This window comes from Nocardia sp. NPDC127606 (assembly GCF_042671725.1).
Classification (GTDB): domain Bacteria; phylum Actinomycetota; class Actinomycetes; order Mycobacteriales; family Mycobacteriaceae; genus Nocardia.
Genome location: NZ_JBHXWQ010000001.1, coordinates 437,551 through 494,408, shown reverse-complemented (window position 1 = coordinate 494,408; position 56,858 = coordinate 437,551). Strand labels below are relative to the sequence as shown.

Sequence of the window (56,858 nt, the reverse complement as noted above, 5' to 3'; positions counted from 1 at the left end):
GCTGCTCGAGCATCGGCGTGAACAGAATGCCCTTCGCGCCGTCGAACATGCCGGTGTTGATGTAGGTCGGACAGACCGTGGTGACCTTCACGTGGTCGTGGCCCGCCTGCTCGAGCTCGAGGCGCACCGAATCCGACCAGCCCAGCGCCGCCCACTTCGACCCCGCGTAGACGGCCATGCGCGGGTTGGCGACCAGACCGGCCGACGACGCGATATTGAGCACGCGCGCCTGGCCCGCACCGGCGACCATGCCGGCCAGGAACTCCAGGGTGACGTACATCGGGGCCAACGAGTTGATCGCCATCGTCTTGTCGATGTCGGCGCGGTTCTCGGTTTCCCAGAAGTAGGTGTTGCCACGGACGATGCCCGCGTTGTTGACGAGGATGTCGATGCCGCCGACCTCCTTGCGCACCGCCTCGCCCGCCTCGCGGATCGAGTCCTGCGAGGACACATCCACCACGTAGTGGTGCACCTTGCCGCCCGCGGCGGTCAGCTGCGTCGCGGTCTCGCGCAGCGCCAGCTCGTTGATATCCCACAGCACCACCGCGTCGGCGCCTTCGGCAACGGCCTTCTCGGCGAACAACTTCCCGAGCCCCATCGCCGCGCCGGTGATGAGAACCCGCTTGCCTGCGACCGTTTCCAACTTCATTTCTCGCTACCTACCCCTGCTCGTGTTCCGCTACTTCTGGCGCAGTGTCTTCATGACACCGAAAACCACCGTCATCGTCTTGGCCCACATCTGCTCGGACATGCCGGGCAGCGGCGCGATCGGCAGCAGCCGTTGGACCGCGATGGTCTGGGTGTCGATGTACTTCAGCAGGCCTTCCGGACCGTGGCGACGCCCCTGACCGGAGATGCCGAGACCACCCGAGGGCGCGTCGACGCTGCCCCAGGCGGCGCTGAAGCCCTCGTTCACGTTCACCGAACCGGCGTTGATCCGGGCGGCGACTTCCTTGCCACGGTTCACGTCCCGGCTCCACACACTGGCGTTGAGGCCGTAGGCGGTGTCGTTGGCTGCCTCGACGGCGGCCTCGTCGGAGTCGACCTTGTACACCGAGACAACCGGGCCGAAGGTCTCCTCGCGGAAGACCGTCATGCCGGGCGCCACGTCCGCGAGCACGGTGGGCTCGTAGAAGTACGGACCGAGATCCGGGCGGGCACGGCCACCGGCGAGCACCTTGGCGCCCTTGGCGACCGCGTCGTCGACGTGCCCGCTGACGGTGTCGAGCTGACGCTGGAAGGTCAGCGAACCCATGTCCCGGCTGTAGTCGAGTTCGCCGCCGAGCGACATGTTCTTGACGTTGCCGACGAATTCCGCGACGAACTGGTCGTAGACCGAGGCGTCGACGTAGATGCGTTCCATCGATTCGCAGAGCTGACCGGCCGACGAGAAGCACGCGCGCACAGCCAGTTTCGCCGCCTTGGAGACATCGGCGTCGGCCAGCACGAGCAGCGGGTTCTTGCCGCCCAGTTCCAGGGAGTAGCCGATCAGGCGTTCGCCGGCCTGCTGGGCGATGGTCCGGCCGGTCGCGCTGGAACCGGTGTAGTCGACGTAGTCGGCGCGTGCGATCACGTCGCCGCCGATCTCGCGGCCACGACCGAGCACCGCCTGCCACAGACCGCGCGGCAGCCCGGCCCGCTCGGCGGCGTCGATGGCCCACAGTGCGGTGAGCGCCGTCTGGTTGTCGGGACGCGCGATGACCGCGTTGCCCGCGAGCAGGGCGGGCAGCGCGTCGGAGGCCGCCAGCGCGAGGGGGTAGTTCCACGGCGAGATGACCGCGACGACGCCCTTGGGCCGATTGTGTACCTCGACCGAGGTGAGGACCGGCAGCACGCCGCGCGGCTTGCGCTCAGCGAGCAGTTTGGGGGCGACCGTGGCGTAGTAGCGCGCGTTCAGCGCCACGTCGGCGATCTCGTCGAAGGCGTGCGGGCGGGACTTGCCGGTCTCGGTCTGCACGATGTCGAGGATGGTGTCCTGCTCGGCGAGCACGATGTCGTGGAAGCGGCGCACGATCTCGGCACGCTGCTTGACTCCCACTTTGGCCCAGTCGCGCTGCGCGTGCCTGGCGACGGCGAAGGCGCGCTCGATATCGGCGACCGAGGACTGCGGCAGGTCGCCGATCTTGTGGCCGGTAGCCGGGGCGAAGACCGGAACCGACGGGGCGCCACCGGCGACTCCGCGTTCGAACAGGGGCTTGACCAGCGCGGCGGGCAGCGCGGTGGGTTCGGCGGTCAGCTCTGGGGCTGTCGTCATTGTCGGCCCTTCTCCTCAACAGATGGATCGCGCGGAACAAGTCGCGCACGTTCAGGTTATTTACTGAACACTAGTGTTAGATTAATGCCAGCGCCAGGGTTCGTGTCAAGCTTTCAAGGTGTGTTCACCAGCGGTGAGGGAGGTGCGATGACCGAGGAATCGACGACGGTGCGTCGCGGGCGCCCGCCGCAGACCCAGGAACAGGCCGAGGAAGTCCGCGCCAGGATCGTCGAGGCGACCGCCGCGGTGTTCACCCGCAACGGTTCGCGCGGGTTGAGCGTCGCGCAGATCATCGAAGAGGCCGGGCTGGCCAGGCCCACGTTCTACCGCTATTTCGGCAATGCGTCCGAGCCGTTGCACGCGGTGCTCGACGCGTCCAACGACGGCCTCGTCGGCGGCATCCGCGAAGCGCTCGCGGGCACCGACGAGCCGGTCCAGCTGGGCATCCGGCTGATCGACGCGTATGTGGACTGGGCGCGCGGGCACGGCCCGATGCTGCGACCCTTGTTCGCCGAACTGCACGATCCCGGCTCGGTGGTGTCGGGCTATCGCGAACGCGCCCTCGACGACATTCGCGACCTGGTGCGCAAGACCTTCGGCGAACTCGGGCGCCCGGCGCCCGCACCACTGGACCTCGACGCGGCCCTGCACGTGTGCGAGTACATCGTCTACCGGCTCACCGCCGGCAGCGAGCCGGGCAGCGATCCCGATCCGGCGCTGGCGTCCGAGGCCAGGGTGACCATGATCCGCGTCCTGCTGGTCACCCTCGGCACCCGCGACGATCTCGCCTACGCGATGGAACTACCCGGCCTGTTCCCTGATCCGTAGCGCTTCGTCGGGGTCCTCGGCCGCGAGACCTGCCGTGACCAGGGCGAGCGAGAGCAGCGCCGCACCGAACCAGCCCACGAGACCGAGCCGCTCGTCCAAGAACAGCACCGCCAGCAACGTGCCGGTGAGCGGTTCGAGCAGGGCCAGCAGTGCGCCGGCGCCCGCGCCCGCCCCGGTGAGGCCACGGAAGTAGAGCGTGTACGCGATGGCCGTCGGGAACAGCCCGAGCGCGAGAGCTCCCAGCACGCCGGGCAGGTTCGGGTCGATCGTGGTGCTGGTCATGGCCGCCGGGAGAGCGAGCAGCACCGCGCCCGCGGTGAACCCGGCGCCGGTACCGGTGACGGGGTCGAGGCCGGGAACCGGAACCGCGGCGATCACCGTGAGCACGGCGAAGGCGGTGGCCGCGCCCAGAGCCATGGCCGCGCCCCACAGCGCCGCCGACCCGTCCGCACCGGGCGTGCCGACCAGGAGCGCGAGGCCGGTGAGGGCGAGTGCGAGGCCGCAGGCGCGGGTGCGATCGAGAGCTCGTCTGCCGGTGAGGTACTCGGCCAGGGCGACGACGACCGGGGACATCCCGATGGTGATCAGCGTCGCCAGGCTCACCGAGGACAGTGCCACCGCACCGAAATAGCAGCCCTGGAACACCGGTGCCAGGACGGCGATCGCACCGATGCGCCGCCATGCGGGCGCACCACGCGGGATCGCCCGGCGGGTGAGGACACAGAGCCCCACCAGCAGCAGTCCGCCGACGGCCAGGCGCACGGCGGCGACCGCGATCGGGGACAGGTGGGTCCAACGTTGGACGAGGGTGCCGAGTAGGCCGCCGGTCCCCCAGAGGATTCCGGCGACGACGAGATCAGCTGTGCCCACGCGGGCGGACAGCGAAACAGACATGGGTGTGCGCTCCTGCGACAGAAGGTGAGGGGGTCGCGAGAAGCGAGGTGCTGGAGTGAGCAGGCTCGATGGATCGGCCCGGCGAAATCACGAGCGGCCTGTTCGGCCGGTACGCGCGCTACTGGCGAGCGCGGCGGGGCACCTCGCTCAGGAGGCGGGCGGCGGGGTGGAACGGAAGCACTCGTGCACGTCGCGAGTGTACTCCACACAGAATCTCCACATTTGGCGACGCAACCCTCCACACCCGCTCGCTAGGGTCGCACCATGGAGAACAGTGGGGGCGGGACAGGACCGGCGGCACGCCGGATCCTGGTGGTCGACGACGAGGTGACGATCGCCGAGTCCGTGGCCGCGCGGTTGCGGGCCGAGGGGTTCACCGTCGATCTGGCACACGACGGGCCCGCCGCGGTGGCGGCGGCGCTGGCGGGGGAACCCGATCTGGTGGTTCTCGACGTCATGTTGCCCGGGTTCGACGGGCTGGAGGTGTGCCGTCGGATCCAAGCCGAGCGCCCGGTGCCCGTCCTCATGCTCACCGCGCGCACCGACGAGACCGACCAGCTCATCGGGCTCGGCGTCGGCGCCGACGACTATCTCACCAAGCCGTTCTCCATGCGGGTGCTCGCCGCCCGGGTGCACGCCCTGTTGCGGCGGGTGGATCGGGCCGCCGAGCGCGGCGACAACAGCATCGTCGTCGGCGATCTGCGGATAGATCTCGCCGAGCGTCGGGTGTGGCGCGGTGACACCGAAGCACGGCTCACCCCACTGGAATTCGACCTGCTGACCCGGCTCGCGCAACGCCCGAGGGCGGTGCTGGCCAGGGAACGACTACTCGAGGACATCTGGGACTGGTCCGACGCGGCGGGGACGCGCGCGGTGGATTCGCACGTGAAAGCGTTGCGGCGCAAGCTCGGTGCCGACCTCATCCGCACGGTGCACGGTGTCGGGTACGCCCTGGACGCACGATGACGGCCCCCGACCGCGCCACGGAGTTGATGGACCGGATCGCCGACGTGCTGCCGCGGCCGCTGGACCGGCTGCGGTCGATCAAACTCAAGCTGGCCGTGTTGATGTTGTGCTCGGGCGGTGTCGCGTTCGGGTACTTCCGCCTGAAGATCGGCTGGTTGCCGCCGCGCACCACCGTGGCCGCGATCGGGATCGCGCTGCTCACCTCGCAGTTCCTCGCCCACGGGATCACCCGGCCACTGCGCGAGATGACCGCGGCGGCGCGCCGAATGGCCCAGGGAGACTACAGCTTCCGCGTGCGAGCCTCCTCGCGCGACGAAGTGGGTCAGCTCGCGACCGCCTTCAACCAGATGGCCGCCGACCTGGCCGCCGCCGACCGGCAACGGCGCGACATCATCGCCAATGTGTCCCATGAGCTGCGCACGCCGGTGACCGCGCTGCACGCCGTCCTGGAAAATCTGGTCGACGGGGTGAGCGAACCCGACCCGGCGACGCTGCGCACCGCCCTGGCCCAGACCGAACGCCTCGGTCTGCTCGTCTCGGAACTGCTCGACCTGTCCAGCATCGAAGCGGGCGCGTTCACGCTGGATCGCGAAAACCTGCCGCTGGCACCACTGTTGGCGGAGGTGATCGCCGAAGCCGAGGTGATGACCGCCGCGCTCGGTCGCGGTGTCCGGTTCACCACCGCGATCGAACCCGGCTGCGCGGCCGTGTTCGCCGACCGGGCCCGCCTGCACCAGGTGCTGTTCAACCTGCTCGACAACGCCGCCAGGCACGGCCCATCGGGCGGCGAGGTCCGCGTCTCGGCGTCCGCCCGCCCCGAGGGCACCGTCCTCGAGATCCAGGACGACGGCCCCGGCATCCCGGAAGCCGAGCGCGCCACCGTCTTCGACCGTTTCACCCGTGGCGGTCGCACCGACGGCGGCGGCACCGGCCTCGGCCTCGCCATCGCCCGCTGGGTGATCGACCTGCACGGCGGCACCATCGCCGTCGCCGACCCCGGCTCCCGCATCCGCGTCGTCCTTCCCACGGACTGACCTCTACTTCGAAACCAGTGACCCGGCACTTCGGTCCCGGGACGCATCCGCACATCTCCAGGAGGGGAACCTATGTCCGACAAGCCGATACCCGAGGCGCCGACGCCCGATCAGGGCACTGCCGAGAACCAGCACACCGCGGCACAAGTCGCCGACAAGCCCAGCACCGACCCGACCGCGACCGACCCAACAAGCGAGGCGGCTGCGAGCATCGTGCCCGACACCGGCGGCACCACCGCGGCCGCCCGCGACCCCGAGGTGGGCGGCGATGCGACAGGCTCCGGTACTCAGTCGACAGCTGTACTCACCGAGACCGCGCCCGACCCGGCGACGCCGGCCGCGCCCCCCGTCTCGGTATCGTTCGCGAAATTGCTGGCCGCCCCTTCCGGGACCGCCGACCTACGGACCGCCGCGTGGCCGAGTCTGCCACCGCCCATCCCCCCGGTCCCCCCACGCTGGCACCGGGTAGCGCGCCCACCCGGCGTCCTCCCGGCAGCGGCACTCGCCGGAATCATCGGCGCCACGGTGATCCCGCTCGACCGTCCCGGCATCGGCTGGCTGATCGCCGGGACCGCCATCGCCGGAGCTCTCTGCGTCGTCGACTATCGCGCCCGGTCGGGCGGTCCGTCGTCCGAGCACACACCGGATTCCGCATCGACGGCCGAAACATCACCCGCTCCGGCTCCGTCCACGCCGGTGCCGCCTGCGGCCGACGGAGCCGACACGAACGCCGCTGAACCACTGCCACTTTCCGATACCGGTGCACGCGCACCGTCCAACGCCGACGACGTCGCCGCAGCTCCCCACTCTGTTTCGATCCATGATCGGGCCTGGTGGGCGGCAGCCGCGATTGTGCTGCTGGGAGTGGGAACGGTTCGGGCGGCGGGATGGCTGTTCGTGCTGTGTGTGATCGCGGCATGCGTCGCCGGGTCGTTGGCGGTGTTGGGGCGACGAAGTGTGCGTGGCATCGCGCACGACATGTTCGCGGTGCCGTTGGCGTCGTTCGGCGCTGTGCCGTGGGCGTTCTCGGGGTTGCGGGAGTCGCGATCAGTGGGGACCTCGAGTGTCCGCCGGTACGGGATCTCGGTGGCCGCGACGGCGGCGTTGCTGGTGGTGTTCGTGCCGCTGCTCGGTGGGGCGGACGCGACCTTCGCGAAGCTGCTGAACGGGCTCGTTCCGACCGTGGACGGCCCGGCGACATGGCAGTGGATCTTCTTGTTCGCTGTCGTCGCGGTAGGCGTGCTGGGGGCGCTGTATCTGCTCGCCGGGCCGCCTGCGCGCGCGGCGGATTCGGTTCGGCCGCAACGACTGTGGTCACGCAGTGAGTGGATGTTGCCGGTCGGGGCGCTGACCGTGTTGTTCGCCGTGTTCGTCGGCGCGCAGTTCGTCGCCCTGTTCGGTGGCGACGATTACGTGCAGCGCACCGCCGGTCTGACCTATGCCGAATACGCGCGCAGCGGATTCTGGCAGCTGTCGGCGGTGAGCATTCTGACGCTGGCCGTGATCCTCGCGGTACTGCACTGGTCGGTGCGCGACACCGCTGCCGACCGCCGGTCGCTGCGTATCCTGCTGAGCGCGGTGAGCGTGCTGGCGCTGGTGATCGTGTGCTCCGCGCTGGGCCGGATGTGGACCTACCAGCAGGCTTACGGGTTCACCGTGCTACGGCTGCTGGTGACCACCTGCGAGCTGTGGGTCGGCTTGGTCTACGTTCTCGTGCTGGCCGCCATCGCACGACTGCACTGGAGCTGGGTGCCGCGCGCCGCGATCGGGACGGCCTTGGCCACTCTCATCGCCCTCGCGGTGATCAACCCGGAACACCTTGTCGCCGAGCGCAATATCGACCGCTGGCACACCAGCGGCCGCCTGGACGCGGACTACCTGAACAATCTCTCCCCCGACATCCTCCCGGCCCTGGACCCGCTGCCCGCCTACCTCCGGACGCAGATCGAAACCCCCATCCTCGACGACCTCGACACCGACCACTGGTGGTCCTGGAACTGGTCACGCAGCGCAGCTCGCTGACCACTGTGACGCGCGGTGGCTCACCGTGAGCGACCGCGCGTCACAACGCACTATCCCTGCGGCGCAACAGTTCTGGACAGGCCGCTGGCTCGCAGGACACGGCGGCCGATCGCGGCGCGGATGGAGTCCTCGGTGCCGATGATGCGGACGTGGGAGCGTGCCCTGGTGATGGCTGTGTAGAGGAGTTCCCGGGTGAGCAGCGTGGATTCGGGTTCCGGGAGCACGACCGAGACGGTGTCGTACTGGCTGCCCTGGCTGCGGTGGATGGTCATGGCGAAAACCGTGACGACAGCGGGGAACTGGGTGGGGTGCACCAGGTAGGGCTCGCTGCCGCGCTGGAGCGCGGCGCGCAGTGAGCCGTCGGGGCGGCGGATGATGACGCCGGTGTCACCGTTGTAGATGCGGGCTTCGTGGTCGTTGGCGGTGACCAGCAGCGGCTGGCCGGGGTACCAGACCGATTGCGGCCCTTCGGGTCCCGCGCCGCCTGCCGCGGCCCACTCGGCTGCCATGCGGTCCCAGCGTTCCACGCCGAACGGGCCCTGCCGGTGGGCACAGAGCAAGCGATGTGACTCGAGGGCGGTCAGCGCGCCGATCGCGTCACCCGCCTCGGCGGCGGCCGTGACGGCGAGGGCTGCGGTCGTCACGTCCGCCCGCACCGCGCGGACATCGTCGGGGCCGCACAGCGACACGTCGTCGCCGCCCGCCCGCAGAATCGCCAGCGCCGCATCGGCGTCGCCCGCGCGAACGGCGACTGCCAGATCGGCGATGTGGCCGCCGAATCGCCGACCCCTGGTCAATCGGACGATCCCGCCCTGCAACCGCCGCTGCTCGAGAGCCGTCAGCGAGTGTGTCCGCACCGCCGGTGGATTCACCGGCGACGCTTCGGAAGTTCCGGGCGCATCGATATCGAGGCCGAGTACCTCGCGCAGCGCGGGATTGGGCGCGCCGCTCACCGGTCCGGCCACGAGGTCGGCCAGCACGGCGCCGGCGTCGACCGAGGCGAGCTGGTCGGGGTCGCCGACGAGCACGAGGCGAGTATCCGGGCGCAGCGCGGAGAACAGGTGGCTCATCATCGTCAGCGACACCATCGACGTCTCGTCGACCACGACGACGTCGTAGGGCAGACGGTTGTGCTCGTGGTGGCGGAATCGGGTGGTGCGGCCGCGTTGCCAACCCAGGAGGCGGTGCAGGGTCGAGGCGGTGAGTTCGGGCAGGCCGAGGACGGCGGCTTGTTCGCGGACCGCTTCCTGCAGCCGGGCCGCCGCTTTACCCGTCGGGGCGGCGAGCGCGATCCGCAGGGCGGGCAGTTTCGGCGAAGCGGCGCGATGGGCGGTGAGCAGGGCCAGGATCCGGGCGATGGTGTGGGTTTTGCCGGTGCCGGGACCGCCGGCGACGACGGTGGTCCAGTGGGTCGCGGCCAGGGCAGCGGCCAGGCGTTGCCGGTCGGGGCCGTCGCCGAGTGGGTCGGCAAAGAGCCGATCCAGTTGTGCGCGCACCAGGTCGGTCTCGATGACGGGGTGGTCGGCGCTGCGTGCGGTGAGCACTCGTCGCAGGGTCTGCTCCTGCTGGTAGTACCGGTCGAGGTAGAGCAGCGCACCACCCTCGGCGTCGGCTTCGACGATCCGCAACGGTCTCAGCGGACCGGACTGCCCACCGCAGATCAGCGGACTGCGTCGCAGCGCCGTGAGCACCCGATCGGTGTCCGGCCACGGCAGGGTCGCGGGGTCGATTCCCGTGGCGCTGTCGCGGGTTTCGTCGGCATCGATGCCGATCTCGCGCATCCGGGCCAACTCGAGACACACCGATCCCGAACGCACCGCGCGCACGGCCAGCGCGGCCGCGAACAACACGTCCTCGCTGTCCTCACGCCCCATGCGACCCAACCGCACCGCCACGTGCACATCCGCCGCGGACAGGACCCCCGCTTCGTTGAAGACCCGCAACAGCCCGGTCCCCCGCTGCGCCACCTGGATAGACGTCATGATCGCCCCGCCAGTAAGTCCGACAGCGCGACGACGAGTTCCGCCGAAGGATGCCAATCGAAGACACCGTGTCCCGGTGGGGTCGCCGCGCCGATCATGCCTCGTACGAACAGGTACCTGGCGCCGCCGAGATGGCGAGCGGGGTCGTAACCGGGCAGCCGCCAGCGCAGATACCGGTGCAGCGCCACGGCATACAGCAGCGCTTGCAGCGGATAGTGCGAGCGGATCATCTCCGAGACCATGTGGTCGCGGCGATAGTGCTCGACGGTGAGGTCGCCGGTGCCGAGCCGGTTGGTCTTGTAGTCGACGATCAGATAGCGCAGCTCACCCGTCGTCTCATCGGGCACCCGCAGCACCGCGTCGATACTGCCGGTGAGATAGCCGCGTAGCACCGTATCCGGTAGTGCGGCAACATGATCGGCGTATCCGGCGAGGTCGTCGTCGGCGGGCAGATAGGTACGCAGCAGCGCGGCGACGGCGTGCATCCCGGCCGAGCGCGGTCCGGGTGAGTCACCACCGCCGAGCGGGAGCTCGAATTCCAGTTCGTTGAGCCGGTCACGGGTCGCAACAGCGGCGAGGGACCCGAAATCGGCCGGGGTACGCAGAACTTCGAGCAGCGCGGTCGCGAGCAGGTCGACATCGAGCTCGGCCATCGTGTGCTCGACCGCCTCGACACAGCGCCGGTGGACCTCGGCGGCGAGATCGGGCACCGAGGTGTCGACCGTTTCGAGAACGCCGTGGACCAGCGTGCCGAACTCGGCGCCGTAGGGCAGGTCGTTCATCAACGACGGGTCGGCCGTGCTGCCGGTCAGGGCGTCGACCGGCGCCTCGGTCGGCTCGTCGTCCGGGCCGGGGCCGTCCTCGGGTTCCTCGTCGGCCACGCCAGGGGCGTCGTGCGCGCCCGCGGTGAGCGCCGAATACGAGGTGCGCCGCCACTGCTGGTCGAGCGCGCGGGTGAACCCCGCGGCCACCAGCTCGCCGGTCGGCAGCTCGGTGCGCACCCGCCGGGGCGCCACATCCTCGGGACGGTCGACCAGGGTCACCGAGATCACGCCCGAAGCGGACTCGGCCCACTCGGAGATCCGTTGCGCCGCAGCGGTATCGGCGGGAATCTCGGCCCGGCGCGGAACCTGTGCCGATCCCGGCCGCCGACCCAGCATCATCCGGTGCAGCGGCGCGGCGCCGGTGGTCACCGCGGGCGCCCACCACGCGACGACCTGGCACATCGCCCGGGTCAGCGCCACATACAGCAGCCGCAGTTCCTCGCCCGATTCCTCGGCCTCACAACGCAGCTGGCGCTCGCCGTAACCGGGCGCCTCCTTGCCGCCGATATCGAGAACCCTGGTGCCGTTGTCGTCGTGGAACAGCAGCGTCGCCGGATACGGATTCTTGGCGCTGTCCCAGGTGAAAGGCAAGTAGACGATCGGGAATTCGAGGCCTTTGCTGGCGTGCACGGTGGCGATCTGCACCGCCGCCGCGTCCCGATCGAGGCGGCGACTGCGGCCGCTGACGCTACCGGCCTCCGGCTCGCGCACACGGTCGGCGAGCCAGCGGGTGAGCGCGGTCAGGCCGAGCCCCTCGGCCAGCGCCACCTCGTCGAGCAGCTGCGCGATATGGCGCAGGTCGGTGAGTTCGCGTTCGCCGTTGTCCACCGCCAGCAGGCGGGGCGCGAGGTCGGTCTCGGTGGCGAGCTTGTCGAACACGGCGGCGAATCCGGCGCGCGCGAACAAGCGCGCGGCGTCACGCAACTGGGTGGAGACCCGGCCGACGAGATCCGCACCGCCCGAGTCGATCTCGGCGGCGGTCACGCCGAGGATCGGTGTGCACGCGGCCAGCCGCACCCGGTCGCCGCGATGCGGTTGTTCCAGGGCCCGCAACACCCACAGCCAATCGGTCGCGGCGACGGTCGCGAAGACGCTGGTGCCACCGGCGAGGACGGAGGCGACCCCGACCCGGTCCAGAGCCGCGCGCACCACATCGATCTGGGAGCGGGTGCGCACCAGGACGGCGACATCGCCGGGCCCGATCGGTCTGCGCACCCGGCCGTCGCCGACCTCGCTGAGCGAATGATCCCCGCCGCGTAGGGGTTTGGCGTCGATGGTGGTACCGGATTCGAGCAGGGTGACGATATCGGCGGCCAAGTCGTCGGCGACCTTGGCCCGCTGCCTGCCCACCGACGGGAACCCCGACCGATTGCGCGGACCGGCCCCGGTCCGTGGGAGCACCCGAAGTCGCAGCGGGCTGATGACGTCCGGCTCACCGTGCAGGCGGGTCGTCGGACGCGTCGGCGTGACCGGGTAGACGCTGATCTCGGGATGACCCAATTCCGCACCGCCACACAGGTGGTCGATGGCGCGCAGCAGTCCGGCGTCGCTGCGCCAGTTGCGGGTGAGCTCGCTGCGTCGATCGGCCAGTGCCACGGCATCGAGGTAGCTGAGCACTTCAGCGCCGCGGAAGGCGTAGATGGCCTGTTTCGGGTCGCCGACCAGGACAAGGGTGGCGTGCTGATGGAAGGCCAGGCGCAGGATGTCCCACTGCAACGGATCGGTGTCCTGGAACTCGTCGACCAGCGCGACCCGGTAGCGCTGCCTGATCCGGGCGCGGGCGCGTGGTCCGTGTTCGGAGTCGGCCAGCACGTCGTGCAGCAGGACCAGCAGATCGTCGAAATCACGCAGTCCCGCACGGCGTTTGCGGCGTTCGGTCTCGACCCGCACGGCGCTCGCGAAGGCCACCCGCTCCCCCGCCGCACCGTCGGTGCGTGGGGCGAGGTCGGCATGCCGGTCGTGGACCGCCGCCAGCGCCAGGGTGTGGGCATCGCGCAGAGTGAACGGGGCGCGGTCGCGGGCGTAGCGGGCCAGATACAGATCGTCGGCGACGGTGCCGACGAGTTCGTCCACCGATTCGACCAGCCGGGCGCCGGGATCGTGTTCACCGGCCAGGCCGAGTTCGTCGAGCATCCGCTGGCAGAACGAGTGGGTGGTGGCGATGGTGCCCGCGTCGAAATCGGCCAGGGCGGTGAGCAATCGGTGCCTGCGTACGCGCATCGTGGCGGGATCGGTGTCGGCCATCGCGCGGACGAGCTCGTCCTGATGGTGCCGTGCGGTATCGGGTTCTGCCAGGGCGGTCGCCACCGTGACGAAACGGTCCCTGGTGCGCTCGCGCAATTCCTGGGTGGCGGCGCGGCTGAACGTGACGAGGAGCAATTCGGTGATCGCGATGCCCGCTTCGGCGACATAGCGGACCGCGAGCCCGACGATCGCGTGCGTTTTGCCGGTGCCCGCGCTGGCCTCGAGCACAGTGGTGCCCTGGGGCAGCGGACCGGTGGCATCGAAGGCGGTCGGCGCCGACACGGTTCCCGTCACGGCTGTCCCTGACTTTCGGCGGCGAGCAGCGGCGCCCACCAGCGGCGCGCGAGAGCACCGAAGTGAGTGCTCTCCGGCTCGCCCGGACGGCTGGATTCGGTGGCGAGACCGGCGAATCGGGGGGCGCGGCCCCAGACATAGCGCAGGTAGCGGTCGGTGTGGTCGCCGAACTTGTCGGGGCCGTTGGGGCCGCCGTCGAAGGCGTGTTCGGCGGCGAGCAGGGCGTCGGCGACGCTGTCACCGCGGAAGCGGCGCTCGGCGTAGGCCGCGGTGGCGGCGGGCGCGCAGGGCAGCGGTTCACACAGGCCCTCGTCGCGCAACCGGACCAGGTCACGCAGGATCGTCAGCGCGGCAGGCGCTTCGGGTGCGGTGATCACCGATCTGGCCACCGGCCTGCTGCGGAATTGTCCCCGCCCCGTGCTGATCGCCTGCCACGAGCGGTCTTCGGTGGCGGCGAGGGCGAGCAGCGACACCCAGGACGCGAGCCGGTGTTTCGGCGCGAGCCGCGAGTAGGTGGTGCGCACCAGCGTTTCGCCGCGAACCTCGGGCACGGTGCCCGCGAGGGTGCGGCCGTTGCCGAGGTCGACGGCGATGTCCACGGCGCGCGGCGGCGCCTCGTAGTCGGGCAGCGCGGTCCGTACGAGGGTGTCGACGGTGCCCTCCACTTCGTCGAGCACCTTGGCCCCGAAACCGAAGGGGGGCAGGGTTCCCCGGCGCCATTCGGCGGCGCGCAGCCCAGCCGGGTCGGCGCCGGTGAGGCGGGCCGTCAGCATGCGTTCGCCGAGGTCCCATTTGGCCAGGCCGTCGAGTTCGATCGGGAGCTGATCGGCGATGTCCTCGGATTCCTCGGGCACCCGCAGGCCGAGCCGCTGCCACAGGAACGCGCGCACCGGATGTTCGGCGAACGAGATCAGTTCCGCCAGTGCGACATCCGCGACGGGAGCGGGCGGCAACGCCGCGGTGAGCAGCGGTGGACGCGGCCGGGACGGGCGCGCGGCGGCGCGGGCGCCGGCCAAGGCGACGGTGTCGAAGCTGCGTGGCTTCTCGGGGGCGAAATTGCGGCGATCGAAGGCCTGCAGGGGATGGCGAATGTGGACGACATCCATGGCCGCCGGACCCACATGGGTGGCGAGCACGTCGAGCAACTCGGCGACGGGGACGGCGGGCGGACGGGCGGCGCCGGTGACCGGGTCCGCACCGGTGTGCAGGATCAGCAGCCTGTCCCCGGCGGCCATGACGGCATCGAGGAGGAGTTGACGGTCTTCGCTGCGCGCATCGCGTTCGCCGACCAGCGGGTCGCGGGCCAGCAGATCGTCGCCGTCGACGCTGCCGGGACGCGGGAAGACATCGTCGTCGAGGCCGAGCAGTACCACCACACGGTGGGGCACCGAACGCATCGGCACGAGCGTGCACACGGTGAGTTCGCCGGTGCGGAAGTTCGCGCGGCCGGGGCCGCCCGCCAGGCGGCTGGTCAGCAGGACCGCCACGTCGGCGAGGCGCAGCGGGGTGGCGCCCGCGTGTTCGGTGGCGGCCACGATCTCGCGACGCGCTTCGGTGCGGATCCAGGCGTGCGCGTCGGGCACATCGGTGAGCAGCTCGACCGCGCGCAGCAGCACCGCGGTCCATTCGGCGGCGGGGCGCGGGCCACGCAGGTCGCGCAGGCAGACCGCGAGACGGTCGATGAACTCGGCGAAGCGGCCCGCGAGGTCGACGTCGTTGGAGTCGACATCGTCGAGCGGCAACGCCAGATCGAGCCAGTCGTCGCCGGACTCGTCGGCGGTGACACCGAGCAGGATGCGGTCCACCGCGGCGTTGAGGGTGTTCTGGGCGAAATCGGCGAGCCCGAACGCCTCGCGTTGACGCTGCCCGATCCCCCATCGCGCGCCGGACTCGGCCGCCCACTCACGCAGCCGTTCGATGTCGTCGTCGTCGAAACCGCAACGGCGGCGGACGGTTTCGCTCGCCGCCAGGTCGAGCACCTGCGTCACCGTGACGCGTCCGTCGGCCAGTTCGAGCAGTTCGATCACCACCGCCAGCATCGGGTTGGTCACCGCCCGCCCGCGATCGGCGAGCCGCACCCGCAACTGATGCGCCGGGTGTTCGCCTTCGGCCGGCAGATCCACCCCGGACCCGCGCTGGCCGAACGCCGCCCGCACCAGCGGCGCGAACGCCTCCACGTCCGGGCACATGATCAGCACGTCGCGCGGCTCGAGCGTCGGATCCGCCGCGAACGTGCTCAGCAGCAGATCCCGCAGCACTTCCACCTGCCGCGCCGGGCCGTGGCACGCGTGGATCTCGACGCTGCCGTCCGGCACCGCGCCGATCTCGGGGACGCGGTCCGCGCGAACAGCGGTCTGCAGGGCACCGAGCAGGGTGGGCGCGGCCGCTTCGCCGGCGAGGTGAACATCGCTGTCCAGCACCGGGTTCAGGCGCTGCTCCAATTCCCGCACATCCCGGGCCAGCCCCGAGAGCAGCGGGTGGGACACCAGATCCGCGGTGTGGTCGTCCGCGCGCGGACGCACGGCCGCATCGTTCGGACGGCGATCCGTGCCAACGGCGTTGTCGCGCGGGTCGGTCGCGCTGTCGCCCCGCGTGACCCGTTCGTCGACGCGACCCTCGGCGAGTGGGGGCGCGCCGTCGTTCACCTCGACGCCGGCGGCCGCCTGACCGAGCGCGGCCCACATCGCCGGGCTCGGGTGCGCCGACCAGACGTGGACTTCGCGATGCGCGGCGAGAGCGGTGACTACGGCCAGCTGGTCGGCGGGCAGACGGGTGAGCCCGAACAGCGAGAGCCGCTCGGGCAGGTCGATCGAGGCGGGTGCGGCGCGGAGGTGGGCGCAGGCCTCGGCGAGCCGTTCGGCCGGGCTCGGGGCGCCCACGGCGGTACGCAGGGCGCGCCACAACCGCGGTTGCCAGGCGAGGTCGTCGGGCACCGGCCCGCCCGCGCCGTCGGTGTCCGCGCCCGCTGCCCAGTCGAGCAGGACCCGCGGACGTTGCGCGGCATAGGAGTCGAACAGGGCCGCGAGGTGGGCGGCCGTGGAGTAGCGCCTGCCGAGACGATGATCGGTACCGGGCAGGCCGAGATGTCGAGCCAGCACGGCCGCCCACGGCTGGTCGGCGACCTCGTCGATCACCCGCAGCAGCGTCCACACCAGTCGCTGACCGGCCCACGGATCGTCGGCGGGCGCGACCCCACTCGCACCCGCCAGCACCTCGGCCACCAGCGCGGCAGGCGCGGGAAACGCGATATTCGCGGCCACTCCGTCGCAGGCCTCGGCGCCGACGACCCCGAGCACACCCGACAACCGCTGCGCCAGCCAGCGCTCCACCCCTTTGGCCGGAACCGCCACCACTTCCGTGGCGAAAGGATCGGCGGGAATCTCACCCAGCAAACGCCCCAGTCCGTCGGCCAGCGCGTCGGCGCGTTCGGCGCGATGGAGGTGCAACGGCATCCGTTGTTTATACGCCCAGCGACCGACCCGCAATCGCGCGGCCCCGCCACCACCACTGCACCGGGCTAGTGAAATACGCCACACCGCAAGATGTCCCGGCCCCGCCTGCGGCACCCTCGACGCGGGGCGTGGGATCGTGGCGGTTCGGGTGGGACAGTACGGCCGCGGGCGAAAGGCTGGTTTCGTTTCATGATCGCGCAGGTGTTTCCCCTGGTTCCCGGTGGCGGCTTCATCGTCCGTCGAGTGGGCGCGCGCTGGGAGCTGATCAATTCCCGGCGCTACGGGCCTGATCAGGTGCTGCATTCGTGGCCGCTGGACCGGCACGGCGAAGCGTTCGAGCACTGCCATCGCCTCAACGGCTGCACCATCGCCACCCCGCACGCCGCGCATCACTGACAGCAATCGCGCTGTGCCGCAACAACCCTGAGCGAGGACGGGCGTGCGTCGTCACAGCGTTGCCGGGCCCGGCGCCGGATTTGCGGTGAAGTAGTGCATTGCGGCGTCCGGTGTGCGAGTGTGGTCCATCGTGCGTGACCGTTCCCCCTCCACCCGTGTCGTTTCCCGAGTCGCAGCAACTGCCTGCCTCCTCGCCGCCGCGGCCGTCCTCACTCCGGGCGTCCCTGTTCTCACCGGTCCGGCCCATGCCGCGCCGCCCGCGCTGACCCAGGTGTCGGTGCCTGGATTCGACGCCGATCTGAGCTCCCGGATCGCGCGGGCCGACGCCTATCTCGCCGGTCGCCCCGGTGTGGTCGGCTACGTGCTGCGTGACCGCAAGACCGGTGGCGTCTACGCCAACGAACACGCCGAGAACCAGGTCTGGACCGCGTCCACGATCAAGCTGGCCATCGCCGCCGACCTGCTCAACCGGGCCCGCGTCGGCGCCATCGGCCTGTCCCCCGACGACCGCTTCAACCTCGAAGCGATGCTGGCCACCTCAAACGACCACGCCGCCGATGTGCTGTGGCAGAAGTACATCGGCTTCGACCGGATGGCCTACAACAACGCGTTCCGCGCCTACGGCATGGTCAGCCTGATCCCGCAGCCGACCACGACCGCGCTGTTCCCGGACTGGTCGTTCCAGAAGTGCACGGCCGCCGACCTGGATCGGCTGATGAACACCATCCTCGACACGATGCACCCCGACGATCTCGCCTACCTGCTCGACCGGATGCGTTCGGTCGACTCCAATCAGCACTGGGGTGTGTGGGGCGCGGGTGCGTCGATGCGGCCCGGCCTGAAGAACGGCTGGTCGGCCGAGGCCGACGGCTGGGTGGTGAACTCGGTCGGCGTCGCGGGCGCCGGTGAGCGGTACACGCTGTCGATCATGAACGCGCTCGGCGGAGCAGGCGGGTACACCGACGGCGCCGAGACCGACACCCGGGTCGCCGAGCTCCTTCTCGCAGGTCGCTGACTCGGCGCATCCCGTATTGTCGATCTTGTCGTTCGATGGGACACCGCGTCACACGCCGCGATCGGGTTCTTGTTGCGACGTCACAACCGGAGCCGACTACGGTTAACCCTGTCACCACCACCGCGGGGCCCACCCCAGTCTGTCGAGGAGCGCGACGATGAGCACTGAGTCTGTCGGGAAGCGGCACCACGTAGTGGTGATCGGTTCCGGGTTCGGCGGTTTGTTCGGCACCCGGCATCTGCGCCGAGCCGATGTCGACGTCACGCTCATCTCCAAGACGTCGACCCACCTGTTCCAGCCGCTGCTCTACCAGGTGGCCACCGGCATCCTCTCGACCGGCGAGATCGCCCCGGCCACGCGCCTGGTGCTGCGCAAGCAGAAGAACGCGCAGGTGCTGCTCGGTGACGTCGTCGACGTGGACCTGGCGAACAAGAAGGTCACCTCGCGACTACTCAACCGCGACACCGAAACCACTTACGACAGCCTGATCGTCGCCACCGGCGCCCAGCAGTCGTACTTCGGCAACGACCACTTCGCCACGTACGCGCCTGGCATGAAGACCATCGACGACGCGCTCGAGTTGCGCGCGCGCATCCTCGGCTCCTTCGAACAGGCCGAGCTGGCGACCACCCAGGAAGAGCGCGACCGGCTGATGACGTTCATCGTCGTCGGCGCGGGCCCGACCGGGGTGGAGCTGGCCGGGCAGATCGCCGAGCTCGCCGACCGCACCCTCGACGGCACCTTCCGCACCATCGATCCCCGCGACGCGCGCGTCATCCTGCTCGAGGGCGCCGGCGCGGTGCTCGGCCCGATGGGACCCAAGCTGGGCGCCAAGGCGGCCAAGCGGCTCGAGAAGATGGGCGTGGAGATCCAGCTCAACGCCATGGTGACCGATGTCGACGCGCACGGCGTGGTCGTCAAGGACGCCGACGGCAGCACCCGGCGCATCGAGGCCGTGTGCAAGGTCTGGTCGGCGGGCGTGCAGGCCAGCCCGCTGGGCAAGATGATCGCCGAACGCTCCGAGGGCACCGAGGTCGACCGGGCCGGGCGCGTCATCGTGGAGCCCGACCTCACCGTCAAGGGTCATCCGAACGTGTTCGTGGTCGGCGACCTGATGTCGGTGCCCGGCGTACCGGGGCAGGCACAGGGCGCCATCCAGGGTTCGACCTACGCGGCCAAGGCGATCAAGGCCGGGCTGCACGGTCAGACGCCGGCGGAGCGCAAGCCGTTCAAGTACTTCAACAAGGGCTCGATGGCGACGATCTCGCGGTTCGACGCCGTCTGCCAGATCGGCAAGCTCGAGTTCAGCGGGTTCCTCGCCTGGCTCGCCTGGCTCGCCCTGCACCTGTACTACCTGGTCGGCTACCGCAGCCGAATCGTCACGGTGATCGGCTGGTTCGTGTCGTTCCTCGGTCGCAACCGCGGTCAGATGGCGGCGACCGAGCAGTGGATCTTCGCGCGGCTCGCGATCGAGGAGGTCAACGCCGATCAGGCGGAGGCCAGGGAACTCGCGGCCGATGTGGGCGCGCCGCCTGCCGACGCCGAACCGCTCACCGCGGAGCAGCGCAAGATCGGCTGACACAGCTCTCCGAAGGCCGGGTGGTTCCGTCGAACCACCCGGCCTTTCTCGTGCCGGTCACCTTTCCGCGGACCGCTGTTGCGGGTTGCCGACGTTTCGGACCCATCCGAGTCGAGCACCGGTCCGAATGTCGGAGGTCATATGTGTGACCAATCCCCAGGATGAAAGGTGATCTATGGCGACGGGGAAACACAGGGCGCCCAACCTGCAGCGACAGAAAGTTGGTTCGGTCGTCGCAGCCGGAGCGGTACCCCTGGTCATGGCCCTGATCGGCACGGGCACCGCGAATGCCGATCCCGCGCAGGCGGCGGTGACCCAGCCCGAACATCAGGCCGGACCGGAGTTCGACGCGGTGGCGCCCAACGCCACCCCTTACGTGGGTCAGCCGATGCCCGCGAACACCCGCAGCTCGCTGCAGTGGTCGCGGACCGGGCCGGAAATGGATTACCTGTCTCCGGTGGGACCGCTGCACGCACCGACCGCGGTCGCGCCGGTGCCGCCGATCCTGCCCCCGCCGGGCCAGTTCCGCTTCGGTGACCAGCAGGTTCCGGTGCCGGACTTCGTGCCGGTGGACACCTCGATCCAGATCAACGACGCCGCGGCCACTACCGAGGCCAACCTCGCGACGTTCCTCGACTCGGTCGGGCTCGAGCGCAGCCGTTCCGACCGGATCGCTTCCGAGACCCTCGGTTCGGCGGCCAGGGGCGCGGCAGTCGGTTCCACCGTGGCGATCCCGTTCGCGATGATGGCCAGCACGGGCGGCGCGTTGGCGGGGCTCGTCGCCGGAATCCCGTTCGTGCCGATCGGTTTGGTCGCGGGTCCGATCCTGGGCGGCATGGCCGCGTACATGGCCGTGTCGATCCCCGTCACGGTCGTCGGCGCCGGTATCGGTGCGGCGGTGGGTGCGGCGAGCGGTTTCCTCGCGCCGCCGCGGGGGATGGCCCCCGAGGCCGCCGACACCGAAGCCGAGCTCGTCAACGCTTGATCGAATTCCCAGCGGTGGGAGTCGGGCTCTCATGCCCGGCTCCCACCGCCTTCGGTCCGCTATCCGGGCGTGGGCGCGAGCGCGCGAAGTCGGCTGCTCGTGCGGGTGGCGAGCGAACCGCCCGCGGCCAGCGGCAGCCGAACCTCGTCCACGCTGCCCGACCAGGCAGGACGGTGGTCCGGGTAGACCAGTTCACTGTCGAGCGCACGTGCCGCGCTCAGCCGATCGTCTGTTGACGAACCCGCCCCGAGCTCGAGCCGGTGCCGAAGCAACGGCACCTCGCCCAGGTCGGCCAGCAGATCACCGCGCCACCCACCGCCGTCCTCGCCGCTGCGGCCCACCTGCACTCGCTCGCGCAGCCGCAGCCGCGCATCGGGCGCCACCCGGACCGTGGTCACCACAAGATGGTGTGCGCCACCGGCCACGATCGTGGGTTCCGGATCGAAATCCAGTTCGGCGCCGTCGCCGATGTCGAAACGCCAGTGCGCGTTCGACACCATGGTGTCCGCGCCCGGTAGGGCGATCGTCGCCGCCACCGAACGAACCACCAGCCGCGCACCGGGGCGCACGACGATGGTGATGTCGAGTTCGTCCCCGCCGAGCGGGGTCGCCGCGGTACCGATCAGGTGCACGGTGTCGATACCGGTATGCCGCCCGGCCAGGCCGCCGACCGCGTCGATGCGGGGCAGCCGGCCCGGTGCGGCGACGATGCTCAGTTCAGTGCGCAACGCCGGTGGCCGCGTCCTGTTCGGCGGCGACCCGCAGCTGCTCGCGCACCCAGGCCAGGACCGGGGTGGCGGCCGGGTCGTCGGTCAGCGAGACCAGTGCGGTGGGACGGCCGTCGCGCACCTTGGCGGCGTCGCGCTCCATCACACCGAGGTCGGCGCCGACCAGCGGGGCGAGGTCGGTCTTGTTCACCACCAACAGGTCGGAGAAGGTGACACCGGGGCCGCCCTTGCGCGGCACCTTGTCGCCGCCGGCCACGTCGACGACGAAGATCTGCACATCGATCAGGCCGGAGGAGAAGGTGGCGGTGAGGTTGTCGCCGCCGGACTCCACCAGGATCAGGTCCAGCGGCGGATTGGCCGCGACGAGATCGTCGATGGCGTCGAGGTTGGCGGTGATGTCGTCGCGGATGGCGGTGTGCGGGCAGCCGCCGGTCTGCACGGCGGTGATCCGCTCGTCGGGCAGCACGGCGTGGCGGCGCAGGAAGTCCGCGTCCTCGGTGGTGTAGATGTCGTTGGTCAGCACCGCGAGGGACAGTTCGTCGCGCAACTGCCTGCACAGGGCGGCGACCAGCGCGGTCTTGCCGGAGCCGACGGGGCCACCGATGCCGATGCGCAGGGCCTCACCGGCGGCGCGGTCGCGCTTGGGCCGGTCGTGGCTGTGATCGTGCGGTTCGCCATCGATCAGATGGGGAGGCATGGGGGCTCCATTCTTCTCGGAATCACGGGGTCAGGACGCGAACAACGGCATGTCGCGCTGGAGGTGACGTTCGGCGAGCGCGTCCTGCAGTGGATCGGACAGGGCAGCGAGGCCGGCGGCAGCCTCGGCGGCGATCCGGTCGCACAGCGGCGCCAGACGCAGGGTGCTCGCGGCGATGGCGGCGGGATCGAGGGCGAGCAGGCGTTGCGCGGCGGTGGCGGCGCCGGTGAGCGTCGTGTAGACGACGACGCCCGCCAGCTGTTCGGTGTTCGCTCCGCTCGCCGCGCCGACCATGCCGAACACCGTCGACAGATGCGGGCGCGGGCCTACCGCGGCCCAATCATGGCGCGGCCACAGCTGTTTGGCCAGGCGCAGCAGCCCGCGACCTTGCGCGCGCGACGCCGCCCGCGCGGCGGGCGAGGGCGTGCGCGCGTCGGCTTCGAGCTCGGCGCGTTCGGGCGTGAGCGCCCCGCCGCACACCGCGGCGGCCAGCGATGCCGTGACCAGTCCCGAGGTGGAGATCCGGCGCCGCAGATACAGCTCCACGCCGGCCTTGTCGCGCAGCAACCCCGACGACACCGCTTCCTCGACGCCGCCGGAGTGCACGTGTCCACCGATGGGCAGGCGCGAATCGGCCAGGGCGAGCAATGTCGCCAGTCCCGTCGCACCCTCGTTTCGCATCCGACGATCCTATGCAACGAACCTGGACGTGTGCCCGGTGAGGCCGACCAGCACGGCCCACCGTGGCGGTGATCACCCCGACCGGTGGTCGTGCTCGCCGTGATTCAGCGCGCCGCGGTGGTCGTCGTCGCGGTGCGGGCCGAGCGCCAGGCCAGGACAGCCATCGCGATCAGCAGCAGTGCGCCGCCCGCGGTCGCGACGTGCATTCCGCTGACAAAGGATTCGCGGGCCGCGTGGATCAGCCCGTCGTCACCGGCGGACTCCAGGAGGGTGTCGCCCAGGGTCTCACCGAAGTTTCCACCGGAACGGAACACCAACGCGGCCACCGAGCCGAGCAGGGCCAGACCGAGCGCGTTGCCGAGTTCGAAACTCGTTTCGGAGATCCCGACCGCCGAACCCGCCCGCTCGGCGGGCACCGCCGACACCGCGACATCCGACACCAGGGTGAACGAGAAGCCGTACCCGATACCGGCGATCACCGAGCCCGCGATGTACCAGCCGAGGCCGCCGTCGACACCGACGCCGAGCAGCATCAGGTTGCCGATCGCCGACAGCAGGAGCGCGAGCGTGAATGTCGCCCGCACGCCGAGCCGCAGTCCGAGCCGTGCACCGCTCATCGAGCACACGAACACCGCGATCGCCATCGGAATGCCGAGCAGCGCGGCGGCCAGCGGGTCGCGACCGGTGACCGACTGCAGGTAGATGCTGGTCAGATAGCTCATCGCGGCGAGCGACATCATGCCCGCCATGCTGGCCCCGATGGCCACCCGGAACAGCGGCCGCGTGAACAACGACAGATCGAGCAGCGGTTCCGCGAGATGACGCTGCCTGCGCACGAACAGCACGAGCAGCCCGACGCCGATCATGGCGATCACCAGCGACACCGCGTCCAAACCTTCGGCGGCGATGTGTTTGATGCCGTAGATCAACGGCAGGATGCCGCCGATCGACAGCGCGACGCTGGGCAGATCGATCGGTCCCAGGGCGGCGGAGCGATGTTCGGGCAGCAGGATCGGCCCGAAGATCAGCAGAATCGCCAGGACCGGGATGTTGATCAGGAATACCGAGCCCCACCAGAAGTGGTGTAGCAGGACGCCGCCGATGATCGGCCCGACCGCCGAACCACCGGCGAAGAACGCGGTCCAGATGCCGATCGCGGTGCCCCGTTGCCGGGTGTCGGGGAACAGGGTGGAGATCAGCGCCAGGCTCGACGGCAGCAGCGTCGCACCGCCGATGCCCATCAGTACGCGGGCCGCGATGAGGATCGGCGCGGTGGGTGCGAACGCGGCGAGCACCGACGCGACACCGAAGATGGCGGCGCCGGCGAGCAGGATGTTGCGTCGGCCGATCCGGTCGCCGAGGTTGCCCATGGTGATGAGCAGACCCGCGAGCATGAACCCGTAGATATCGAGGATCCAGAGTTGTTGCGACGCGGTGGGATCCAGGTCGGCCGTGAGGGTCGGCATCGCCAGAAAGAGCACCGAGATGTCCATCGACACCAGCAGCACCGGCAGCAGCAGCACGCCCAGTCCGAGCCATGCGCGGCGTCCACCGGCGATTGCGGTGGGCACCGCCGGTTCCAGCTTCGTCATTCCGACATCCTTCCGAGGTTTTGCGTACGCCGTACGCGGGAGCTGGGTACAGTGTACGCATGAAGGTTGTATTACGAAAGCGAGTCATGGGATGACCGAGGCGAAGCTCACCCGCACCGCGATCGTCGACGCCGCGATCTTCCTCGCCGACGCCGACGGACTCGACGCGGTGTCGATGCGCCGCATCGCCGACCGCCTCGATGTGGGCACCATGTCGCTGTACCGGCACGTGGCGAACAAGGACGAACTCATCGCGGCCATGACCGACGAGATCGCCGCCCGGCACCCCTACCCCGATCCGGCCGGTCGCGGGTGGACGTGGCGCGACCGGGTGCGTATCGCCGCGGAGATCGACTGGGAGCTCTATCAGCAGCATCCCTGGGTGCTGCTCACCTTCGCGGTCCCCCGCTACAGCTTCGGCCCGCAGGGCTTGACCAGCCTGGCGTGGCTGGTCGAGGGTCTGCGCGAGCTCGACGTGACCGCCCGCGAGGCCACCACGATGGGATTCTCCGTCTGGAACTACATCTCCGGCGCCAGCTTGCCGGTGGTCGGCGGCGCGCTGCTCGCCGAGAAGCGCACCGCCACCGACGACACCAACGGACTGCGCGATCTCCTCGAGGGCAAACCCTCTTTCCCCGTCCCGCCGGCACTGGCCGACCTCGAAGGCGCCGGGGTGAGCGACCTGACCTCCGAGGACCTGCTGTTCCTCGGTCTCGAAGCCCTCTGCGACGGTTTCGCCGCACGGGCCGCCCGGCGCGCTTGACCTCGAGCACCATTCCGGTTGAACACTGACGTCATGCAGGCGATTCCACGAATCTCGGGCACCTGGGCCAGGAGATCAACCGACCAGCCCACCGGTCGCCGGGCGCGTCCCCGACTGTCGGACGACGGGGCGACCGTTGGTGGTGAAGACTGGACCCATGACCGACGCGCAGCCGTCCGCCGATCGCCGCCTCGCCGCTCAGGCACTGGCCGCGAACGATCCGACCGGATGGTTCGAACCGCTTTACGCCGAGGCCGCGGCGGGCACCTCGGTGGTTCCGTGGGATCGAGACGTCCCCAATCCCCTGCTGGTCGATTGGCTCCGCACCGCCACCGTGCCCCAGGGAGCGCGGGCCATGGTGATCGGCTGCGGATACGGCACCGACGCCGAATTCGTTGCCTCCCGGGGCATCCGAACCACCGCCTTCGACGTCTCCCCCACCGCGATCCGCGGCGCCCGGGTTCGTTTCCCTCATTCCCCCGTCACCTACAAGGTCGCCGACCTCCTGAACCCACCGCCGTCCTGGCTCCACGCTTTCGACCTGGTCATCGAGTCGATCACCGTCCAATCCCTGCCTCAGGACGTCCGCACCCTCGCCATCACCGGCATCCGAGACCTCCTCGCGCCCGACGCGACCCTGCTCGTGATCGCCGACATCAGCAAGACCCCCGCCACCACCGGCCCGCCGTGGCCGCTCACCCGCGCCGACATCGACTCTTTCGCCGCCCCCGACCTGACCCCGGTCCGGGTAGAAACCGTCTCTCGTGCCGACGCCTCAGGTCTGCACCGCTGGCGGGCGGAGTTCCACCGCCCGCCGGCGGTCGCCGACTGACAGCGCGCCGAATCGTCGGCTCAGGCGCCGGGCGGAGCGTTCTGTACGGCAGGACGTCGCCACGGCGGAACGGTCAGGTAGGTCGCGGCGCGGAGCAACCATTCCACCGGGCCGTACGAATGACCGCGCAGCCACCGGGCACTGAACGCGAGCTGGGCGGCGAAGGTGAGCACGGCGATCGCGACGACGCCAAGGGGTGCGATGTCATCGGCGAGGGCGAGGCCGTACCCGGTGTAGACGAGCATCAGCACCACGGATTGCCCGATGTAGTTGGTGGCGGCCATGCGCCCGGCGGGGGCGAGCAGGGCGGTGAAGCGGCCCAGGCGTGCGGACCGCGCGGCCAGCAGGATCGCGGCGACATAGGCGAACGTCATGAACGGGTTCACCAGCATTTGCAGGCCGTGGATCACCGCGGGGGCGTGCCACCAGGTCATCGACTCGGCGAAGGTCATCGCCGAGATCGGCAGGCCGAGGCCGAAGCCGATCACCAGTGCGCGAAAGGACCAGCGGCGCAGCGTATCCGGATCCGCGAACAGGTTTCGTTTGCCCGCCGCCATGCCGATCAGGAACATCGCCAGGCTCGGTACGCCCTGACCGAACCAGATCAGCAGCAGGAACACCGGCGCGAGCGCCGTCTGCGCGGCGAACGTCGACGCGAAGTCGGCGGTGTAGTCGGCCGATATCGCGGGCAGGTCGACGAACTCGCCGAACGCGAGAAGACCGGCACTGCCCGGCAGGAAGCTCCACGCCGACCACACCGTGTACAGCACCACTCCGGTGATCACCGCGGTCCGCGGCCGCAATTTGCGCAGCGCGATGAGGGTCAGGCACAGGAACGCGTACAGGGTGAGGATGTCCCCGATCCACAGCAGGTAGACGTGGACGAGTCCGATCGCCATCAGCGCGGCACACCGCCGCAGCAACCGCCGCACCGGCGAAGCCCCCGCGCGCTGGGCCGCCGCGATCTGCAGGGTGAACGAGTACCCGAACAGAAAAGCGAACAGCAGGTAGAACCGCCCGGCGAACAGCGCGTCGACGGTGGCCCGCACCAGCAGATCGACGGTGCCGTCGAAGCGCAGTACCGGATCCTCGCGCGTACCCACCACCGACCACAGCGAGGTCGCCACGACCACATTGGTGATCAGGATCCCGAACAGGGCGAACCCCCGCAGGATGTCGACCTCGGCGATACGCGATCCGGATCGCACTGCGGGCGAGCGTGTTCCGAGCGCGTCTGCCATGCACCGAAGGTACGCACGCCACCCGGTCACATTCGTCCACCGTGCGAGCTATTTTCACGCGCTGTCGGAGTGATCCGCTCTCAGCCCTGCGAGGTATTGACAGCCGGGCCCGAGCAGGGGCATCCCTGAGCAACCCGATACCGGCACGGTGCCACAATGGAGCACGATCACGCTCGGCAGGGACTCGCAACCACCACGGAGGCGGACATGCAGGCAGTTGTCATCGACGAATTCGGCGAACCGAAGGATGTGCTCACCGCGCAGCAGGTGCCCACCCCGGAGCCCGGGGCGGGTGAGGTGCGGATCGCGACGTCGCTGTCGCCCATCCACAACCACGATCTGGCGATCATCCGCGGCGTCTACGGCTATCGGCCGCCGCTGCCCGCGATCCCCGGAACCGAGGCCGCCGGCGTCGTCGACGCGGTCGGCCCCGGCGTCGACGCACTCCAGGTCGGTCAGCGGGTGGCGATCGCCGGCGTCCGTGGCGCCTGGGCGGATTCCTTCGTCGCCCGCGCCGCGCAAGCGGTGCCGATGCCGGATTCCGTGCCCGACGAAACCGCCTGCCAGCTGCTCGCCATGCCGCTGAGCGCCCTGATGCTGCTCGACGACCTGCAGGTGCGGGCCGGTGAGTGGATCGTCGTGAACGCCGCCAACGGTGCGGTCGGTCGCCTGCTCAACCTGTTCGCGAAGGAACGCGGAGTGCGGGTGCTGAGCCTGGTCCGCGGCCAGTCGTCGGTGCAGGCGCTGGAAAGGCTCGGCTACGGTCCCGTGCTCGACACCGAATCGGTGGGCTGGCTCGCCACCGGCGCCGACATCACCGGCGGCGAACCGATCGTGCGCGCCGTCGATCAGGTCAGCGGTCCGGCCGCGGGCGATCTGATGGCGCTGCTCGCCCCGCGCGGTGAACTGATCTCCTTCGGCGCGCTGTCGGGCAAACCGCTGATCATCGACACCGGCGCCGTCATCTTCAAACAGGCGGTGGTGAAAGGGTTCTGGGGCCAGCAGCGCAGTTCCGACATCGACCGCGCCGATTACGTGCGGTTGATCACCGAACTCGTCACCCTCGCCGCCAACGGCACCCTGCGCCTGGATGTCCAGGCCGATTTCGCGCTCGAGCAGGCCGCCGAGGCCGCTGTGGTGTCCGAAACTCCCGGCCGCAACGGCAAAGTGGTTCTGCACGCCGGAACTCGCTGAGCGCTCGGCCGGGCGGGAACGCGCCACTCGCCCGGCCGAACTCTTTCCAGACTCCCAACAGCAGGCGAAATTTCCGCGATGGGCTGTTCCCGCGCGCCGTCAGCGGGCAGGATTCGCCGCAGGAGGAGCGGCGACGCCGCGCCGCTGCCGAGCAGAGGACTGAGCCGATGACCGCAGCACAGGCCCCCAATCCCGACTTCGCACAGCTGGTTCCCAGCGTCGTGCTGTCCATGCCCGCCGCCGCGCACCTGGGTTTCCATTTCAGCCGGGTCGAGCCCGGCGACGTCGAGATCGTGCAACCACACCGGCGCGAACTCACCCAGCACGACGGCTATTTCCAGGGTGGGGTCCTCGGCTCGCTCGCCGATTTCGCCGCCGGTTCGGCCGCGGGCACGCTGCTGCCCGTGGGCTGGGTGAACATGACCATCGACTACACCGTGAAGATTCTCGCGCCCGCCAAAGGCCCGAACGTGGTCGCCCGCGGCCGGGTGATCAAGCCCGGCGCGCTGCTCACGATCGCCGCCGCCGACGTGTTCTCGGTGGAGGAAACCGGCGAAATCCTGTGTGCCACCGCGCTGGTGACGATGCGCAACGTCCGCCTCGCGGCGGCCTGAGTACCGGCGGCGAGTGACCCCATGCCGATCATTTCGCTCGACGGTGTTCGGATCGCCTACACCGACACCGGCGCTCCCGCAGGCAAACCCGACGTCGCCACCGTGGTCTTCGGCCACGGGTTGCTGTTCGGTGGCTGGATGTTTCGCGCGCAGCTCGAGGCCCTGCAAGGCGACTATCGGTGTGTCACCCTCGACTGGCGCGGTCAGGGCGATACTCCACCCACCGACGACGGCTATGACATGGACACTCTCGCCGCCGACGCGGTGGGCGTGATCCGCGCTCTCGACGCGGGCCCCGTGCACTGGGTCGGGCTGTCCATGGGTGGCTTCGTCGGCCAACGATTGGCCGCCAGGCACGGCCACCTCCTGCGATCGCTCACCCTCCTGGACACCAGCGCGCGAGCCGAGGATCCCGCCAAGATCGGCGAATACCACCGGCTGGCCCTGGCGCTGCGCTGGTTCGGCATCCGACCCATCGCAGGCCGGGTGGCCACGCACCTGTTCGGCCCCTCTTTTCGGGCCTCCGACACCGGCAAGGAAGTCGTCCGCGAGTGGTCGCGTCGGCTGGCCGGGATCGACCGTGTCGGTACGCGAAACGCCGTCCACGGTGTCACCGAACGTGGCTCCGTCGACGCCGAACTCGCGGCGATCACCGTTCCCACCCAGATCATCGTCGGCGAGGACGACGCCGCCACCCCGCTCCCGCATGCCCGCCACATCGCCTCGCTCATCCCACATGCCCAGCTCCACACGATCCCCGCATGCGGTCACTCGAGTTCCCTGGAACAACCGGAAGCCGTCACCGAACTCCTGCGCGGTTTCCTGGTATCGGTCGAGTCGAGCACCTCGACGACGGAGCCACACCCCACCTGATCGCGAATTCGCGGTCGTCACAAGGTGTTCCGTGTACCGATGTCCACGGTCGATGCGCGTTCGGCCCGGCGCGGGTACCGTCGATTCGATGGCCGACCGCACCGCTTCCGCCCCAGTCGAGTCCATCGGCGCCGACTTCTTCGACGATCCGCACGCGCAGTACCGCCGGTGGCGCGCCGAGGGTCCCGTCCATCGGGTTCGCTTCCCCGACGATGTCGTCCGCTGGGTGGTCGTCGGCTATCCCGAAGCCAAGATCGCGCTCGCCGACCCGCGCTTGCGCAAGGATGTCGTCCAGATCGACGCGATCCTGCACACCAAGCGTGACACCAGGGCGACGGACCCGAATATCGTCGCGCTCCTGAGCCATATGCTCGGCACGGACCCGCCCGCGCACACCCGTCTGCGCAAGCTCGTGAACAAGGCTTTCACCAGCCGCCAGGTCGCCCTGCTGCGACCACGCATCGAGCAGATCACCGCGTCGCTGCTGGACGGGATGGGTGATCGCGACGAGGTCGATCTGATGAACGATTTCGCCAATCCCCTTCCGGTGACGGTGATCTGCGAGCTTCTCGGTGTCCCGTTCGAGGATCGCGCGGATTTCCAAGCCTGGACCAAGGCCCTGGTCACGGTGGTGGGCGAGGGCGAGGAGGACGAGCGTCCCACCGCGTCGGCCGCGATGGTCGGCTATCTCGCGAAGCTGGTGCGCACCAAACAGTCCGCGCCCGCCGAGGATCTGCTGTCCCAGCTGGTCCTCGCCGACGACGAGGGCGATCGGCTCACCGATCAAGAACTGGTGTCGATGGCGTTCCTGCTGCTGGTCGCGGGCCACGAGACCACGGTGAACCTCATCGGCAACGGCGTCCTGGCCCTGCTCCGCCACCCCGAACAGTGGCAGGCCCTGCGCGCCGACCCCACCGGTGTCCCCGCCGCGATCGAGGAATTCCTGCGTTTCGACGGCCCTGTCGACATGGCCACCGCCCGCTACACCGCGGAACCGGTCGCGCTGGGCGACACCGAGATCCCCGCGGGCGAGATCGTCTACGTCGCCCTCTCGGCCGCCAACCGCGACCCCGCCCGCTTCGCCGCCCCCGACACCCTCGCCACCGACACCCCCACCGCGGGCCACCTCGCCTTCGGCCACGGCATCCACTTCTGTGTCGGCGCCCCCTTGGCCCGCGTAGAAGCCGAAATCGCCTTCACCGCCCTCCTCCACCGCTACCCCGACCTGACCCTCGCCCCCACCGCCGACCTCCACTGGCAAACCAGCACCCTCATCCGAGGCCTACTGGAACTACCGGTCCGGCTGCGCTGAGGTCTCGGCCGGTATCTGATTCGCACCGCACCTACCTGTGAGAAGACGGTGCCGGACCTCGATGATCCAAGCACTGACCGGCACCACGATGGAGATCAGCGCCCCGGGCGGGGCTTTCCACCATCGGCCGATCACCCGATGACAGGCTCGCCGAACCCCACCACCGAGTAACGATCGCAGCGAGCACCGATGGTGCCGTTCGTGGGTCGGTGGGGTCGAGACGATTGGACCGATCGACGTTCACTATCGCCCCGGCGCGGGGACCGTGGCGGGCTCGACACTGGGCGCATGGCACGACTGCAGATCGAAGCGGTGTCGAAGAAGTTCGATGCCGAGTACGCGGTGCGCGAGGTGAGTCTCGACATCGCCGATGGTGAATTCATGGTGTTGCTGGGGCCCAGTGGCTGCGGCAAGTCCACGTTGTTGCGGATGATCGCGGGGCTGGAGGAGCCGAGCGCGGGGCGGATTCTGGTGGGCGACGTCGACGTGACCGACGCGGCGCCGCAGCGGCGGGATCTGGCGATGGTGTTCCAGAGTTACGCGCTGTATCCGCATCTGTCGGTGGCACGCAATATCGGGTTCCCGTTGCGGGCGCGGCGCAGGCCGCGGGCGGAGATCGCGCAGCGGGTCGCCGAGGTGTCGGCGACGCTGGAGATCTCGGCGCTGCTCGAGCGCCGCCCGGTCGCGTTGTCCGGCGGACAGCGGCAACGAGTCGCGCTGGCACGCGCCATGGTTCGCGATCCCGGCGCGTTCCTGATGGACGAACCGCTGTCGAACCTCGACGCGAAACTGCGCAGCGCGACCCGCGCCGAACTGATCGCGCTGCACCAGCGCCTGGGCGTGACGTTCCTCTACGTCACCCACGATCAGGTCGAGGCGATGACGATGGCGACGCGCATCGCGCTGCTCAACCAGGGCCGCATCGAACAGTGCGGCACCCCGGAGGAGCTCTACGACCGCCCGCGCTCGACCTTCGTCGCCGGCTTCCTCGGCTCACCGCCGATGAACCTGTTCCCCGCCGTCGTCACCGCGAGCGACGGCCATATGACGGTGATGGCCGACGGCATCGATGCCGCGCTGGACATCTCCGAGGATTCCGGCGACGCCACCGCCGTCGTCGCCGGAATCCGCCCGGAACGCCTGCGGATCGACGACACCTCGACCGATGTCCGCGGGCGGGTCCGGATGGTCGAGAACCTCGGCAGCGAAGAACTCGTGCACCTCGAGTCCGGCCTCTGTGTGCGCGCGGCGCGACCGGCCGGTGTCCGGGTGGGCGAGGACATCGCCTGCCGCGTCGACCCCGCCGACATCCACCTGTTCGACCCCGACACCGGCCTGCGGCTGACGTGGCAAGCGCCCAGCTCCCCCGCGGAACCGGCCGTCGACGCGGCCGCGATTCCCGTCCCCTGATTTCGGCACCACCCCGATGAGAAGGATAGAACCACGATGAAACGCACACTGCCCGCGCTGGGCGTGGTGTTCACCGCCGCCCTCGCCCTCACCGGTTGCGGCCTCGGCACCACCGGGTCCACCGACGCCACCGCCACCGCGCAGATTCCCGAACTCGCTGCCGACCAACAGGTTTCGATCGTCTTCGAGTCCTACAGCTACGGTGTGGCGGGCGCCTGGACCGAAACCTTCAACGCCCTGATCGCCGACTTCAGCGCCAAGCACCCCAATATCAAGGTCACCGCGCAGAAGCCGCAGGGCAACAGCCCCAACCCGGCCACCGACACCGTTTCCAGCATCCAGAACCAGATGGTGGCGGGCACCCCGCCCGACGTCGCCCAGCTCGGCTTCTCCGACCTGGACTTCACCATTCACCAGCTCAAGGCCAAGCCGCTGGACCAGCTGGTCGGCGCGCCGGAAGTGAAGCAGAACTTCGACGGCGCCCGCCATGCGTACGCGCCCCGCGCCCGTACGCTCGACGACTGGGACGGCCACACCTACGGCGTTCCGTTCGTTTTCTCCACGCCCGTCCTGTACCTGAACGCGTCGCTGTTCACCGAGGCCGGTCTCGATCCCGCCAAGCCGCCCACCACCTGGGACGAGGTCACCACCGCCGCGAAGGCGATCGCCGACCGCACCGGTAAGGGCGGCGTCTACATCGACTGCCTGACCAAGACCGCCAAGGACTGGTGCTTCCAGTCGCTGGTGCGCTCCAACGGCGGCCGCGTGATCTCCGAGGATCGCAACACCCTCACTTTCGCCGACGCGCCCGCCGTCGAGGTCACCAAGATGGCGCAGAACCTCGTGAACACCGGCAGCATGCCCAAGCTCAATCAGAAGCAGGGCTACGAGGCGTTCGGTCGCGGCGAGATCGGCATGATGCTCGAAACCAGCGCGCTGCAGAGCGTTTTCGTCACCGGGTCCAAGGGCAAGTGGGACCTGCGTTCGGCGCCGATGCCCGGCTTCGGCAGCAAGCCCGCCGTCCCCACGAATTCCGGTGCGGGCCTGCACATCCTGTCCAACGATCCGGCGAAGCAGCGGGCCGCGTGGGAACTGATCAAGCACCTGACCAGCGAGGATTCCTACAAGAAGATCGCGCAGAACATCGGCTACCTGCCGCTGCGCACCGGTCTGCTCGAAGAAGCAGGCGGGCTCAAGGACTGGGCCGACCAGAACCCGCTGCTGCGCCCGAACGTCGCGCAGCTGGCGAACATGGAGCCGTGGGTGTCGATGCCGGGCAACAACTATCTGCAGATGCGTGACGGCATGATGGACGCCGTCGAGGCCGTCGTGTTCCAGGGCGCCGACCCGCAGTCCACGCTCACCGCCGCCCGCACCGCGGGCACCGAACTCATGCCGAAGTCATGAGCGAACTGACGATCGTCCAGATCACCGACACCCACCTGCGACCCGAGGGCGAACTGCTCCACGGGGTCGACACCGCCGCCAACCTGACCGCGGTGCTCGACCGGCTGCGCGACTTCGGGCAGCGCGTCGACGTGCTGATCTTCTCGGGTGATCTCAGCGACAACGGGTCACCCGAGGCGTACCGGCGGTTGCGGGCCGCGGTGGAGCCGGTCGCGGCCGACCTCGGCGCCGAGATCGTCTACGCGATGGGCAATCACGACGAACGCACCGCCTTCGGCGCCGAACTGCTCGGCCGCGACACGGTGGACCCGGATCTCCCGCACGACCAGTGCGTCGAGATCGCGGGCGTGCGGATCATCGTGCTGGACAGCACCACACCGTTCCAGCACGACGGCAAGCTGGAGCCGGAGCAGCTGACCTGGCTGGCCGAGGAGCTGCGCACCCCCGCCCCGCACGGCACCGTGCTGGTGGTGCACCATCCGCCGCTGCGTTCGCCGCTGGCCACCCTCGACTTCCTCCGGCTCAAGGATGCCGAGCAGCTGGCCGAGGTCGTGGCGGGCACCGATGTCCGGATGATCCTGTGCGGACACAACCACCTCACCGGCGCGTCGGCACTGGCTGGGATTCCGGTGTGGATCGGTCCCGCGACGGCCTACCGGGTGGACCCGATGGCTCCGGCGGGCAGGCACCGCGGATTCGTCGGATTCGGGTTCAGCCGCATCGACGTGATGGAGTCGACGGTGCTGGCCACCGCGATCGACGCCGCACCGGCGCCGAAGGTCTATGACCGGCCGGAGTCGGAGATGCTCGAGCAGATCGCGGCGATCGTCGCCGCGCGGGCGGCGGTGCGGTAGATGTTCGTCATCGATGCGCCGGTGTCGCCGATACCGCCGGTCGCGGCGACACCGGTGCGCCGGCGCCTCACGCGCCGCCGCGTGGCCCGGTTCGTCGCGCCGTACCTCTACCTGAGTCCGGCATTGTTCCTGCTGGTCGTGTGGACCTATCAACCGCTGGTGCAGGCCTTGCAGCTGTCCACCTACTCGTGGAACCTGCTGCCGACCGCGCCGATGACACCGGTGGGCACCGCGAATTACGAACGGCTGCTGGATCTTCCGGCGTTCTGGGGCGCCCTCGGTCGCACCGGGACACTGATCCTCGGTCTGTTGCCGTTCACGGTGGTGCTGCCGGTCGTGATCGCGATGGCGAGCAGACGGGTCACCGGTCGGGCGCGCACGATCTATCAGGCACTGGTCTTCGCACCGTTCCTGGTCGCGCCGGTCGCGGCGGCGGCGGTGTGGCGCTGGTTGCTGCATCCGGGGACGGGCTTCCTCGCCCAGGTGAGCGGTTCGAACCGCAACTGGGTGTACGAGACCGCGACCGCGCAGGGGGTGATCATCGCGATCACCGCCTGGCACCTGATCGGCTTCGCGGTGCTCGTGGTGTGGGCGGGCCTGGCCGGAATCAGCGGCGACTACGACGAAGCGGCCAGGGTCGACGGCGCCTCACCCGGTCAGATCCGGCGCTGGATCACGCTGCCGCTGCTCTCGCCCACCGTGCTGTTCCTCATCCTCACGACCGTGTTGCTCAGTCCCACACTGACTTTCCCGCTCATCGACTCGATGACCCAGGGCGGTCCCGCGCAGGCCACCACCAACATCTACTACCTGCTCTGGGACTACGCCTTCCACAGTTTCGACGCCGGTCTGAGTGCCGCGGCCGGTGTGCTGCTGTTCTTCGGCTTCGGTCTGGTGGCCGCACTGCTGGTCTGGATCTCGGAAAAGGTTGCTGTCCATGACGATTGAACGACTGCGCGGGGTGGGCAGCCACCTGCTGCTCGCCGCCACGGCGCTGGTGTGCGTGTTCCCGATCTACTGGCTGTTCGCGACGTCGCTGCGCCGACCCGAGGACGTCACCTCGCTGTCGCCGATCCCGTGGCCGCTGTCGACGGCCAACTACCTCGACGCGGCGCAGAAGGTCGACATCGCCGGTCTGATCGCCAACACGTTCTTCGTTGCGGTGCTCTCGGCGGCGGGCCAGCTCCTCATCGCGTTGCTGGCCTCCTACGCGTTCGCCATCTACACCTTCCCGCTACAGAACCTGCTGTATCTGGCGTTCGTCGGGGTGTGGCTGGTGCCGTTCCAGGTGACGATGCTGCCCAACTACATCCTGCTCAACCAGCTGGGCCTGATCAACACCCTGATCGGCGTCGTGCTGCCGACGCTGTGCTCGGCACTGGCGGTGCTGCTGTTGCGCCAGCACATGTCGGCGTTCCCGAAGGAACTCATCGCCGCCGCGAAGATCGACGGGCGCTCGTCGTGGTCGATCCTGTGGACCGTGGTGGTGCCGAACCTGCGACCCGCACTCGCCGCGCTCGGCATCCTGCTGTTCATCAACGCGTGGAACGAGTACTTCTGGCCCGCGGTCGTACTGCGTCAGTCCAACAGTGTGCTGCAGCTCGGACTGCGTAGTTTCATGGGCACCGAAGGTGATCAGTGGGGGCCGATGATGGCGCTGGCCGGTCTCGCCTGCCTGCCGGTGCTGCTGCTGTATCTGGTGCTGCAGCGCCACATCGTCAATGCGTTCGTGCGGTCGGGATTGAAATGAACGACGACTTCACGCCGTCAAAACCTGGTCGTCGGCCAGGGCAGGTGCCGTGGACGCGAGGCAATCCAGAAACATCGCCACCGCCGGATTCTGTTCGTCGGCCCGCCACACCACGTGCAGATCCAAGGTCGGGACCGGATCGACCAGTTTCACCGCCACCGGGTCGGTGTCCGAGGACCCCATACCCGCCGACACCGCCCGCGGCAGCGACGCGAATCCGACCAGCGGGCGCACCGAGACGATGTGGGCGGTGGCGCCCGGATCGTCGGCGATCTGGGTGATGTTCAGCGAGATCCGGGTCTGCGCGGCCGACCGCAGGATCGCGTCGTACATCGCCGGGCACTGATCGCGGGCGAACAGCACGCAGTCCTGGTCCCGCAGTTCGGCGAAGGGCACGTGTGAGCGGTGGGCCCAGCGGTGCTGCCGGCCGACCACCGCCACCAGCGGAATCCGGTGCAGCAGACGCCGGTACCGGAAGTCGGCGGTGCTGGGGTGGCCGTAGACCATGGCCAGGTCGAGGGATCCGTCGGCCAGGGCGGCCAGCTGCGGCCCGGTTCGCTTCTCCCACAGCGACACCGAGATGCCGGGGTGGCGGTCGGTGAGCTGGGCCAGCGCGTCGGGCAGGATGTGCTTGCTGGCGGGCAGGTTGTAGCCGACGTTCAGGCTGCCCGCCCGACCGGCGGCAGTCGCCTTCGCCGCTTGGGCGGCCCGGTCGAGCTGGGCGATGATCTGGCGGGCCTGCAGCTCGAATTCCCGGCCCGCCGGCGTCAGCCGCACCTCGTGCGAATTGCGCGCGACCAGCTGTACTTCCAGGGACTTCTCCAGTTTCTGCAACTGGGCGCTCAGGCTCGGCTGCGTCAGATGCAGGCGCTGCGCCGCACGTCCGAAATGCAATTCCTCGGCGAGCGCGATGAACGAGACGAGATGACGGAATTCCATGATGGCGGCTCCTGAAGTCGAACACTCCCACGCTAGCGGCAGCGAACAACCCTGCGATGAATCCCGGACGCCCGGCAATGACCCTGCGCATTGCCGGGCGGTGAAGATCAGGAATTCGGACCGTTCACCACGGCGTAGGCGAATCCGTCCCAACCTTTCGCGCCGACGGTCTGGATGACGGTCGCGTCGACGCTCGGTTCGGCGGCGAGCAGTTCGATCAGGTCGCGGCTGGCTCGGGCATTGGGATCCTCGGTCTGCTCGTCGGCCACCGCGCCCGCGCGCACCACGTTGTCGACGATGATCACCGAGCCCGGGCGGGTCAGGCGTAGCGCCCACTGCACGTAGTTGGAGTTGTTGACCTTGTCGGCGTCGATGAAGACCAGGTCGAACGGTTCGGTCAGATCCTCGGCGACACCGGGCAGGGTGTCCAGGGCCGCGCCCACCAGGATTTCGACGCGCTCCCCCACGCCGGCGCGGTCGAGGTTCTCGCGCGCGACCTTGGCGTGGCGGGGTTCGAATTCGAGGGTGACGACGAGACCACCGTCGCCGACCGCGCGCGCCAGCCACTCGGTGCTGTAGCCGCCGAGGGTGCCGATCTCGAGTACCCGGCGCGCTTTCGCGGTGCGGGCCAACAGGTTCAGCAGTTTGCCCTGGGGTGGGGAGACGTCGATGGCAGGCAGCCCCGCGTCGGCGTTGGCGGTGAGTGCGGGCGCTCCCTCGTCACCGACGAGCGTGGTGACGAGGTAGCTGTCGACATCGGCCCAATCGTTGATCGTCATAGACGCAGTCTGCCATCGAGCACGGGCCGGCACCGGCTCCCTCGTCCGCTACTTCGCGGTCTCGACCTCGGTCACGCCCTGGATGATCTTCACCGCGCTCTGCGCCAGCATCTTCGTATCGATCAGCGCCTGCGCCAGTTTCACCAGCATCTGCGAGACCGACACCGTGGCCAGCGAGATGTCGAGCAGCGCCCTGGCGATAAGCGCGGGGGTGGCCGTTCCGGCGGAGGCGATGAGCAGCGCGGTCATCTCGGCGAGCATGCCGGCGAGATTGCTCAGGATCTCGACCACGATCTCGCGCACTGTCTCGACGATGCCCTTCATCGCCGCGTTGCACTCCGACAGCACCTCGGCGACGGCCGCCTTCTCGGCGATCTTGCCCGTCAGCTCGGTCGCCTTGGCCACGTAGGCTTCGGCGGCGGCACCTGCCCATTCACCGATTCCGCTGTCGAGCGCGGTAGCCCACTCCTGCGCGGTGGTCGTCAGACTCTCGGCGATCGCCTTCCACGAATCCGAATACGCCTGGACCATATCCGGGCTGCCGGTGATCGATTCCAGTGATTTGCGCATCGGTTCGACGTGTTCGAGCATCCAGCTCATCAGTTGCGAACCGAGGAAGTTGAACGGGTCGAACTTCGCCAGTGTGGAGGTGCCCTTGATCGCCTTGCTGAACATCGTCGCCGCCGACGCCCAATCACCCGCGGTACCGGCCGCTTTGGAGATGGCGTCGACCTTGGTCATGATCGACCCGTCACCGGTCATCGCGTTGTAGAGGCCGAGGCCGTTCTCCCAGGTGTCACCCTGGAGCGTGCCTTTCATGATGCCCGCGTCGGGTTCCTCCCCACCCGTCGGCCGGCCCACATTGCTGAAGAGGAAGTTGCTTTCCTGGTAATAGGTGTCCCGATAGTCGACGCCGTCTTGGAGCAGGTCGTTCTCGGGAGCTTCGCCGTCGTCGAAGGTGCTCACCGTGCCGGGCAGGATGGTGTGCTCGTTGAGGAACGTGCCCGCCGCGTTGGGTCCGTCGGCCATGGTCAGACGTTCCTTTCGATCTCGGCGGTCTTGCCCGTGAGATCGCCCGCCCGGGTGGTGTCACACGTTTCGAAGGTGTCGGCGGCGGTGCGGAGTTTGCCCGGCATCTCCGCGGTCAGGGTGTCGAGCTGCGCCAGTGCCTCGGTGATGTCGTCGTGGAGCGAGTTCAAGGTGCTCACTGCGTACGGCTTCACGAGCAGGCCGTAGCCGTCGTCGGCATGGGCGAGATAGTTCGCCGCCTCGAGCGCCTTGGCGACCCCGCCGGACACGCCGTCCACCGAACAGGCCTGCGACCTGATCGCATCCAGATTCACATTCACCAGACTGGTCACGCAGAATCCCTCCTCCGGCGAACTCGGTCGAGTCCGCAGCTCTCGATCTAGTTGGACGCGCCCCGACCCCGTTCGGTTCCCTGGAATGTGTGCCGGGTTGTAGCGACGGCTACTGCAACCAGGATTTGCGCTGGTAGAACATGTCCTCGTCGGACGGCTCCTCAGGTGCGACAACCCGGTCGCGGTCGGGTTTGCGGGTGGCGGGAGCCTCGGGCGCGGACGGCCACGATGCGGCAGGGGCGGACGCAGCGGCGGGCGGCGCCGACGGCGGGACGGGCGCCGACGAGGTCGGGTCGAGGTCGGGGAACCGGTCGCTGTACTGGCCGACGATCGCCTCCCCGGCCTCGTCGGTGCCGACCGTGTCATGGACCAGACCGGTGACCTGGTCGCGCAAGCGCGTCTGGGCGCGATGCGTGCAGGCCATGAGCTCGGTCGCCACGGCGGCGGGATCCATGCCGCGCACGGCGGCCGCCAAGGTGATCGCGGTGGTCGAACCGTTGGCGTCCACGGTGACACTGATCCGGCCGTCGGCCGAGGTATCGGTGACACTCACCGCGGTCATCTTGGCGTGCAGCTCCTGGTAGCGCTGCGCCTTCTGTTCCAGGTCCTCCGCCCAGCGCGACAGGTCCGCGGCGGCGTTGTTCAGGTCGTCCATGCTGTGTTCCCCTCCCGCCGGAGTCCCCGGCGCTGTGCGGCGGAAGGCGTGCCGAAACCCGCCCCGCTCGGATCGCGACGAGCCTAATGGACACCGCCGCGACAGCGTTCATCAGCCCGCGCACGGCCGCAGCGAAGGCGCAGGTACGCCCAGCTCACCCCGGCGTCGGTCAGAAAAGGAAGTAGCGCTGGGCCATCGGGAGTTCGGTGGCGGGTTCCTCTGCCCAGACTTCGCCGTCGATGCGGACCGTGAAGGTGTCGGGGTCTACTTCGATGTGGGGCATGGCGTCGTTGTGGGGCATGTCGGCCTTGGTGACGCGGCGAGCGTTCTTGACCGGCACCAGCTTTCGGCGCACGTTCAAACGGTTGGCGAGACCGTCGTCGATGGCCTGTTCGGAGACGAAGTGCAGGGAAGTCGCCGCGGCGGCCGGGGCCGCGGCACCGAACATGGGGCGCGGGAGCACGGGCTGCGGGGTGGGGATGGAGGCGTTCGCGTCGCCCATCGCGGCCCAGGCGATCATGCCGCCCTTGAGAACCGCGTGCGGGCGGACACCGAAGAACGCCGGTTCCCACAGCACCAGATCGGCGAGTTTGCCGACCTCGATCGAGCCGATCTCGTCGTCGAGTCCGTGCGAAACCGCCGGGCAGATCGTGTATTTGGCGATGTAGCGCTGCACGCGGGCGTTATCGGCCGCGCCGTCACCGGGCAGAGCGCCGCGGCGGCGCTTCATCACGTGCGCGGTCTGCCAGGTACGCATCACCACTTCACCGATGCGGCCCATCGCCTGGGAGTCCGAGCCGATCATGGAGATGGCGCCCAGATCGTGCAGGAGGTCTTCGGCGGCGATGGTCGACGGGCGGATCCGAGATTCGGCGAAGGCCAGGTCCTCGGGGATCGACGGACTCAGGTGGTGGCACACCATCAGCATGTCGAGGTGCTCGTCGAGGGTGTTGACGGTGTGCGGCCGGGTGGGGTTGGTCGAGCTGGGCAGCACGTTGAGATGGGAAGCGACAGTGATGATGTCGGGTGCGTGGCCGCCACCGGCACCCTCGGTGTGGTAGGCGTGGATGCCGCGGCCGGCGATGGCGGCGAGGGTGTCCTCGACGAAACCGGCCTCGTTCAGCGTGTCCGAGTGCAGTGCCACCTGCACGCCCGCCGCGTCGGCGACGGTGAGGCAGGCGTCGATCGCGGCCGGGGTGGAGCCCCAGTCCTCGTGCAGCTTGAAACCCGATGCGCCGCCGCGCAATTGCTCCCACATCGATTCCTGGCTGACCGTGTTGCCCTTGCCGAGCAGCACGATGTTCATCGGCCAGTGGTCCAGGGATTCCAGCATCCGGGCCAGATGCCAGGAGCCCGGCGTGACGGTGGTGGCCTTGGAACCCTCGGCGGGGCCGGTGCCGCCGCCGATGAGAGTGGTGATGCCGCCGCCGAGCGCCTCGTCCATCAGCTGCGGGCAGATGAAGTGCACGTGGCAGTCGATGGCGCCCGCCGTGAGAATACGGCCGTTGCCCGCGATGATCTCGGTCGACGGGCCGACGACGAGGGCCGGGTGCACGCCCGACATCGTGTCGGGGTTGCCTGCCTTGCCGATGCCGCAGATGCGGCCGTCGCGGATGCCCACGTCGGCCTTGATGATGCCCCAGTAGTCGATGATCACGACACCGGTGATGACGGTGTCGGGTGCGCCGTCGGCGCGGGTGGCGCGCGACTGGCCCATCGACTCGCGCAGCACCTTGCCGCCGCCGAACACCGCTTCCTCACCGGCGAGTCCCGGTCCGCCACTGCGGTCTTCGGTGATCTCGACGATCAGGTCGGTGTCGGCCAGGCGAATACGGTCGCCGGTGGTCGGCCCGAACAGTTCGGCGTAGCGGGCGCGGCTCAGTTCGGTCATCAACTCTCTCCCGGACGTCGCGGCGAGCGGCCCGCCGCGCGATAGTTTTCGGTCAACTCAGGCATCCAAGTGCCCCGGCGGGTTCATGCTGATGCCGTAGACCTCACGGGTACCGCCGAGCGGAACCAGCGAAATCCGCTGCGGCAGACCGGGTTCGAATCGAACCGCCGTGCCTGCGGGAATATCCAGCCGGTGCCCGTGGGCGGCCTCACGGTCGAACTCCAGTGCGGCGTTGGACTGCGGGAAATGCACGTGGCTGCCCACCTGAACGGGGCGGTCGCCGGTATTGACCACATCCAGTTCGACGCGCACCGCGCCCGCGTTCAGTTCGATCGTGCCCTCGGCACAGAGATATTCGCCGGGAATCATGGGTCTCGCCTATCCGATCGGGTGGTGCACGGTGACGAGCTTGGTGCCATCGGGAAACGTCGCCTCGACCTGCACGTCGTGAATCATCTCGGGCACCCCCTCCATCACATCCTCGCGGGTGAGCACCGACCGCCCCGACGACATCAATTCCGCCACGGTCCGCCCGTCCCGCGCCCCCTCGAGCACGTGGTCGGAGATCAACGCGATCGACTCCGGATGGTTCAGCTTCAACCCCCGCGCCTGCCTCCGGCGCGCCAGCTCGGCCGCATAGCTCAGCAGCAGCCGTTCCTGCTCGTGCGGCGACAGGCGCATACGTTCTCTCCTCGGCGGGTCGTGGTCGGTGAGCGACATTCTGGCACGTCCCCCGGCCACGCGGCGACCGCCGCCGAGCGCGACCGGGGACGACCCCGAGGCGGTTAACGAGATGTTAACGATGGGTCCACGATCGGCCCGGAAGGGCCAACTCATCGGCCGAGCGGCGGTTGCGCCTGTGCCACGGACCGCGGCGCCGCGAATATCGCTGGAGCCCGCCGTGACGCGCCCGTACCGTCACACCCATGAACGATTGGACCGGCCTGCTCAACGTGGTCGACGTGGAAGCCACCTGCTGGGCAGGCGATCCGCCCGCCGGACAGAGCAACGAGATCATCGAGATCGGGATCACGGTGGTCGATCCGGCCCGCCGGACCAGGGTGAGCAAGCACGGGATCATCGTGCGTCCGACCCGGTCCACGGTGAGCGATTTCTGCACCGAGCTCACCACCCTCACCCAGCAGCAGGTCGACAAGGGTGTCGACTTCGGGGAGGCGTGCAGCATCCTGGCCGGCGAGTTCGCGGCAGGTGAGCGGCCGTGGGCGAGTTGGGGCGATTACGACCGCAAACAGTTCCGCACCCAGTGCGCGGCCACCGGCGTCGACTACCCCTTCGGACCCGAGCACACCAACGCCAAACAGGTGTTCGCCGAGTCCTACGACCTGCGCCGACGCCCCGGCATGGACCACGCACTCCGGATCGCCGACATCCCTCTCGAAGGCACCCATCACCGCGGTGACGACGACGCGTGGAACATCGGCGCGCTGGTGGTGGACGTGCTCGGCCGGGGCGGGTGGCGAGTGACCACCGTCGACTGACGCGCGGAAGATCGCCTCTGCGACTCGGCTAGGCGGCCAAGTTCTGGAGGCGGACCTGGCCGCGGGCGACGGTGCGGCCTTCCGCGTCGGTGATGACGACGACCCAGAGCTGCTGGCTGCGACCACGATGGATGGGGGTGGCCTCGCCCGTGAGGACGCCCTCGCGGACCGCACGCAGGAAGTCGGTGTTGTTGTTGACGCCGACGACCGAACCACGCTCGCCGAACCAGACGCCGCCGCCGACGCTCGCGAGGGTCTCGATGACGGTGCAGTAGACGCCGCCGTTCTGGATACCCGCGGGCTGGTGCAGTTCGGGGCGTACCTGCCATTCACCGCGCACCCGGTCGGGGGTGACCTCGGTGTAGCGCAAGCCGATGAGGTCGGTGAAGGTGCCTTCGCTGGCCTTGGTCATCAGCTCGGGGGTGACATCGGCCAGGGACAGGGGCGTTTCGCTCATACCGTCCGGTTTACACCATCCGAAACGGCGCTCAACAGCCGGTAAGACGTAGCGGCGGGCCCCGTCTCGAAAACGGAGCCCGCCGCGGCAGGATGGCGGAGTCGACCGCAGCCCTCGGGACCACCGGCTCATCCGTACGCCGAGATCAGAGTAGGTCAGGCTTACCTAAGTCGTCAAGTGCTCGCGGATTCGTCTCATTAATGTCTCATAATTCGTCTCATAATTAGTCTTTGAGATAGCGATACACGGTTGCTCGCGAGACGCCGAGCGCAGCGGCGATCTCCGCGGCGCTGCGGCGCTCGACCCGGCTCATCCTGCGCGCCGCGGCCACCCCCGCCTCGTCGAGCAGCGCGGGTCTACCACGGTGCACCGCAGCAGCATTCATCGCGTCGGGGTACAGCAGATCCACCCCGGCCAGCACTTCCGCACGCAGGGCCGTCGGCGATTCGTCCGCGAACAACACCACCGGGTCGCTGAGCACCCCCAATGCCTGCACGGCGCGCACCCGATCGGACAACGTCGGGTTCGGCCCCGCTACCAGCACGTTCGCTGCCAATACCAAGTCGCGGAACCGCTCGAAGATGCTGCCCGACGCGGCGAGCGCGAGATCGTTGACGTTGAGGCGCAGCAGATACCGATGCTCGATGTACACCTCGAGAATGCCTTCGAGAGCCTGCCTGCGGGCCACCCGCGGATCGGGATCGGCCGCCGCGGCCAAGGCGTCGGCGAGGGCGACGAGCAGCGGCTCGGCCAGTCCGGCGAGGATGTCGTACTTGCTCGGAAAGTGATAGAGGACACCGGCTTTGGAGATGTCGAGCTGGTCGGCGATCGCCCGCACCGTCGTGCGGTGGTAACCGTGCGCGCTGAACAGATCCATCGCGACGGCAAGGATGCGCTCCCTGGTGCCGACCGCTGCGTCATCACTCATCGGCGCATTCTATCCCTTGACTGACCATCGGTCAGGAGCTTACCGTGTGAACTGACCAACGGTCAGTCACTGAGGAGTCGTTATGTCGACCAGTCCCCGCATTCTCATCTCCGGCGCCAGCATCGCCGGGCCCACCCTCGCCTACTGGCTCGCCCGCCAGGGGTTCCGTCCCACCGTCGTCGAACAAGCTCCGGCGCTGCGCGCGGGCGGCAACGGCGTCGATCTGCGCGGCGCGGCGGTCGGGATCGCCGAATCCATGGGGGTGCTGCCCGCGTTGCGCGACCTCGCCACCGATATCCGGGCGCTCACCTTCGTCGATGCCGATGGACGACGAGTCGCCGGTATGCCGACCAGCACCTTCGACGAGCCCGGCGATATCGAGGTGATGCGCGGCGACCTCGCCCGCGTTCTCTACGACGCCACCGCTCACGACGTCGACTACCGCTTCGGCGACACCGTCGACACCATCACCCAGGACGGCGACGTGGTCCAGGTGAGTTTCGCCGGCGGCACCGGTGCGGAGTTCGACCTGGTCTTCGGCGCCGACGGATTGCATTCGCGCGTGCGCAATCTCGCGGTGCTGAGCGAGGCCGAGGCGGCGCACCCGCTCGGCATCGGCTTCGCGACCGCCACGGTGGAGGTGAGCTTCGGCGCGCGGCGAGAGGTGACGCTGCACAACACGGCGGGCCGCGTCGCCGGGGTGTATCGATCCGGCAATCACCGAGACGCGCAGGCGTTCTTCGCGTTCCGCACAGCGCGCGAGTTCGACTTCCCACGCGACCGGGAATCACAGATCGCGCTGCTGCGCGAACAATTCGCCACCGCCGGTTGGGAAATCCCCGCGCTTGTCGACGCCGCCACCGCCGATCCGACGTTCTATCTCGATGCGATGACACAGATCCGGATGCCGAACTGGTCGCGCGGCCGCGTCGGGCTGGTCGGCGATGCCGCCTACTGCGCCACCGCGTTCTCCGGTTCGGGCGCCGCCCTCGCCATCGAAGGCGCGCATCTTCTCGCCACCGCCCTCGCCGAGAGCGACGGCCACACCGCCGCCTTCGCTCGCTACGAACACGCCTTCCGCCCGATCGTCCGAGCTCGCCAGCGTTCGGTCGGCCCCGGCAGCGCCATGCTCGTCCCCGCCACGAACACCCGGATCTGGCTGCGCAACCAGCTCACCCGGCTGATGGTGTTGCCACCGTTGGCCGCCCGCGTGTTCCGGGCGGACCCGCCCGCGGCGGCCTAGGTCGATCGGCGGCGCGTGACGCGCCGGTAGCCCGGCCCTGGGCTTGCTCAACACGATCGCAATACTCCATGATCGCTGTACCTCTATGTTTTCCGAGGCTTGTGTCGATGGTGATAGCTCATGTTCTGGGCGTACGACGACCAGGGGTGGGCGCGGCGAGAGAGGCAAGATTTCGTGAGTAGTAGTCGTATTCCCCGATGGGCCGTGCAGGCGGCGATGTGCGCGGCGGTGGTCGGAGCCGCGGTCACAGCACCCGTCCAGGCCGAACCGCTATGGCCCGGCGGGCCCGATGTGCCCGGCGTGCCCGCCATCATTCCCGCCCCGCCGCCGGAGCCCGTGGTGGCCCCGTGCAGCGAGAAAGCCCGTGCGTGCCTGCAGTTGTCGACCAACAACGCGTGGTTGATGGACAACGGCAAGGTCACCTTCGGGCCCAGCCCGATGTCACACGGCCGTCCCGGTTACGAAACGCCCCCCGGAGTCTTCAAGGTGGCCTTCAAGAAGCCGTTCCACTGGAGCACCCTGCACAACGCCCCCATGGAGTACGCGGTCTTCTTCAACGGTGACATCGCCTACCACATCGGACCCACCGAGGAGCAGTCCCACGGCTGCATCCGCCTGACCCCGGAAGGCGCGAAGGCGCACTACGAGTGGCTGGAACCGGGCGACATCGTCGAAGTCGTTCCCTGAGTTGTGCGTCGTGAGAAGGGGAGGCCGGTCATCGGCCTCCCTTTCTCATGTCACCGAGGCGGTGAGGGCGTCGAAGAGCCAGAGTTGGGTGGTGCCGGAGGTGGCGGTTTCACCGGTGAGAGTTGTTGTGAGGTGCCAGTATCGCCGGATTCGGTGGTCTGCGCCCGCGGCGTCGGTGAGGAGTTGGCGGCGGAAGGACGGGGTGTCTCGGCGGGCGCGGGCGGTGGCGTGGACGTTGACGTAGTGGTCCAGTTCGGGGCCGGGGTGGGGTGGGTCGCCTGCGGCCACGAGGGGCGCGATGGCGACGCAGGCGTCGGCTACGTCGAACAGGAGGCGACGTTCGTCGCGGATGCCGGGGGTGCTGCGGTGGCGGATGGTGTCGTACACGGCGGTGGCGATGTCCGGGTTCGATGCCGCGGCAATCAGTTCCGCGTAGGCGATCAGGTGTTCGGGGTGGGCGTCGGGTGTCAGTTCGGGGACGTTCATGCTGAGGAAACCGTCGATGGCCGCGGTCGGTAGCGGGGTGAGTTGGCGGCGCCAGAACGTGACGAGGACGTCGTGGGCCGCTTGCGGATCGACCACGGCGGCGAGCAGATTCAGGTGTTCGTCATGCCGGTCGGGCGCTGCCGATTCGACGGCGCGCAGGAGGGCACGACGGCGGTTCAACGCGTCGAGTTCGTCGTCGACGGCGACGCGTTCGGCCGCGATCACCTCGGCGAGCGAACGCGAGCCGTCGAGTACGTCCTCGATCGCCGCCAATCCGATGCCGAAGGAGCGCAACCGGCGCAGCAGCATCAGCCGGTCGACCGCGCCGGGTTCGAACACTCGGTGGCCGGTGGGTGTGCGCGCCGCGTCCAGCAGGCCCGCATCGCAGTAGTACCGGACCGTGCGCACCGCGACGCCGGTGCGGGCGGCGAGCTCGCCGATCGTCAGATATGTGATGTGAGTCACTTTCGCTGGCACCTCCACCTCGGTGGAACTCCTACGGTACCGAGGACGCCCACGCGAAGGAGAACCGACGATGACCGAACCGGACACGAGGAACGACACGATCTGGCAGGCGGTGGCCGACGAACGCGCCACCCTGGTCGAATTGCTGCGCGACCTGCCCGAATCGGCGTGGGATACCGCATCGCTGTGCGAGGGATGGCGGATCAGGGACGTTGTGGCTCACCTGGTGCTGGCCACCCGCGTCACGGTCGCGGCCTTGCTGGTGAACCTGATCCGGGCTCGCGGCAACACCGACCGCCTCATCCATGACACCGCCGTCCGGCACGCCGACCGGACACCGACCGCCGAGTTGCTCGCCGAACTGCGTGCCACGATCGACTCCAGGGTCATCCCGATCGGCACCACACCGATCGATCGGCTGATGGATCTGCTGGTGCACGGGCAGGACATCGCCGTCCCGCTCGGCATCGAGCGGGTGATGCCGACGACGACGGCGCAACTCTCGCTGGACCGCGTGTGGACGATGGGCGCACCGTTCCACGCGCAGAGTCGGCTGGCCGGATACTCGTTGAGAACCACCGATACCTCCTGGGCGGTAGGCACCGGCACACCGATCACCGGCACGGCGGCCGAACTACTGATGGTCGTCACCGGCCGCACCTCCCCCGAGGACAGAGTCGACCGGCGGTAATCGCCGACGCCGCAGGCGCAACTGCGGGCTACTCGACCGAGCCCCGGCAATACCTCGCAGGGAAACGAATTACAGCGATCCGCAGCACCGGGTGGACTGGTGCTGCGGATCGCTGTCGGTCGGCGAGATCGCGCGACCGTCAGACAGCGACGGTGGTTCGCTCGGCGACACCGCCTGCTGCCGAAACCTTCTTTGTCTCCACACTTTCCGGCACGGAGGTCGCCCCGGCCGGGATCTGGCGCAGCAACGCCACCGCCAGCACCGCACCGGCGGCCGAGAGCACCGCAGCGGTCCACGCGGCGGCGTTCAGTCCGCTGGTGAACGCTTCCCGAGCAGCCAGTACGAGCGAATCGGCGAGCTCGGCGGGCAGCGACTCGGCCGAACTCAGCGCTGCGGGAAGCGTTTCGGCGGCGGCTCCCTCCGCGTCGGACATGTCGGCGCGGTAGATGGCGGCGCCCACGCTACCGAGGAGAGCGACACCCAATGCCACGCCCAGGTCGCTGGCGGTGCTGTTCACGGCCGAGGCCGCGCCTGCCTTCTCCGCCGGGGCCGCACCGATGACCAGGCCCGGGATCAATGCCATCGCCGGGGCGATGCCCGGGTAGAGGACGTAGAAACCGACGATGAGCAGCGGCAGGCCGGCAACGCTACCGACCTGGGTGAGGACCAGGTAGCCGACGGACGAGACTGCCAGGCCCGCGGCGATGAGGTAGGCGGGTCGAATGCGGCGGGCGAGAGCGGGGGTGACGGTGGAAACGATGACCAGGCCGATGGCGGCGGGCAGAATCCACAGCCCGGCCTGCAGCGGTGACTGGGCCGCGACCAACTGCAAGTACTGGGTGAACAGCAGATACACCCCGCCCAGGGCGACGGCGGCCAGCATGTACACGCCGAGTGACCCACTGAACGTGCGATTCGCGAACAGACGCACGTCGAGCAGCGGATCGGCCAGGCGCAGCTGCCTGCGGACGAAGACCACCGCGAACACCACACCGGCGAGCAGCGTGAGCAGCGATTCGGCGGCGAATCCGGTCTCGGCCAGCTTCTTCACGCCGTAGACGAACGGCAGCAGCGCGGCCAGCGACAACGCGACACTGATCGGATCGAGCCGACCCGCGCTCGGCGCACGGTATTCGGGAATCAGCACCGGTACCGTGAGGACGACGACCAGCATGACCGGCACACCGATGAGCATCGACGCACCCCACCACAGCGAAGCGAGCATCAGACCACCCAGCAGCGGCCCGAGCGCCACACCCGCCGACACCGACGCGGCCCACAGACCGATGGCGGTGGCGCGCTGCCTGTCGTCCCGGAACATGGTCGTGATCAGCGACAGGGTGGCCGGCATGACGGCGGCCGCACCGAAACCCATCACCGCGCGGGCGGCGATCAGCAGTTCGGGGCCCGGCGCGAACGCGGCCAGGATCGAGGCGGCGCCGAACAGCACGGCGCCGGCCAGCAGCAGTCGGCGGCGGCCGAGCCGGTCACCGAGGGTGCCCATGGTGACGAGGAAACCGGCCATCACGAAACCGTAGATGTCGTTGATCCACAACAGCTGACCGCTGCTCGGCGACAGGTCGGCGGCGATATACGGGGTAGCGAGGAACAGCACGGTCATGGTCAGGAACAGCAGGACCGTGGGCAGGAGCAGGACCGCGAGCCCCAGCCATTGGCGGGCGCCTGCCCGCTCGGGGACGTCGGTGAATTCGGACATCAGGATTTCCCTTCGAGGACGATTCGAACTGCGACCGACAGTGCCGGGCCACGCTTCGGGAACCCTTCGGGTCGACTCCAGACGACCTCGAGCGGTTGGTCGAGGCGCGGCCGGGCCCGCCATGCGTCGTCGGGCCGGCGACCGGGCCGTTTAGGGTGGGTGACATGCGTTTCGGAGTGCTCGGTCCGTTGGCGGTCTGGACCGACGAGGGACAATCCGTCCGGGTTCCCGAGCTCAAGGTGCGGGTTCTGCTCGGCGCACTGCTGGTCGAACCGGGCCGGATCGTGCCCACCGACCGGCTCGTCGAGCATCTGTGGGATACGGCCCTGCCCGCCAACCCCGCTGGTTCGTTGCAGACGCGAGCCTCACAGTTGCGCCGGGTTCTCGGCGACGCCGAGGCGGGCGGGCGCGCGCTGCTGGTGTCGCGCTCCCCCGGCTACCTGCTCGAGGTCGCCGACGGCTCGGTGGACTCCCAGGTGTTCCAGCGATTGCTCCACCGGGCGCGCGCCGCCGACGACACTGCCGCTCGGGCAACGCTTCTCACCGAAGCACTGGCGTTATGGCGGGGCGAGGTCCTGGCCGATCTCGCCGATCACGAGTTCGCGCGGATCCCGGTGCTGCGGCTGGAGGAACAGCGGCTCACCGCGGTCGAGGAACTCGCGCAGGCCCGGATCACCCTCGGCGAACACGATCAGGTGGCCGACGAACTCGGCGAACTCACCGAGCTCCATCCGCTGCGGGAACGGCTGCGCTCGGCCCACATGCTGGCGCTGTACCGGTCTGGACGGCACGGCGAAGCCCTGGAAACCTATCGTCGGCTGCGCGAACACCTCGCCGAGGAGCTCGGCCTCGATCCCAGTCCCGAGCTGGCCGCAGTGCATCGTGCTGTGCTGGAACAAGATCCGGCTCTCGGTGCGCCCGCGCGGCCCGCGCCCGCGACACCGGTGACACCACGCCGGAACCTGCCCGTCCCGCCCACTTCGCTGATCGGGCGCGAGGACGATCTCGCCGCGGTCGAGGCGCTGATCGGCGCCGAACGACTGGTGACGCTCACCGGGCCGGGCGGTGTCGGCAAGACCCGCCTGGCACTGGCCACCGCGGCCGCGCATCCGGCGCGCGACGGCGTGCTGTTCGTCGAGCTCGCCGGACTGTGCCTGGGCACCGACACCGACAGCGCGCTCACGACGATCACCGAAGTCGTGGCGGGCGCCTTCGATGTCCGTGACGATTCGGCGGGTTCGAGCCCGTTCCCGGTGCCCGGCAACGGCACTCAGCTCGACCATCTCGCCGAGGCGGTGCGGGCCAAGCAGGTGCTGCTGGTGCTGGACAACGGCGAGCACGTCGCCGACGCGGCCGCCACGGTGGTGGCGCGCCTGCTCGCCGCCGCACCGGAGCTGCGAGTGCTGGTTACCAGTCAGGTGCCACTGAATATCGCGGGCGAGCACATCCGGCCGGTGGCACCGCTGGCCCTGCCCACCGCACCGGTTGCCGGAGCGGGGTCGCTCGAGGTGCACACCTCGCCTGCCGCACGGCTTTTCGTCGAACGGGCCCGCTCGAGCGCGCCCGGCTTCGCCGTCACCGACGACAATGCCGCGGCGATCGCGACGATCGTCGCCCATCTCGACGGCCTCCCGCTGGCACTGGAACTGGCGGCGACGCGGGTCCGCGCGCTCGGAGTGCACGTGCTCGCCGAACGGATCGAGGACCGTTTCACGCTGTTGTCGTCCGGCTATCGGGACGCACCCGATCGCCAGCGCACCCTGCGTGCGGTGATCGACTGGAGCTGGGAACTGCTCGACGAGCCCGAACGTGCTGTGCTGCGGCGGCTTTCGGCCTACGCCGACGGCGGCACACTGGAATCGGCCGAGGCGGTCTGCGCCGGTGGCGACATCGCGGGCACCGAGGTCGCGGAGTTGCTGGCCCGTCTGGTCGACCGCTCCCTGGTCATCACCCCCGCCACCGATACCCGCCCGCGCTACCGACTGCTGAAGTCGGTCGCCGCCTACGGTGCGGACCGGCTGCACGAGAGCGGCGAGGAATCCGACACGCGACTGCGCCATCTCGCCTACTACCTCACGTTCGCCGAACTGGCCGACCAGCACCTACGCACCGGTGACCAGCGCCGCTGGCTGTCTCGGCTCGATGCCGAGTCGGCCGACCTGCGACGGGCACTCGATACCGCCCGTGCCGCGGGCAGATCCGAGGACGCGCTGCGGTTGGTCAACGCCCTCGCCTGGTACTGGGTGATGCGGGGACGACTCGCCGAGGGCATCCGGTCACTCGGCATCGCCCTCGCCGTGCCCGGCGAGACAGCACCCGCCGCGCGCCGGGTGGCTCTGCTGTGGCGCGGCGCGCTGGAGATCGGCGCCGGCCGCACCGTCGACACGCTGCCCTCGCTCGCCGAGCGACCCACACCCGCGGAACTGCGTGCCCGCTGGTATCTCGCACACGTCTACTCCGGATTCGCCGCCCAACAGGGCATGGACGACGCGGCCGATCTGCGCAATGCTTTCGCCGACAACGCCGACGACTGGGGGATCGCGGCGGCCTCGGTATCACTGGCGCGAGACGCCTTCGCCCGCGGCGACCTGAACGGCCTGTGCGAGCACGCCGAGCGGAGCGGGGATCTGTTCGCGAAGGTGGGCGATCGCTGGGGCCAGGCCATCGCCGGATTCCTGCTCGGCAGCCATGCCGAGGTGACCGGCGACCTCGACGCCGCCCGTGACCACCACCGCGGCGCGCTGGCCACCGCCGAGGAACTCGGGCTGTGGACCGAAGTCGGCGAGCGGCTCACCTCGCTGGGCCGGATCGCGCTGCTGCGCGGTGAGCTCGACCGCAGCGCCGAACTGCACGAGCGAGCCCGTCGGGTGGCGGTCGATCAGGGACACCTCGTAGGGGAGGAATCCGCGGTGCTCGGGCTCGGCCTGGTCGCGCGGCGCCGCGGCGACCTGGCGGCGGCCCGCGAGTACCTCGGCACCTGGCTGGACTGGCATCTGCGGGCCGGGTCGCATTTCGGCGCCGCCCTGATCCTCGCCGAACTGGGCTTCACCGCCGAACTCGCCGGTGACGCCGACGACGCCGAACAGCAGCACCTGCGTGGACTCGACTCCGCCGTGCGCACCGGCGATCCCCGTGCCCACGCACTCGCGCTGGAAGGGCTGGCCGGCGCCCGGTCGCTCGCCGGAAATTCCGCGCACGCCGCGCAGCTACTCGGCGCCGCCGACGCACTGCGTCGGTCCACCGGTGCCCCGCTGCCCGAGGCCGAACGCGGCGACGTCGACCGCATCGAGGCACGCATCCTCGCCGACGTCGGAGCGAACCAGTTCGCCGATGACCTCGCCGAGGGTGGGCGAGCCGACCCCTCGACGCTGCACCTCGCGGAGGTCCCGAACCGGCCCTGAGCCCACCGCGGACCCTCCCGCGGACACCGTCGCCCGACCTCGAACGCTTGGCCGCCTCGAGTAGACCCTGAGTCCGTCCGAAGCCCACCCGGGCACGGTGAATTCATGACTCACACCGTGACCGACAGCCCCGACCCCTCGGGGACCAACCGCACCCGCGCCCACGTGCACACGTTCGCCGATATCAAGCCCGACTTCGACGCCATCGTCGGCGCCGTCAACTACGCGACCATGACCACCGTCGACGCCAAGGGACGCCCACGCTCGCGCGTCCTGATTCCGGTGTGGGAAACCGAAACCGATCACCCGGTCGGCTGGCTCGGAACCTACCGCACGCCGGTGAAGGCCGCCCATATCGCGGGAAATCCGCATGTGACGTTTTCCTATTGGAGCCCGGCACAGAACACCGTCGCCGTCGACGCGGTTGCCGAGTGGACCGATGATCCCGGCGAGCGCGCACACGTGTGGGACCTGTACCGGCACGGCAGTCCACCCGGTGCCGGCTACGACCCCGGGCAGTTCTGGCGGGGTGCCGACGACCGAGCCTTCCAGGTACTTCGCCTCACCCCGTGGCGCATTCAGGTACTGCGGCGGCGGGATCTGGTCAGCGGGATTCCGGCACGCCTCTGGCGCGGCCAACTCCAGGGGGATTGACAGGCCCGGCGGCGAACGCGGCCGTTCATCGTCGGATCTGACGGGATTGGACGTCTGTACAGGTCACGGCGCGATCCTTCGTGACAGGTACCAAGACCGACCGGCACTTCCATCGGGAAGGATCTCTGCCCGAATTGCGCGAATCGGACGATTTCCTTGCCGAAGGAAATGAGCGGAGCTACGTTACCCACATCACAACAGAGATCTGATTGTGATCCACATCCCGGCCGACGGTACGCCTATTTTCCGGCGGGATGCTTACCGATCATGCAAGGAGATTCACCATGGGTTCGCTGACGGAAATAATGATGGCCGCAATTGCGGGACTGGGTTCCATGGTCGAGGGCGACGGCCTTCTCGCGGCCTTCCTCGGCTCGGTCGAGGCCTTCTTCCCGTAAACGCGCCACCCGACGAAACACGTCCGAACTCGCCGACGAGTTCGGTAATTAATTCATCACCCGAGGAGAAAACGCATGGGATCCCTGTACGAATTGATGGCAACCGGCGCAGGCAGCTTGAGCGACGCCGTCCTGCCTTTCATTCAGGCGCTGATCACGGTCAGCGGCGGTACACCGACGCCGGGTAAGTAATACACGGCAAAACAGTCGGGGGCGGGCCGTTCACGGTCCGCCCCCGACCCATTCCTACCCACCACCCACGCCCGTGTCAACGCGTCATTTTGATAGCTGACCGACATGATTCCCGCCAGCCCGACATCGGAAAAAAGAGGATTGCCGGCGTCAGCACGATCGCCGGGCATCCGACATCAGGGCGAACCGCTCGACAACAGGCAGCTACGACCCGGCAGCCGTTTCGGCCGAGACAACCTGAACCCCCATCGCGGAGCTGCGACGCACAAGCCATGAACTCCACCCGCCCAGCTTCGCGGAACAGCCGCAGATCAGACCATCCATCGCCGAAATCCATCCCCCTTGACACGCTCGCGGCGAACGAGGACGTTCACAGCGAGATGCCTGTTTACTGTGCCAGACAGTCGCAGTAACTACTGGTCACACGCAGTCCGACCGAGGATGGCGGCAATCGCCGAGCAGCTTCCATCAGGAATGAAAAAAATGAACGATTCACGGTGAGTGAAACATCGTCTTGCCACACATCTGAGACGGAGATACGTTACCGGCATCACATCAGTTACCGATGGTGATAACCCCCCGGACCGAGGGGACCACCCCAGTTCCGGGGGCTGGACAACAGCGCAAGGAGATACATCATGGGCTCATTCGATGAGCTGCTACTCGGCGTCCTGGGCGGAATGGCGTCCGCGAACTCGGGCGACCTCCTGCTCGGGACTTTCCTGGGCTCGGTGGAAGCGTTCTTCCCGTAACCCGACAACCCGTCGGCACCGTCGATTCAGCCCAGATGCCGAATTCCCCATATTCAGGAGTAACACGTGGGATCCTTTTACGAATTGTTCGCGACGGGCATGGCCAGCCTCGGCAACGGCGCGCTGCCGTTCGTCGACGCCCTGATCAGCCTGAGTGGCGGCACGCCCCTCGGCGGCGCATAGCCACTGGCCGAGCGGGCGATCGCCGTCGATTCCCGACACCGTCACCGCGGTTTATCCCGCTGTGATCAGACCTTTCACACCGAGCAAGGAGATTCACGATGGGTTCACTGACCGAGATCATGATGGCCGCGATCGCGGGACTGGGTTCCGCGGCCGAAGGCGACGGCCTGCTCGCCGCCTTCCTGGGTTCGGTAGAAGCCTTCTTCCCGTAACCCGGCCCTCATCGGCACTTCGGCTCGTCCACCGAGCCTGATCCACCTCACCACCAGGAGTTAGACATGGGTTCCCTCTACGAACTGACGCAGACCGGCGCCGGCAGCCTCAGCGACGCGGCGCTGCCCTTCATCCAGGCGCTGATCAGCGTGAGCGGTGGCACACCCACCCCGGGCAAGTAGATCCAGCGCAGGTAGTTCAGCGCGGGAGCGGGGTCGGCCACAGTGTGGCCGGCCCCGCTTCCGCCCCGAGAAGTCAGCAGGCTCGCAACACCATGAAGAACGAAATGCTCCGCGCGATCATGTCGGCCGTCTGCGTCCTGGCTGTGGCCTCGACGCCCCTGATCGTCGGCGGCGCGCAGGCCTCGGCCGCGCCCGGCGCGCACCTGGTGAGCCGGACGCAGTCCGACCAGGTCGCCGATATCAGCGTCTACTCCCCCGCCATGGATCGCACGATCGCCCTGCGGGTGCTCCGGCCGGTCGACACATCGACCCCGGCACCGACGCTGTATCTGCTCAACGGCGCGGGCGGCGGCGAGGATTCGGCCAAC

49 protein-coding genes (2 of these 49 only partly in view) are annotated in these 56,858 nt (G+C 69.1%); 26 read left to right on the top strand and 23 right to left on the bottom strand.

What is annotated here, in order from left to right:
* Positions 1 to 649, bottom strand: partial view of an SDR family NAD(P)-dependent oxidoreductase gene (locus tag ACFVJ5_RS02330; RefSeq protein ID WP_379218111.1) — the 5' portion only. 179 nt of this gene lie to the left of the window's left edge; only the first 649 of its 828 coding nucleotides appear in the window; it begins with the start codon at positions 647 to 649; the stop codon falls past the left edge of the window.
* Between the two features lie 30 nt (positions 650 to 679).
* On the bottom strand, positions 680 to 2,254 hold the full coding sequence (locus ACFVJ5_RS02325) for a succinic semialdehyde dehydrogenase (RefSeq protein ID WP_357362563.1): 1,575 nt from the start codon (positions 2,252 to 2,254) through the stop codon (positions 680 to 682).
* Positions 2,255 to 2,401: 147 nt separating this feature from the next.
* Between ACFVJ5_RS02325 and ACFVJ5_RS02320 the strand changes: the two genes are divergently transcribed.
* A complete protein-coding gene (locus ACFVJ5_RS02320; RefSeq protein ID WP_379218110.1) occupies positions 2,402 to 3,082 on the top strand; it encodes a TetR/AcrR family transcriptional regulator in 681 nt (226 codons plus the stop codon).
* On the opposite strand, the gene ACFVJ5_RS02315 is transcribed toward ACFVJ5_RS02320, so the two are convergent.
* Entirely contained in the window at positions 3,056 to 3,976 is a 921-nt protein-coding gene (locus ACFVJ5_RS02315) for a DMT family transporter (protein WP_379218109.1), read from the bottom strand. The two genes, ACFVJ5_RS02320 and ACFVJ5_RS02315, sit on opposite strands and share 27 nt — an antisense overlap.
* Positions 3,977 to 4,240: 264 nt before the next feature.
* Between ACFVJ5_RS02315 and ACFVJ5_RS02310 the strand changes: the two genes are divergently transcribed.
* From ACFVJ5_RS02310 to ACFVJ5_RS02300, 3 genes are all read left to right on the top strand, one after another.
* The gene (locus tag ACFVJ5_RS02310) at positions 4,241 to 4,942 is read left to right on the top strand and encodes a response regulator (protein WP_379218108.1); all 702 of its coding nucleotides are present in this window, start codon (positions 4,241 to 4,243) and stop codon (positions 4,940 to 4,942) included.
* A 26-nt stretch (positions 4,943 to 4,968) separates the two neighbouring features.
* Positions 4,969 to 5,976 carry an ATP-binding protein gene (locus ACFVJ5_RS02305; protein WP_379219750.1) on the top strand — a complete coding sequence of 336 codons (1,008 nt, stop codon included), beginning with the start codon at positions 4,969 to 4,971 and terminating at the stop codon, positions 5,974 to 5,976.
* 72 nt (positions 5,977 to 6,048) lie between these two features.
* A complete protein-coding gene (locus tag ACFVJ5_RS02300) occupies positions 6,049 to 7,998 on the top strand; it encodes a DUF4153 domain-containing protein (RefSeq protein WP_379218107.1) in 1,950 nt (649 codons plus the stop codon).
* A 50-nt stretch (positions 7,999 to 8,048) separates the two neighbouring features.
* Here ACFVJ5_RS02300 and recD read toward each other — a convergent pair whose 3' ends face one another.
* Genes recD through recC form a run of 3 tightly spaced genes read right to left on the bottom strand, consistent with a single transcriptional unit; the run spans position 8,049 to position 16,794 of the window.
* Positions 8,049 to 9,980, bottom strand: a complete 1,932-nt coding sequence (recD, locus tag ACFVJ5_RS02295) for an exodeoxyribonuclease V subunit alpha (protein WP_379218106.1) — start codon at positions 9,978 to 9,980, stop codon at positions 8,049 to 8,051.
* Positions 9,977 to 13,342 carry a UvrD-helicase domain-containing protein gene (locus tag ACFVJ5_RS02290; RefSeq protein WP_379218105.1) on the bottom strand — a complete coding sequence of 1,122 codons (3,366 nt, stop codon included), beginning with the start codon at positions 13,340 to 13,342 and terminating at the stop codon, positions 9,977 to 9,979. Before ACFVJ5_RS02290 ends, recD begins: the two co-directional genes overlap by 4 nt.
* Positions 13,339 to 16,794: an exodeoxyribonuclease V subunit gamma gene (gene recC / locus ACFVJ5_RS02285; protein ID WP_379218104.1), complete on the bottom strand. Its 3,456-nt coding sequence runs from the start codon at positions 16,792 to 16,794 to the stop codon at positions 13,339 to 13,341. The genes ACFVJ5_RS02290 and recC overlap by 4 nt, the downstream gene beginning before the upstream one ends.
* A 189-nt stretch (positions 16,795 to 16,983) precedes the next feature.
* Here recC and ACFVJ5_RS02280 point away from each other — a divergent pair, with 189 nt between their 5' ends.
* From ACFVJ5_RS02280 to ACFVJ5_RS02265, 4 genes are all read left to right on the top strand, one after another.
* Positions 16,984 to 17,190, top strand: coding sequence for a hypothetical protein (locus ACFVJ5_RS02280; RefSeq protein WP_378627280.1), 207 nt, complete (start codon positions 16,984 to 16,986; stop codon positions 17,188 to 17,190).
* Positions 17,191 to 17,320: 130 nt separating this feature from the next.
* On the top strand, positions 17,321 to 18,205 hold the full coding sequence (locus ACFVJ5_RS02275; protein WP_379218103.1) for a tat pathway signal sequence: 885 nt from the start codon (positions 17,321 to 17,323) through the stop codon (positions 18,203 to 18,205).
* 157 nt (positions 18,206 to 18,362) lie between these two features.
* Positions 18,363 to 19,784: an NAD(P)/FAD-dependent oxidoreductase gene (locus ACFVJ5_RS02270; protein WP_379218102.1), complete on the top strand. Its 1,422-nt coding sequence runs from the start codon at positions 18,363 to 18,365 to the stop codon at positions 19,782 to 19,784.
* Positions 19,785 to 20,043: 259 nt separating this feature from the next.
* Positions 20,044 to 20,769, top strand: coding sequence for a hypothetical protein (locus ACFVJ5_RS02265; protein WP_379218101.1), 726 nt, complete (start codon positions 20,044 to 20,046; stop codon positions 20,767 to 20,769).
* Positions 20,770 to 20,828: 59 nt separating this feature from the next.
* On the opposite strand, the gene ACFVJ5_RS02260 is transcribed toward ACFVJ5_RS02265, so the two are convergent.
* The 4 genes from ACFVJ5_RS02260 to ACFVJ5_RS02245 all read right to left on the bottom strand — a co-directional run bounded on the left by ACFVJ5_RS02260 (position 20,829) and on the right by ACFVJ5_RS02245 (position 24,467).
* Positions 20,829 to 21,497, bottom strand: a complete 669-nt coding sequence (locus tag ACFVJ5_RS02260; RefSeq protein ID WP_379218100.1) for an urease accessory protein UreD — start codon at positions 21,495 to 21,497, stop codon at positions 20,829 to 20,831.
* Positions 21,487 to 22,194 carry an urease accessory protein UreG gene (gene ureG / locus ACFVJ5_RS02255; RefSeq protein WP_378706607.1) on the bottom strand — a complete coding sequence of 236 codons (708 nt, stop codon included), beginning with the start codon at positions 22,192 to 22,194 and terminating at the stop codon, positions 21,487 to 21,489. The genes ACFVJ5_RS02260 and ureG overlap by 11 nt, the downstream gene beginning before the upstream one ends.
* Positions 22,195 to 22,224: 30 nt before the next feature.
* Positions 22,225 to 22,875: an urease accessory protein UreF gene (locus ACFVJ5_RS02250; protein ID WP_379218099.1), complete on the bottom strand. Its 651-nt coding sequence runs from the start codon at positions 22,873 to 22,875 to the stop codon at positions 22,225 to 22,227.
* Between the two features lie 104 nt (positions 22,876 to 22,979).
* The gene (locus tag ACFVJ5_RS02245) at positions 22,980 to 24,467 is read right to left on the bottom strand and encodes an MFS transporter (protein ID WP_379218098.1); all 1,488 of its coding nucleotides are present in this window, start codon (positions 24,465 to 24,467) and stop codon (positions 22,980 to 22,982) included.
* 91 nt (positions 24,468 to 24,558) lie between these two features.
* On the opposite strand from ACFVJ5_RS02245, the gene ACFVJ5_RS02240 reads away from it, so the two are divergent.
* Positions 24,559 to 25,230 carry a TetR/AcrR family transcriptional regulator gene (locus ACFVJ5_RS02240; RefSeq protein ID WP_379218097.1) on the top strand — a complete coding sequence of 224 codons (672 nt, stop codon included), beginning with the start codon at positions 24,559 to 24,561 and terminating at the stop codon, positions 25,228 to 25,230.
* Positions 25,231 to 25,387: 157 nt separating this feature from the next.
* Positions 25,388 to 26,062, top strand: a complete 675-nt coding sequence (locus tag ACFVJ5_RS02235) for a class I SAM-dependent methyltransferase (RefSeq protein WP_379218096.1) — start codon at positions 25,388 to 25,390, stop codon at positions 26,060 to 26,062.
* Positions 26,063 to 26,082: 20 nt separating this feature from the next.
* Here ACFVJ5_RS02235 and ACFVJ5_RS02230 read toward each other — a convergent pair whose 3' ends face one another.
* Positions 26,083 to 27,303: a DUF418 domain-containing protein gene (locus tag ACFVJ5_RS02230; RefSeq protein WP_379218095.1), complete on the bottom strand. Its 1,221-nt coding sequence runs from the start codon at positions 27,301 to 27,303 to the stop codon at positions 26,083 to 26,085.
* Between the two features lie 207 nt (positions 27,304 to 27,510).
* On the opposite strand from ACFVJ5_RS02230, the gene ACFVJ5_RS02225 reads away from it, so the two are divergent.
* The 9 genes from ACFVJ5_RS02225 to ACFVJ5_RS02185 all read left to right on the top strand — a co-directional run bounded on the left by ACFVJ5_RS02225 (position 27,511) and on the right by ACFVJ5_RS02185 (position 36,717).
* Positions 27,511 to 28,497, top strand: coding sequence for a zinc-binding dehydrogenase (locus ACFVJ5_RS02225; protein WP_379218094.1), 987 nt, complete (start codon positions 27,511 to 27,513; stop codon positions 28,495 to 28,497).
* A gap of 167 nt (positions 28,498 to 28,664) precedes the next feature.
* Positions 28,665 to 29,111, top strand: a complete 447-nt coding sequence (locus tag ACFVJ5_RS02220; RefSeq protein WP_379218093.1) for a PaaI family thioesterase — start codon at positions 28,665 to 28,667, stop codon at positions 29,109 to 29,111.
* Between the two features lie 21 nt (positions 29,112 to 29,132).
* The gene (locus tag ACFVJ5_RS02215; RefSeq protein WP_379218092.1) at positions 29,133 to 29,984 is read left to right on the top strand and encodes an alpha/beta fold hydrolase; all 852 of its coding nucleotides are present in this window, start codon (positions 29,133 to 29,135) and stop codon (positions 29,982 to 29,984) included.
* Between the two features lie 88 nt (positions 29,985 to 30,072).
* Complete coding sequence (locus ACFVJ5_RS02210; protein ID WP_379218091.1) at positions 30,073 to 31,296, top strand: cytochrome P450; 1,224 nt, start codon at positions 30,073 to 30,075, stop codon at positions 31,294 to 31,296.
* A gap of 288 nt (positions 31,297 to 31,584) precedes the next feature.
* Complete coding sequence (locus tag ACFVJ5_RS02205) at positions 31,585 to 32,706, top strand: ABC transporter ATP-binding protein (protein WP_379218090.1); 1,122 nt, start codon at positions 31,585 to 31,587, stop codon at positions 32,704 to 32,706.
* A 36-nt stretch (positions 32,707 to 32,742) separates the two neighbouring features.
* Complete coding sequence (locus tag ACFVJ5_RS02200) at positions 32,743 to 34,113, top strand: ABC transporter substrate-binding protein (protein WP_379218089.1); 1,371 nt, start codon at positions 32,743 to 32,745, stop codon at positions 34,111 to 34,113.
* Complete coding sequence (locus ACFVJ5_RS02195; RefSeq protein ID WP_379218088.1) at positions 34,110 to 34,967, top strand: metallophosphoesterase; 858 nt, start codon at positions 34,110 to 34,112, stop codon at positions 34,965 to 34,967. Before ACFVJ5_RS02200 ends, ACFVJ5_RS02195 begins: the two co-directional genes overlap by 4 nt.
* Positions 34,968 to 35,915: a carbohydrate ABC transporter permease gene (locus tag ACFVJ5_RS02190; protein ID WP_379218087.1), complete on the top strand. Its 948-nt coding sequence runs from the start codon at positions 34,968 to 34,970 to the stop codon at positions 35,913 to 35,915.
* Positions 35,905 to 36,717: a carbohydrate ABC transporter permease gene (locus tag ACFVJ5_RS02185; protein WP_062983216.1), complete on the top strand. Its 813-nt coding sequence runs from the start codon at positions 35,905 to 35,907 to the stop codon at positions 36,715 to 36,717. The genes ACFVJ5_RS02190 and ACFVJ5_RS02185 overlap by 11 nt, the downstream gene beginning before the upstream one ends.
* 9 nt (positions 36,718 to 36,726) lie before the next feature.
* On the opposite strand, the gene ACFVJ5_RS02180 is transcribed toward ACFVJ5_RS02185, so the two are convergent.
* The 8 genes from ACFVJ5_RS02180 to ACFVJ5_RS02145 form a co-directional block, all read right to left on the bottom strand.
* Positions 36,727 to 37,656 (bottom strand): LysR family transcriptional regulator, encoded by a 930-nt coding sequence (locus ACFVJ5_RS02180; RefSeq protein WP_378627250.1) that lies wholly within the window; start codon positions 37,654 to 37,656, stop codon positions 36,727 to 36,729.
* 107 nt (positions 37,657 to 37,763) lie between these two features.
* On the bottom strand, positions 37,764 to 38,435 hold the full coding sequence (locus tag ACFVJ5_RS02175) for an O-methyltransferase (RefSeq protein ID WP_379218086.1): 672 nt from the start codon (positions 38,433 to 38,435) through the stop codon (positions 37,764 to 37,766).
* A 48-nt stretch (positions 38,436 to 38,483) separates the two neighbouring features.
* Positions 38,484 to 39,464 (bottom strand): hypothetical protein, encoded by a 981-nt coding sequence (locus ACFVJ5_RS02170; RefSeq protein WP_379218085.1) that lies wholly within the window; start codon positions 39,462 to 39,464, stop codon positions 38,484 to 38,486.
* A gap of 2 nt (positions 39,465 to 39,466) precedes the next feature.
* Positions 39,467 to 39,796 carry a type VII secretion target gene (locus tag ACFVJ5_RS02165; RefSeq protein ID WP_379218084.1) on the bottom strand — a complete coding sequence of 110 codons (330 nt, stop codon included), beginning with the start codon at positions 39,794 to 39,796 and terminating at the stop codon, positions 39,467 to 39,469.
* A 109-nt stretch (positions 39,797 to 39,905) separates the two neighbouring features.
* Positions 39,906 to 40,451, bottom strand: coding sequence for a YbaB/EbfC family nucleoid-associated protein (locus ACFVJ5_RS02160; protein WP_379218083.1), 546 nt, complete (start codon positions 40,449 to 40,451; stop codon positions 39,906 to 39,908).
* Positions 40,452 to 40,620: 169 nt separating this feature from the next.
* A complete protein-coding gene (locus ACFVJ5_RS02155; protein WP_379218082.1) occupies positions 40,621 to 42,342 on the bottom strand; it encodes an urease subunit alpha in 1,722 nt (573 codons plus the stop codon).
* Between the two features lie 57 nt (positions 42,343 to 42,399).
* Positions 42,400 to 42,711, bottom strand: coding sequence for an urease subunit beta (locus ACFVJ5_RS02150; RefSeq protein WP_378627242.1), 312 nt, complete (start codon positions 42,709 to 42,711; stop codon positions 42,400 to 42,402).
* A gap of 9 nt (positions 42,712 to 42,720) precedes the next feature.
* On the bottom strand, positions 42,721 to 43,023 hold the full coding sequence (locus ACFVJ5_RS02145) for an urease subunit gamma (RefSeq protein ID WP_379219749.1): 303 nt from the start codon (positions 43,021 to 43,023) through the stop codon (positions 42,721 to 42,723).
* Positions 43,024 to 43,268: 245 nt separating this feature from the next.
* On the opposite strand from ACFVJ5_RS02145, the gene ACFVJ5_RS02140 reads away from it, so the two are divergent.
* On the top strand, positions 43,269 to 43,841 hold the full coding sequence (locus tag ACFVJ5_RS02140) for an exonuclease domain-containing protein (RefSeq protein WP_379218081.1): 573 nt from the start codon (positions 43,269 to 43,271) through the stop codon (positions 43,839 to 43,841).
* Between the two features lie 28 nt (positions 43,842 to 43,869).
* Here ACFVJ5_RS02140 and ACFVJ5_RS02135 read toward each other — a convergent pair whose 3' ends face one another.
* Both ACFVJ5_RS02135 and ACFVJ5_RS02130 read right to left on the bottom strand, forming a co-directional pair.
* Positions 43,870 to 44,253 (bottom strand): PaaI family thioesterase, encoded by a 384-nt coding sequence (locus ACFVJ5_RS02135; protein WP_379219748.1) that lies wholly within the window; start codon positions 44,251 to 44,253, stop codon positions 43,870 to 43,872.
* Positions 44,254 to 44,521: 268 nt separating this feature from the next.
* The gene (locus ACFVJ5_RS02130) at positions 44,522 to 45,226 is read right to left on the bottom strand and encodes a TetR family transcriptional regulator (protein WP_379218080.1); all 705 of its coding nucleotides are present in this window, start codon (positions 45,224 to 45,226) and stop codon (positions 44,522 to 44,524) included.
* Between the two features lie 82 nt (positions 45,227 to 45,308).
* On the opposite strand from ACFVJ5_RS02130, the gene ACFVJ5_RS02125 reads away from it, so the two are divergent.
* Together ACFVJ5_RS02125 and ACFVJ5_RS02120 are read left to right on the top strand one after the other, a co-directional pair.
* A complete protein-coding gene (locus ACFVJ5_RS02125) occupies positions 45,309 to 46,469 on the top strand; it encodes an FAD-dependent monooxygenase (RefSeq protein ID WP_379218079.1) in 1,161 nt (386 codons plus the stop codon).
* A gap of 174 nt (positions 46,470 to 46,643) precedes the next feature.
* Positions 46,644 to 47,156: a L,D-transpeptidase gene (locus ACFVJ5_RS02120; RefSeq protein ID WP_378627236.1), complete on the top strand. Its 513-nt coding sequence runs from the start codon at positions 46,644 to 46,646 to the stop codon at positions 47,154 to 47,156.
* Positions 47,157 to 47,201: 45 nt separating this feature from the next.
* Here ACFVJ5_RS02120 and ACFVJ5_RS02115 read toward each other — a convergent pair whose 3' ends face one another.
* On the bottom strand, positions 47,202 to 48,107 hold the full coding sequence (locus ACFVJ5_RS02115) for a MerR family transcriptional regulator (RefSeq protein WP_379218078.1): 906 nt from the start codon (positions 48,105 to 48,107) through the stop codon (positions 47,202 to 47,204).
* A 70-nt stretch (positions 48,108 to 48,177) separates the two neighbouring features.
* Here ACFVJ5_RS02115 and ACFVJ5_RS02110 point away from each other — a divergent pair, with 70 nt between their 5' ends.
* On the top strand, positions 48,178 to 48,798 hold the full coding sequence (locus ACFVJ5_RS02110; protein WP_379218077.1) for a maleylpyruvate isomerase family mycothiol-dependent enzyme: 621 nt from the start codon (positions 48,178 to 48,180) through the stop codon (positions 48,796 to 48,798).
* A gap of 139 nt (positions 48,799 to 48,937) precedes the next feature.
* On the opposite strand, the gene ACFVJ5_RS02105 is transcribed toward ACFVJ5_RS02110, so the two are convergent.
* Positions 48,938 to 50,515 carry an MFS transporter gene (locus ACFVJ5_RS02105; RefSeq protein ID WP_379218076.1) on the bottom strand — a complete coding sequence of 526 codons (1,578 nt, stop codon included), beginning with the start codon at positions 50,513 to 50,515 and terminating at the stop codon, positions 48,938 to 48,940.
* A 164-nt stretch (positions 50,516 to 50,679) separates the two neighbouring features.
* Here ACFVJ5_RS02105 and ACFVJ5_RS02100 point away from each other — a divergent pair, with 164 nt between their 5' ends.
* The 3 genes from ACFVJ5_RS02100 to ACFVJ5_RS02090 all read left to right on the top strand — a co-directional run.
* Positions 50,680 to 53,916, top strand: coding sequence for a BTAD domain-containing putative transcriptional regulator (locus ACFVJ5_RS02100; RefSeq protein ID WP_379218075.1), 3,237 nt, complete (start codon positions 50,680 to 50,682; stop codon positions 53,914 to 53,916).
* Between the two features lie 105 nt (positions 53,917 to 54,021).
* The gene (locus tag ACFVJ5_RS02095; RefSeq protein WP_379218074.1) at positions 54,022 to 54,570 is read left to right on the top strand and encodes a pyridoxamine 5'-phosphate oxidase family protein; all 549 of its coding nucleotides are present in this window, start codon (positions 54,022 to 54,024) and stop codon (positions 54,568 to 54,570) included.
* 2,012 nt (positions 54,571 to 56,582) lie between these two features.
* Positions 56,583 to 56,858: the 5' end (the start) of an alpha/beta hydrolase gene (locus tag ACFVJ5_RS02090; protein ID WP_379218073.1), read on the top strand. It continues 762 nt past the right edge of the window; only the first 276 of its 1,038 coding nucleotides appear in the window; its start codon is at positions 56,583 to 56,585; the stop codon falls past the right edge of the window.

Bases quoted from the DNA above. Each gene is read 5' to 3' on its own strand.
- ACFVJ5_RS02325 (WP_357362563.1), bottom strand. From the start codon at position 2,254: ATGACGACAGCCCCAGAGCTGACCGCCGAACCCACCGCGCTGCCCGCC.
- ACFVJ5_RS02320 (WP_379218110.1), top strand. From the start codon at position 2,402: ATGACCGAGGAATCGACGACGGTGCGTCGCGGGCGCCCGCCGCAGACC.
- ACFVJ5_RS02315 (WP_379218109.1), bottom strand. From the start codon at position 3,976: ATGTCTGTTTCGCTGTCCGCCCGCGTGGGCACAGCTGATCTCGTCGTC.
- ACFVJ5_RS02310 (WP_379218108.1), top strand. From the start codon at position 4,241: ATGGAGAACAGTGGGGGCGGGACAGGACCGGCGGCACGCCGGATCCTG.
- ACFVJ5_RS02305 (WP_379219750.1), top strand. From the start codon at position 4,969: ATGGACCGGATCGCCGACGTGCTGCCGCGGCCGCTGGACCGGCTGCGG.
- ACFVJ5_RS02300 (WP_379218107.1), top strand. From the start codon at position 6,049: ATGTCCGACAAGCCGATACCCGAGGCGCCGACGCCCGATCAGGGCACT.
- recD (WP_379218106.1), bottom strand. From the start codon at position 9,980: ATGACGTCTATCCAGGTGGCGCAGCGGGGGACCGGGCTGTTGCGGGTC.
- recC (WP_379218104.1), bottom strand. From the start codon at position 16,794: ATGCCGTTGCACCTCCATCGCGCCGAACGCGCCGACGCGCTGGCCGAC.
- ACFVJ5_RS02280 (WP_378627280.1), top strand. From the start codon at position 16,984: ATGATCGCGCAGGTGTTTCCCCTGGTTCCCGGTGGCGGCTTCATCGTC.
- ACFVJ5_RS02270 (WP_379218102.1), top strand. From the start codon at position 18,363: ATGAGCACTGAGTCTGTCGGGAAGCGGCACCACGTAGTGGTGATCGGT.
- ACFVJ5_RS02265 (WP_379218101.1), top strand. From the start codon at position 20,044: ATGGCCCTGATCGGCACGGGCACCGCGAATGCCGATCCCGCGCAGGCG.
- ureG (WP_378706607.1), bottom strand. From the start codon at position 22,194: ATGCCTCCCCATCTGATCGATGGCGAACCGCACGATCACAGCCACGAC.
- ACFVJ5_RS02250 (WP_379218099.1), bottom strand. From the start codon at position 22,875: ATGCGAAACGAGGGTGCGACGGGACTGGCGACATTGCTCGCCCTGGCC.
- ACFVJ5_RS02245 (WP_379218098.1), bottom strand. From the start codon at position 24,467: ATGACGAAGCTGGAACCGGCGGTGCCCACCGCAATCGCCGGTGGACGC.
- ACFVJ5_RS02240 (WP_379218097.1), top strand. From the start codon at position 24,559: ATGACCGAGGCGAAGCTCACCCGCACCGCGATCGTCGACGCCGCGATC.
- ACFVJ5_RS02235 (WP_379218096.1), top strand. From the start codon at position 25,388: ATGACCGACGCGCAGCCGTCCGCCGATCGCCGCCTCGCCGCTCAGGCA.
- ACFVJ5_RS02230 (WP_379218095.1), bottom strand. From the start codon at position 27,303: ATGGCAGACGCGCTCGGAACACGCTCGCCCGCAGTGCGATCCGGATCG.
- ACFVJ5_RS02225 (WP_379218094.1), top strand. From the start codon at position 27,511: ATGCAGGCAGTTGTCATCGACGAATTCGGCGAACCGAAGGATGTGCTC.
- ACFVJ5_RS02220 (WP_379218093.1), top strand. From the start codon at position 28,665: ATGACCGCAGCACAGGCCCCCAATCCCGACTTCGCACAGCTGGTTCCC.
- ACFVJ5_RS02215 (WP_379218092.1), top strand. From the start codon at position 29,133: ATGCCGATCATTTCGCTCGACGGTGTTCGGATCGCCTACACCGACACC.
- ACFVJ5_RS02210 (WP_379218091.1), top strand. From the start codon at position 30,073: ATGGCCGACCGCACCGCTTCCGCCCCAGTCGAGTCCATCGGCGCCGAC.
- ACFVJ5_RS02205 (WP_379218090.1), top strand. From the start codon at position 31,585: ATGGCACGACTGCAGATCGAAGCGGTGTCGAAGAAGTTCGATGCCGAG.
- ACFVJ5_RS02200 (WP_379218089.1), top strand. From the start codon at position 32,743: ATGAAACGCACACTGCCCGCGCTGGGCGTGGTGTTCACCGCCGCCCTC.
- ACFVJ5_RS02195 (WP_379218088.1), top strand. From the start codon at position 34,110: ATGAGCGAACTGACGATCGTCCAGATCACCGACACCCACCTGCGACCC.
- ACFVJ5_RS02190 (WP_379218087.1), top strand. From the start codon at position 34,968: ATGTTCGTCATCGATGCGCCGGTGTCGCCGATACCGCCGGTCGCGGCG.
- ACFVJ5_RS02185 (WP_062983216.1), top strand. From the start codon at position 35,905: ATGACGATTGAACGACTGCGCGGGGTGGGCAGCCACCTGCTGCTCGCC.
- ACFVJ5_RS02180 (WP_378627250.1), bottom strand. From the start codon at position 37,656: ATGGAATTCCGTCATCTCGTCTCGTTCATCGCGCTCGCCGAGGAATTG.
- ACFVJ5_RS02175 (WP_379218086.1), bottom strand. From the start codon at position 38,435: ATGACGATCAACGATTGGGCCGATGTCGACAGCTACCTCGTCACCACG.
- ACFVJ5_RS02170 (WP_379218085.1), bottom strand. From the start codon at position 39,464: ATGGCCGACGGACCCAACGCGGCGGGCACGTTCCTCAACGAGCACACC.
- ACFVJ5_RS02160 (WP_379218083.1), bottom strand. From the start codon at position 40,451: ATGGACGACCTGAACAACGCCGCCGCGGACCTGTCGCGCTGGGCGGAG.
- ACFVJ5_RS02155 (WP_379218082.1), bottom strand. From the start codon at position 42,342: ATGACCGAACTGAGCCGCGCCCGCTACGCCGAACTGTTCGGGCCGACC.
- ACFVJ5_RS02150 (WP_378627242.1), bottom strand. From the start codon at position 42,711: ATGATTCCCGGCGAATATCTCTGTGCCGAGGGCACGATCGAACTGAAC.
- ACFVJ5_RS02145 (WP_379219749.1), bottom strand. From the start codon at position 43,023: ATGCGCCTGTCGCCGCACGAGCAGGAACGGCTGCTGCTGAGCTATGCG.
- ACFVJ5_RS02140 (WP_379218081.1), top strand. From the start codon at position 43,269: ATGAACGATTGGACCGGCCTGCTCAACGTGGTCGACGTGGAAGCCACC.
- ACFVJ5_RS02135 (WP_379219748.1), bottom strand. From the start codon at position 44,253: ATGACCAAGGCCAGCGAAGGCACCTTCACCGACCTCATCGGCTTGCGC.
- ACFVJ5_RS02130 (WP_379218080.1), bottom strand. From the start codon at position 45,226: ATGAGTGATGACGCAGCGGTCGGCACCAGGGAGCGCATCCTTGCCGTC.
- ACFVJ5_RS02125 (WP_379218079.1), top strand. From the start codon at position 45,309: ATGTCGACCAGTCCCCGCATTCTCATCTCCGGCGCCAGCATCGCCGGG.
- ACFVJ5_RS02110 (WP_379218077.1), top strand. From the start codon at position 48,178: ATGACCGAACCGGACACGAGGAACGACACGATCTGGCAGGCGGTGGCC.
- ACFVJ5_RS02105 (WP_379218076.1), bottom strand. From the start codon at position 50,515: ATGTCCGAATTCACCGACGTCCCCGAGCGGGCAGGCGCCCGCCAATGG.
- ACFVJ5_RS02100 (WP_379218075.1), top strand. From the start codon at position 50,680: ATGCGTTTCGGAGTGCTCGGTCCGTTGGCGGTCTGGACCGACGAGGGA.
- ACFVJ5_RS02095 (WP_379218074.1), top strand. From the start codon at position 54,022: ATGACTCACACCGTGACCGACAGCCCCGACCCCTCGGGGACCAACCGC.